Raw genomic sequence first — 53,365 nt, 5'->3', positions numbered from 1 at the left:
CCCACATAGCTTTGGATGCCTTCCTCAATGAACATCTCATCGTCCGGGTACAGTTCCTGAACGCGGCAGGGAAAGATATGCGGATCGCCGCTCAGCACCACGTCGTGGCAGGGCGTCACACAGCTTTCATATTCGAAATCACCCAGCTGCAAGCCGTCGAACCAGCTTGCCAGCACCCGGATGCGCTCGGTCTCCATGACCTTCAGCTCACCCACCGTCACCAGATCGGCGCCAAAACCGCGCGCCAGCTGGTCGACAAATTCCTGGCAGAACTCCAAACCGCTCAAACGGGCAAGCGTTGCCAGATCCAAACGGCCGCTTTCCCCAAGCGCCATTGCCCCTGCTGCATCCATTGCGTGTACTCCTGCCACCCCTACCGCGGACAGGCACGTGCCGCCCGGCCGCTGGCAATACTCAATAACTCCCTGTTCCTTACACTTTGGAAACCGCCTGCAACATAAATGGCGCCTCCCGCTCCCCGGATTTTGCGGGCGCTCTGGAACACAACCGCCCGCAACATCATGCTGCGCAAAACAGGGCCGCATAGTCAACATGTTGTAATGTTGAATTTCAATTCTAACAGAAAAAGCCGCAAATCCAGAGCACTGGATCTGCGGCTTTTTAATGACTTAAGCGGTTGCGCCGCCGGTCCCGGAAGGGATTCAGAAGCGCGGATCCTCGTCCTCATCCTCGTCATCGCTGCCCGCAGGCAGGTTGAAGAAGCTGTCGGCGTCAAGGATATCTTCTTCTTTCTTCTCGTCTTCCGCACTGGAGCCGCCGCCCAGGGTGAAGGTCTCCAGGCCCTCGATCGCAGTCGGGATCTTGGGCTCTGCGTCCATCTCCAGCGACTGTTCGGTGGAGACCAGCTTGCGGCGCTCGTCATCGCTCATCACGCCGCCTTCGGCCGCTTTCTTGGCTGCGGCCTTCTGCACGGCAAAGTCCAGCTCGGACTGTTTGCACAGGCCCAGCGCCACCGGGTCGATCGGCTGCATGTTGGCAATATTCCAGTGGGTGCGCTCGCGGATCGACTGGATGGTCGGCTTGGTGGTGCCCACCAGCTTGGCGATCTGGCCGTCGCTCAGTTCCGGGTGGAACTTGACCAGCCACAGGATCGAGTTGGGACGGTCCTGGCGCTTGGACAGAGGAGTGTAGCGCGGGCCGCGGCGCTTTTCCTCGCCGGCCGCGGCCGGGTTGAACTTGAGCTTCAGCTTGTGCAGCGGGTTGCCTTGCGCCTTGTCGATCTCTTCCTGGGTCAGCTGGTTGTTGGCAACCGGGTCAAACCCCTTGACGCCCACCGCCACTTCACCGTCGGCGATGCCCTGGATCTCCAGCTCGTGCATACCCACGAAATCGGCAATCTGCTTGAAGCTGATCGTGGTATTGTCCACCAGCCACACGGCGGTTGCCTTGGCCATCAACGGTTTTGCCATGTGCTCATCTCCTTAAAACACCTCTGGTCCCCGGATACATCTCTCCCGCCGCCTGAAATGGCGTCCCCGGCGTTCCGGGGCAGGTTTCCGTTGTCGGGGAACTTCCGCCCTATATAGTCGGCATCATTGCATAAGGAAAGAGGCCAATGCGCAAGTTGTTCACAGGTGTTTTTGCCGCCGTCCTGACCTTGCTGCCCGCCGTTGCCGCAGCAGAAGGCGAGCCTGCGGGCGACTTCGACTATTACGTGCTGGCGCTCAGCTGGTCGCCGAACTGGTGCGCGCAGGAGGGCGACGCGCGCAATGCGGACCAGTGTGACGCCCGTCACGACCACGGCTGGACCCTGCACGGGCTGTGGCCCCAGTACCACCGCGGCTGGCCCAGCTACTGCCGCACGGCAGAGGCGCCGCCAAGCCGCGCGATGAGCCGCGAGATGGCCGGCATCATGGGCAGCGCCGGCCTTGCCTGGCACCAGTGGAAGAAACACGGCACCTGCTCCGGCCTCAGCGCCCGCGGCTACTATGCCGCCATGCGCGAAGCTTACGGGCGCATCACCCGCCCCGCCGCCTTCCGCAGGCTCGAAAAGCCCGTGACCCTGCCCGCCTCCGTCGTCGAGCAGGCGTTTCTGCAGGAAAACCCGGACCTCAGCCGCGACAGCCTGACCATCACCTGCCGCGGCGGCGCCATCCAGGAGGCCCGCATCTGCCTGTCCAAGGCACTGGAGCCGGTGCCCTGCGGCCGCGATGTGATCAAGGATTGCACTTTGAAGGACGCCCGCTTTGCACCGGTGCGCTGAAGGCGCTGCCCCGCAGGCTTGACGGGAAAAGGGGCGCCGCCCCTCTTGGCCTGACGGCCAATTCACCCCGGAGTATTTCAGACCAGAAAGAAGCCAGGCCCGCGCAAATGTCAGGCACCGTGATTTTTGCACCCGCTTCCGCCTTCCTCTTGCCCGGAATACCCCCGCCGGAGGCCGGCGCCGCAAGGCGCGCACCCCGCACGCGGCAATAAATGGCCTGTGAAGCACACTTCGGCCGGTTTTGTGCTAGTATTATGTTACGTGCCGCGCCCGGCCCTGCCTGAACGGCACTTCCGTTTTGGTCAGCGAGGAGGAGGAAGCGCATGGCAAAGACAATCGGTAACCCGCTCAGCTGGCTTCTGCAGAGTGCAGAGACCACCGGGCAGCATATCGGCGAAACCGTCAGCGAGATGGGCAGCGACGGCGTCAAGGAACTGCCCAAGGCGCGCAAGCTCAGCATGGATGACATCATCCATTCCCTGGCCGCGGGGCTGGAGGATTTTGCCGCCTGCCGCTCTGACGCGATGTTCCTGGTGCTGTTTTACCCGATCATCGGCATCGCCCTGATCGTGATGAGCCTGTCAATGAATCTGCTGCCGCTCATCGTGCCGATGATCATGGGTTTTGCGATCCTCGGCCCGGTCGCTGCGGTCGGGCTTTATGAGATGTCCTCGCGCCGCGAAGCCGGGTTTGAGCCGCGCTGGATGGATGCCTTTGGCGTCATCCGCTCGCCTGCCTTTGGCGGCATCCTGGTGCTGGGCATGTATCTGGCGGCGCTGTTCATCATCTGGCTGGTGGCGGCGGATATGATCTACAGCCGCACCCTGGGGCCGGAGCCGCCGGCCTCGATCCTGGGCTTTGCTGCCGACGTGGTGACCACCCGCGAGGGCTGGATCATGGCGATCAGCGGCGGCATCGTGGGCGCTGTCTTTGCCTTTGCCGCCCTGGCGATGAGCCTGGTATCCTTCCCGCTGCTGCTGGACCGCCATGTGGGCCTGCCGGTGGCGGTGGCCACCTCAATCAAGGTGCTGCGCAAGAACCCCGTTATCTGCATGACCTGGGGCGTGATTGTCGGTTCTGCCCTGGTGATCGGAGCGATCCCGTTCCTGGCCGGGCTGATCATCGTGGTGCCGGTGCTGGGGCATGCAACCTGGCATCTGTACCGGCGCGCCGTGGACTGAGGCCGCGGCAGTTAACACGCGCGAGGGCCGGCACAGCTGCCGGCCCTCTTTTGATTGCCAAAACTGAAGATCAGCCCACCTTCAGCACGATCTTGCCGATATGGCCGGAGCTTTCCATCCGGGCATGGGCCGCAGCCGCCTCCTCCAGCGCAAATTCGCTGTCCATCACCGGCGCCACCTTGCCCGCCTCCAAAAGCGGCCAGACCGCCTCGCGCAGGTCCCGGGCAATCTGCGCCTTGGCCAGATCGCTTTGCGGCCGCAGGGTTGAGCCGGTCAGCGTCAGCCGCTTGACCATCATCAGGGCAAAGTTCAGCTCCACCTTCGGCCCTTGCAGGAAGGCGATCTGCACCAGGCGGCCATCCTCTGCCATCGCCTTGACATTGCGGGGGATGTAGTCGCCGCCGACCATGTCCAGCACCAGATCGGCGCCGCCCTCGGCGCGCAGCACCTTGACGAAATCCTCGTTGCGGTAGTTGATCGCGCGCTCGGCACCCAGATCCAGGCAGGCCTGGCATTTCTCATCCGACCCGGCGGTGGCAAACACCCGGGCGCCGAATTCACGGGCCAGCTGGATGGCGGTGGTGCCGATCCCGGATGAGCCGCCATGCACCAGGAAGCGCTCCCCGGCCTTCAGCCCGCCGCGGGTGAAAACGTTGGACCAGACGGTAAAGAAGGTTTCCGGCAGGCAGGCCGCCTGTTTCAGGTCCAGCCCGTCCGGGACCGGCAGGCAATGGGCCGCAGGCGTGGCCGCATATTCCGCATAGCCGCCGCCGGGCAGCAATGCGCAGACCTGATCACCGGCTGCGATGCCGCTGACGCCCGCGCCCACGGCCGCCACCTCGCCCGAGGCTTCCAGCCCCGGCAGGTCGCTGGCGCCCTTGGGCGGGTCGTAGGCACCGGCGCGCTGCAGCGCATCGGGGCGGTTCACGCCCGCATAGGCCACCTTGATCACCACCTCGCCATGGCCTGGCTGCGGTACCGGGCGCTGGCACATCTGCAACACCTCCGGCCCGCCGGGTTTGCTGATCTCCACCGCGCGCATCATCTCTGTCATCGGAATATGTCCTCCTGATCCTTGCCCCTGCCTAGCATCCGGCCGGATCAGCGCAAACAGCAAAGGCGCCGCAGCTGGGGCGGATTGCGGACGCAACATCTCAAGAGAAGGCGAACCAGCCCTACGGGCAGCAGAAAGTCCTGCCATCTCTGGCAAACTTTTTTTGCCGGCGCTCACAAACGTGCCTTAGCCGTTCGCCTGTTAAAAGTACTGCGCGAGCCAAACTCAGCATTGCCGCACTTTGGCAATGATCCGCAATTTACCGCTGCGCGCTTTCCCGGCGGAGAACGCAGGGCGGCCTCCCGCTGCCTGCATGGGCAAGCAAGAGTTTTCAGCACATGCATCCCGGCGCTGAAATTGCCTGAATTCCGCCTGATTTCCGGGGCAAGCCGGGATCGGCAAACAAATTTCGAACCTTAGAGATTCGCCCTGTGTCAAATGCAGATTTTCGGAACCGTTTGCAGCGCATTCACGCAAACGCACCCCAGCAGCAGCTCTTAGACCAGGCTGCACCGCAATCAGCGCCAGCCTGGGCGCAGAAACCAAACTACGGTCTTTTGGCCGCAGGCGGAGTCATCATGATGCTTGGCCTTCGAGCGGTGAAGCACACAAACGCGAATTACGAGGCGATCAGGGACACTATCGGGCTCGGGGCGTCAGTTGTGCTTGGCATTGCCGCATATGCAGCATCTCTGACCGGGATCGTTGTTATGGCGCGTGCGGTCGTCAAAAAGCGCACCACTCAGGCGGTGCGGAAGGCATCGAACCGGGCGCGGCTGCTTTCGGCGCTGTCCGGTTGTGCGCTTGGCACGGTTTTCTGCCTGTTAATGTTCATGGCTGCGGCAGCCAGGTTCGTCGAGACAGAGACTGCCCGGCTCATTTCGGACGGCGGCGCTCTGACCGCCTTTCTGTTCTGTCTGCTGTCCCTGCTGGCGGGGCTGTCAGGGCTGTTCTTCCGCGGATATGCTCTAGGGCGCGTGCCGGTCTATTTTTTGATTTCCGGCTGTCTCACCTTTACCGCTGTCAGGCTGGCTGGGGTCAACCTGCTCAAATGGCCGCTTTTCATTGCAATGCTGCATTGAGCTGCGCGCCCCTCGCCGCCCGCCCTCACCGCCGCGGGCCAACCGACCCCGGCAAATCATCGCGGCCCTTCGGCGGCTTTATCTGCTCGGCCAGCCAGTTCGGCCCCACCAGGAACGGCTTCAAGAGCGGGTTTTTCTGCAGCCCCGCCTTCAGCTTTTCAAAGTCCATCACATTATCAATGCGCCGGTCCAGGAAATCCCAGGTCGCCTGGTGGTCCAGGCTGTCGTCCCCCAGCCAGTACAGCACCGTGGCGGAATAGACGCCCGCCAGCGAGGCGCGCTTGGTGTACCAGTTCAGATCGTCCGAGCCGTCGCCCAGCGCGTCCCAGATCAGATCGCAGGTGCCCCAGATCGCCTTGACCCCGTCGCCCGCATATTGCGGCAGCGTCAAAAGCGTGGTGCCGCGGCGCACCGCCTCCTTGTCGCAGGCGGCCTCCAGCCGGAAGCGCACCGCCGCCGCCACCTTGTCGCGGAACCGCAAACCCGACAGGTCCTCGGCCTCCAGCCGCTCCAGCATCCGCGAATCGCCGCGGGCATGATAGGCCAGCGCCAGGTCCACACCGCCGCGCGGGCAGACCGCATGGGCCAGCACTTCCGGCACGCCGGCATCCTGGCAGGCCGCGCGGAAGGTCGCCTCCGACCAGCCGTCAAACGGCACATGCAGCAAGGCCGCATCCAGCAAACTCGCCTTGATATCTTCCTGCCCGTGATCGTGGTCTTCGCTCATCTCACCCTCCCGCGGTCAGCGTTCTGACACCCTACTAGACAAAATATGCGCGCTTTGCTATACGGCCACCTCCTGCAATTTCCTTGCAACTCAAAACTTAGAAAGGTGGTGAATACCACATGCAGGTTAGTGTTCGCGACAACAACGTCGATCAGGCGCTTCGTGCCCTGAAGAAAAAGCTGCAGCGTGAAGGCGTCTTCCGCGAAATGAAGCTCAAGCAACATTTCGAAAAGCCGTCCGAGAAAAAAGCGCGCGAGAAAGCTGAAGCGATCCGCCGTGCCCGTAAACTGGCACGCAAGAAAGCCCAGCGCGAAGGTCTGCTGTAAGCACGCCTTGCTCTCCAGCTTTGGACAGCACTAGGGCCGGTCCCCGGATCAGCCCGAACAGAAGATCAGACGACCCCCGCGGCCCAGCCCGGGGGTTTGTCATTTCCGGGACCTCAAAAGGATAGCCGGATTTCAAAGGGATACACGCAAAGCTCGTATTTTATCTTCAATTACATCTTTAGGGTGTATTTCCGCAGTTCTTTCTGCTATACAGAGATTACGGCGGGGCAAGACAGATGCGTTTCCCTAACCTTTGCCTCCGCCTGCCGGGCTTGGAACACCCGGTTTGGTGAAACCCTGGGCAGGATACGCTTCCCCCCAACCGATACCGGCGCCTGTCTTGGTCCCTGCAAACAAGGCATGGCCTGTCCGGGTTTCCATTGATGCCGGGCGCCGCCAGCTCCCCCCAGCCGGCGCCCGGCCTGCCTGTTCCCTACTCCTCCCATTTCTCATGCCGGCGGTCCGGTTTATCCGCACCCCGCGCGGGCATCAGCCGCCCTGCAAATCCGGGATACGGCCCGCCTGCCGCCCGCCAGCCGCCCACCAGCCGCCCGCGCGGCCGCGCCTCCGGCCGCCGCAGCTGCAGCCAAACCGCATAAAACGCGCAAAAAACCGCGTATTCCCCGGCCTCTGCAAGCAGAGCTTTGCCGCAAACCTGCCCTGACGGCAGCCCGCCCTTTTAACGCCTTAAAATTCCGTTAACCGGTTTAGGACCGCCGCACAGCCGGCTCACTCATGGAGCAGTTACTGATGTCACAGGCAAACCAACTCGAGCGCCAGATGCTCGACCTGATCAACAACGAGCGCACCTCGCGCGGGCTCGACCCGGTTAAGCTGGAGCTGCGCCTCAACGATTCAGCCGAAGACCACAGCGAATGGATGCTGCAGCAGGATGTGTTTTCACACACCGGCGCGGGCGGCTCCAGCGCAGGCGACCGGATGGAGGACGCGGGCTTTCAGTTCTCCGGCAGCTGGACCTGGGCCGAAAACATTGCCTGGCAAAGCGAACGCGGCGCCGCGGGCCTGGCCGACGATGTTGTGGACTTGCACAATTCGCTGATGAACAGCCCGGGCCACCGCGCCAACATCCTGAATGCCAACGTCGAGGTGATCGGCATCGGCATCGAACACGGCAACTTCCTGGGCTGGGACGCGGTGATGGTCACCCAGAATTTTGCCCGCACCGGCGCCGCGCTGCAGCTGGACGGCGGATCCGGCGGCGGCGGGTCGGGCGGCGGCACCGGCGGCAGCACAGGGGGCGCCACCTCGGGCAATGACACGCTGACCCTCAGCAGCGCCGGCAGCCTGGCGGGGCTGGCCGGGAATGACACCCTGTCCGGCAGCAGCGGCCAGGACCGGCTCGACGGCAACGGCGGCCGCGACAAGCTGAACGGAGGCTCCGGTGCGGACGAGCTGAACGGCGGCGGCGGCCGCGACGTGCTGCGCGGCAACGACGGCTCTGACGAGCTGAACGGCGGCGGCCGCGGCGACAGGCTCTTTGGCGGCGCCGGCAACGACACCCTGAACGGCGGCAATGGCAATGACAAGCTGGCAGGCAAGAGCGGCGCCGACATCTTTGTCTTCAGCAGCGGCGATGACACCGTCACCGATTTCAACCCCAATACCAGCGGCGAACGCATCGACCTGGGCGCCGCTACCGGCATCAGCGGCTACAGCGACCTGATGAACAACCACGTCCGCCAAACCGCAGACGGGCTGCTGATCTCCGACAGCGATGGCGACAGCCTGCTGCTGAAAGGCATCTCCGAACAGGACCTGCAGTCGAACGACTTCCTGTTCTGATCCTGTTCGGATCCCCACCGGGCAAACAGCAAAGGGCGCGCCGCGGCGCGCCCTTTTTCATGGCTTTCCTATGCGGCCGCCCCTGTTGCTAGTAGATCTTGGGCACATACAGCTCATCCGGCAGCACCTGGCGCTCATAGTCCGGGTTGTACTTGCGGTCCGGCAGCTCGACCTTCTCGTGCTGCACCTCTTCATAAGGGATTTTGGTCAACAGGTGCTCAATGCAGTTCAGCCGCTCGCGCTTCTTGTCATTGCCCTCGACGATATACCACGGCGCCTCCGCGATGTTGGTGCGCTCCAGCATCTCTTCCTTGGCTTTGGTATACTGTTCCCAGCGGATCCGGCTCTCCAGATCCATCGGTGACAGCTTCCACTGTTTCATCGGATCGTGGATGCGCATCATGAACCGCAGCTGCTGCTCCTCGTCAGTGATCGAGAACCAGTATTTCAGCAGGATGATGCCCGAACGCACCAGCATCCGCTCGAATTCGGGAATATCCTGGAAGAACTGCTCCACCTGGTCTTCCGTGGCAAAGCCCATCACCCGCTCGACACCCGCCCGGTTGTACCAGGAGCGGTCGAACAGCACGATCTCGCCGCCCGCAGGCAGATGCGGCACATAACGCTGGAAATACCACTGGCTCTGCTCGCGCCGGTTCGGGGCCGGCAGCGCCACCACCCGCGCCACCCGCGGGTCCAGCCGCTGGGTGATCCGCTTGATCACCCCGCCCTTGCCCGCCGCGTCGCGGCCTTCGAACAGGATACAGACCTTGGCACCGGTATGCTGCACCCAGTCCTGCACCTTGATCAGCTCTGCCTGCAGCCGCAGGAGGTTGCGGAAATAGACCTGCCGGTCCAGCATCTCCGGATGCTGCTCGCGGTAGATCTTGCGGATCTCCTGGCTCAGCATCGGCTCGGCGAATTCGATCTCGATGTCCTCGTCCAGCGTGTCCTGCAGCTCCGCTTCCAGCCAGTCGAGGGAGGCGGTTTCATATTCGCGGGTCACGGGCGGGTTCCTTCCTTGTCAGGTGGCTCAAAGACTGCCTTCTAGCGGCGCCATATGACGGATTGATGTCACCCGCCGGCCTGCAGCTTCCTTTAAGGCAAGCGGAATTCCCGGGCAGGTTCAAGCGCAAAAGCCGCAAGGCCCCTGCACAACCACCTGGAAAACCGGCGGATGAGCGGATTATGTGCAGGCCATGAGCTTTGTTCTGACCACCCTGCCCCAAACCTGGCCCTGGCTGATCCTGATGGCGGCGCTTCTTGCCGGCTGGTCCGCGCAGCGCGGATTGGCCTTTGCCCTGCTGGCGGTCTTTGCCGGAGCCGCCACAGCGCTGGGGCATCTGGAACCGCTGGCGCTGATGGCGCTGGCCACCGGGCTGCTGTTTGCCGCCTTCATCCCCCGCACCCGCGGGCCTGCCGGCCTGACCGGCCACGCGGTGCTGGTGCTGTGGTCGCTGGCGCTTGGCGCGCATCTGCTGCCCGGCGTGCAGAATCTGCTGATCCTCAGCCAGGTGCAGGCCGGCCCCGCCAGCGCGCCATATTCCCTGCATCTGAACCTGGACAAGCCGCTGGTGTTCTTCGCCCTGCTGCTGGCCTGGCCCAGCCTGCTGCAGCGCAATGATCCGGCAGGCAGGTCCGCGTTGATCTCCGGCCTGCTGCTCCTTGCCGCCCTGCTGCCTTTGGCCCTGCTCACCGGCGCGCTGGAACTGGAGCCGTCGCTGCCGGACTGGCTCCCCCTGTGGATGGCCTCAAACCTGCTGCTCACCTGCCTGGCCGAGGAAGCCTTCTTCCGCGGTTACCTGCAGCAGGGTCTCAGCCGCCGCTTCGGGCCTGCTGCGGGGGTTGCCAGCGCCAGTCTGCTGTTCGGCCTTGCCCACCTCGGCGCCGGCCCCGCGGTGGCCGCATTCGCTGCGCTGCTAGGTCTTGCCTGCGGGCTGGGTTACTGGGGAACGGGCCGGTTCTGCGTGCCTGTGCTGATGCATTTCGGGTTCAACCTCACCCACCTTGTGCTGTTCACCTACCCCGGTCCGGCCTAGGTTCCGGCACCGCCCGGTGCACAGGGGGTGTACAGGGGGTGCACGCATGTCACCCCCCTGTGCAGGCTCAAACCGGCAGCGCCGTCGTCTTGAACACGGTGCGCAGGGCAAAGCTCGACTGCATCTGCGCCACCCCCGGCAGCCGCGCCAGATACTGGCGGTGGATGCGGGCGAAATCCTCGGTGTTCTCTGCCACCACTTTGAGGATGTAATCCGCGGTCCCCGCCATCAGGTGGCATTCCAGCACATCCGGAATCCTGGACACCGCCTTCTCAAACGCATCCAGCACTTCATCCGCCTGGCCGGACAGGGTAATCTCCACAAAAACCGTGGTCGGCACGTTCATCTTGCGTGCATCCAGCAGCGCCACGTAATCGCGGATGTACCCTTCCGCCTCCAGCCGCTGCACCCGCCGGTGGCAAGCCGAGGCCGACAGGTTCACCCGCTCCGACAGGTCGGCGTTAGAGATGCGCCCCTGCTTTTGCAGCACTGAAAGAATGCGACGATCTGTTTCGTCTAGCGACATTTTGCGAAGATCCTTGCTGTATTTCGCAAGCATACGCGAAGAATCTTCGAAAGGCATGTTTTTATTCTGCCCAAATAAGCAGCACATTCCGGACCGCCTGCGGCAAAATGACCGCAGAGAGTTTGGAGGAGATACTCACATGAAAATCGGTTGCCCCACCGAAATCAAACCCCAGGAATTCCGCGTCGGCATGACCCCGGACGCCGCCCGCGAAGCGGTCAACCACGGCCATGACGTCGTGATCCAGAAAGGCGCCGGCATGGGCGCCGGCTTCACCGACGAGGACTATGCCGCCGCCGGTGCCGTGATCCTGGACACTGCCGAGGAAATCTTTGCCACCGCCGACATGATCGTCAAGGTGAAGGAACCCCAGGCGGTTGAGCGCAAGATGCTGCGTGAAAACCAGCTGCTGTTCACCTATCTGCACCTGGCGCCCGATCCGGAGCAGACCCACGACCTGCTGGAAAGCGGTTGTACTGCAATTGCTTATGAGACCGTCACCGACGACCGCGGCGGCCTGCCGCTGCTGGCGCCGATGTCGGAAGTTGCCGGCCGTCTGGCCCCGCAGGTTGGCGCCTACACCCTGCAAAAGGCCAACGGCGGCCGCGGCGTGCTGATGGGCGGCGTGCCCGGTGTGGCCCCGGCCAAAGTGGTCGTGATCGGCGGCGGTGTTGTCGGCACCCACGCAGCCAAGGTGGCTGCAGGCATGGGCGCAGACGTCACCATCCTGGACCGCTCGCTGACCCGCCTGAAGTACCTGGACGATGTCTTTGGCCGCGAGTTCAAGAACCAGTACTCCACCGCCGGCGCCACCGCCGAGCTGGTCCGTGAAGCCGATATGGTGATCGGCGCGGTTCTGATCCCGGGTGCCGCAGCGCCGAAACTGGTGTCCCGCGCACAGCTGTCCGAAATGAAGCCGGGCGCGGTGCTGGTGGACGTCGCCATCGACCAGGGCGGCTGCTTCGAGACCTCCCGCGCCACCACCCACGCCGAGCCGATCTATGAAGTCGACGGCATCATGCACTACTGCGTGGCCAACATGCCGGGCGCCGTGGCACGCACCTCGACCCAGGCGCTGGGCAACGCCACCCTGCCCTTCATGCTGAACCTGGCAAACAAGGGCTGGCGCCAGGCCTGCGAGGACGATGCGCACCTGCTGAACGGCCTGAACGTGCACGCCGGCAAGCTGACCTACTACGCGGTCGGCGAGGCCCTGGGCCTCGACGTGCTGTCGCCGAAACTGGCGCTGAAGCAGTAATCTTCAAAGCACAGCCAAATCCATGCAAAAGCCCCGCCGGATTGGCGGGGCTTTTTTACAGCCGCCGGAAAATCCGCAAGCTGCCGTGCGGATCTTCCGGCCGCGTGCCTATCAGAAGATGAAGTCGCCCGGATCGAGATCGCTGATGTCCGTGTCTGTCAGCGTGACCGAGAACCGCTTGCCGGCAGAGATCACCGCATCATCGTCGGACTGCGACAGGTGATTGTTCACAAGGTCATTGTAGCTGACGATCTTGGACACTGCGCTGAGGTCGATTTTTTCCCGGCTGCTGCCCGCGTTGAAGTCCTTCACAACATCCTTGCCTGAGCTATTGGCAAACACGAAAACATCGTCACCCCTGCCACCGGAGAGCGTATCCTTGCCGCTGCCGCCAACCAGAATATCCGCACCGCGGCCGCCAACCAGTTTGTCATTGCCGCCGCCGCCGAACAGGTAATCGCTGCCACCGCCGCCATTCAGTTTGTCCCGGCCGCTTTCTCCCGACAGGATATCCTTGCCGCCCCGGCCATTGATCTGGTCGTTACCGCCCAGGCCATGAATGGATTCAGCGCTGCCCGATCCTCTCAGCACATTGGCCTCGTCATTGCCGGACCAGGATTCCAGCACCGCAAAGCTGTAGCTGCCGGTGCCGCGCTGATCGCCAGCGGAGTTTCCGACGAAGAAATGGAATTCATCATCATAGGTTGCGGTGAAGCTTTCCATCATCGTGTCGGATCTGGACGACAGGATGCTTTCCGGGGTGCTGCCGTAGTCCCAGTATTCTGCCCGCGCCTTGGACACGCCGTCTTGCAGCCCCGCGCCGGAGACAAACACGTCATAGGTTTGCCCGCCTCTCAGGTTGTAGGAGAACCCGTCCAGATCATCCTCGAAATCAACCGCGCTGCGGGTGAAATTCCCGACAGTGCCATCAGCGCTGCTGTCATAGCTGTCGGGCATGTCCGAATAGGCAGAGATGTCATAGGTTCCCGGACCACCGGAGTAGGAAGAAGCAGCGTTGCCTGCACGCAGGTAATGCACCCCGGTATAGGTGGCCTCGTAGTAGATGGTGGCAGAGGCATCATTGGTGCTGCTGTACGTCAGCTCATCGCCGTTCTGGCTGTGCACACCCAGCGCGGCCGAGGTGATCCCGGTCGCCGCGCCGTCGCTCGTCAGGCGGAAGGTATAGGTCTCACCCCGCTTCAGTTCGACCGCAAACCAGTCGCTGTCGCGCGAATGCTCGATGGTGCTGTTCTCGGTTTCGCCCATCGTCAGGCTTTCGCGCGTGCCGATGCCAGAGGCGATTTCCCGGATCAGCTCAATATTATAGCTGCCAGCCCCGCCGTTGTTGCGATAACTGTCGTCTCCTACCTGCGCGTAGTAAGTTCCCGCAGACGTTGTGGTGAGGGAAACAAGCGCAGACGCGCTGTCGGTGTCGGAATAGGAGATCTGGTCACCGTTTGTCTGCTTCAGCGCAAGGTAAGTCTCAGAGACGCTGGTCGCAGATCCGTCGCCTGTCAGTTTCACCACATAGCCGTAATTCGCTTCCAGCTCCATCCGGAACCAGTCTTCGTCCTTGCTGTATTCGATGGTACTGTTTTGAACCTCGCCCACATCCAGGCTTTCGCGGGTGCCAAGGCCGGTTGCGATTTCCCGGATCAGTTCGACGTTATAGCTGCCCGCTTCTCCGTAGTACCCCGCGTTATCATAACCAACCTGGGCGTAATAGGTCCCGGCCGATGTTGTCGTTGTCGAAACAATCGCAGTTGCGCTGCTGCTGTTCGAATAGGCGACCTGGTCGCCATTGGCCTGGTTCAGCACCAGATAGGCTTCGGAAATACTGGTCGCGGAGCCGTCCCCGGTCAGCTTCACCACATAGCCATAGTTCGCCTCCAGCTCCATCCGGAACCAGTCTTCGTCGTAGTTGTGCTCAAGCGTGCTGTTCTGGATCTCATCCACCAGCAGGGTTTCCCGGGTGCCAAGACCGGTTGCGATCTCGCGGATCAGTTCAACATTATAGCTGCCCGCTTCACCATAGTAGCGCGAACCATCATAACCGACCTGGGCAAAGTATGTGCCCGAAGAGATCGTTGTCGTATAGACAATCGCAGTTGAGTTCGAACTGTTGTGCGTCGCAATCTGGTCGCCGTTCGGATTTCTTAGCGTCAGATAGGCCTCCGAAATGCTCGTTGCCGTACCATCGCCGGTGACCCGGAACACATAGCCGTAATTTGCATCCAGCTGGGCGCGGATCCAATCCTCGTCGTAGTCACTGGACAGGACGCCGTGGAAATCTTCCGAAGTTGTAATTGCATAGGTGGTGCCTGCGCCGCCGGGCGCATCGAGCGTTTCCTGAATAGTCATCTTTAACCAATCCCTGGAGATCAAATCTTCTTGATTGATCGCGCACCCCAATGACGCGTTCAACGGGAAAGCAGCGAGAATCCACCACTTTTACGATAATTTTGCGTTCTAAAAACCTGATACCGCTTGTGCGTCCCATCGCTGTGCCGCGCCGCCAGTATAGCTGCCGGGCTTGCCCCGCCCCCCCTGCAGGTTGAGCCGCACGCACCGAATCTTTCCCCGCTGCGCGCTATTGCCACAGCCGCACGGTTGAAGGACATTCAAGCGCAGAACATCAGAGCGACAGGAACAGCGGAAATGGAACAAGTGATTGAACAGGCCGGCGCCTATTGGCCCCTGGTGGTGAGCGGCGCCAAGGCGCTGGTGGTGCTCGTGCTGGGCTGGATAGCCACCGGATGGATCAGCGGCGCGGTGCGCAGCCGTATCAACAAGACACCGCAAATCGACCCGACGCTGGGCAATTTCGCCGCCAGCGTGATCCGCTGGGTGCTGCTGGCCGTGGTGCTGGTTGCAATCCTCGGCATCTTCGGCATTCAGGCCACCAGCCTGGTCGCGATGCTGGGCGCCGCCACTCTGGCCATCGGCCTGGCGCTGCAGGGCACGCTCAGCGATCTGGCGGCGGGCTTTATGCTGATCCTGTTCCGCCCCTATAAGATCGGCCAGTATGTGGACATCGGCGGCACCGCCGGCACGGTGAAGGACGTGAACCTCTTCGTGACAGAGCTAGCCACCCCCGACAATGTGCAGATCATCGTGCCGAACGGCCAGGCCTGGGGCTCGATCATCACCAATTTCTCGCATCACGACACCCGCCGGGTCGATATGGTGTTCGGCATCGACTACGGCGACAGCGCCGAAGCGGCCAAGGCTATCATCCTGGAACAGGCAAATGCCGACACCCGGGTGCTGCAGGACCCGGAGCCCTGGGTCCGCGTGACCAACCTGGGCGACAGCTCAGTCGATCTGACTGCCCGGGTCTGGTGCCAGGCGGCTGATTACTGGGAAGTGAAATTCGCCCTGACCCAAGGGGTTAAGGAAGCCTTTGACGCCAAGGGCATTTCCATCCCCTACCCGCATTCGGTGGAAATCAAGAAAGCAGGCTGAGACGCTCCCGCCCGGCTTCGGCCCTGGCAGGCCTCATCCAGTTGGGCCCGGCGCCCCGCCTTTGGCGGGGCGTTTTCCTGTTGCGCCCTCAAGCGGTCACTCGGCCCGTGCCGCCTGCATGGCGCGGATCGCGGCGTTACGGGCGCGGGCCTCCCGCGCGCGGTGCTGCGCCGGGTTCTGCCGCCGCTCCGGCGGGCGCCCCGACACGACGGTCTGCCCGTCCAGCCCGGTAAAAGCCCATTGCGCGGCCAGCAGCTGATAGGTCTTGAGATCCCAGCCGGACTCATCCGCGACAAACCGCAGCCGCCAGGTGCCCCGCACCTTGAGCGGCAGCCGCAGGCGCCGGACCTGCAGCATGGCCTCATGCCCGTTCACAGCCGACCGCAGCCCCTGGGCCCGGACCTTCTTCATCACCTCCATCAGCGCCGCCGCGTCCCGGGTGCGGCGGCCGGCAAAGACCACTTCCACCTCTGCGTCCGGTTTCACAATGCCCTTCACCACCAGGTCGCCGCGGTTGTTGCGGCTGAAGACCGGCACCAGCTCCACCTCCACATCGCGCACTTCGCGCTTGAACAGGCCCTCGTCCTCGGACAGCTGGGTGATTTGCAAGGCAGGTCTGCGGCGGTTTGTCATGGTCTTTTCCTGGTGCCGCCGTTTCCGGAAAAGGCGAGCGGCATTCCAAATGTCGTGCGTATCGCCACCAGATAACCGCCGCCGTGTTAACGAACCGTTGCAAGGATCCCGAAAACGCAAATCCTGCGCAAACCGCCTACGCGCCTCACCTCTTTCAACCGGCAGGCCAACCCAGCAGCCTGGCGGGTCCGCCGCGCCCTGCGCGGCGCTACGCCCAACGGGCTAAGGCCTGCCAGGGCCGAAGCCGGGCGGGAGCATCCCGTTTCAGGTCCGCAGGATGCCCCGTTTCATCACCAGCGCCGGGCTGCCCCTGTAGAGCGCCTCCCCCACAGGCGCATAGCCCAGCTTGCGCGCCACCCTGTGCGACGCGGTATGGCTGGGATCAAAGATACAGGCGGTTTCCGCCCAGTCCGTCATCTCCGCCGCCCAATCGTGGATACGGCTAACCGCCTCTGTCGCAATCCCCTGCCCGTGCACTTCAGGTGCCAGCACCCAGCCCGCTTCCGGCACACCGGCCAGCGGCGGCTCCATGCTGCGCTGGTAGTCGGCAAAGCCCACCTCGCCGATGAACTGCCCGCTGTCCCGCAGGGTCACGGCCCAATAGCCATAGCCCAGCGCCTGCCAATGGCCGATGTAGCGCAGCAGCCGGGTCCAGCTTTCCTCTGGCGTCGACGGCGTGCCGGAGATGAACCGCACCACCTCCGGCTCCGCCCAAAGCGCCGCCACAACCCCGAAATCCTGCACCCGGTGCGGGCGCAGGATCAGCCGTTCTGTCTCCAGCGTGGGAGCGGTCATTCAGGCAGCTTGCCGGTCAGCACGTAGTTGAGGATTTCGACCACCTGGCGCGGCTCCTCTGCTACCGCGAGCGCGGCGGCATGCACCTCTTTCAAGGCGTGCTGATGCTCCGGCGGGCTCAGGACAATGATCGACTTGCCCAGCGCCGCGGCATAGCCCGCGTCAAAGGCCGCGTTCCACTGCTTGTACTTGTCGCCAAAGCGCACCACCACAACATCGGCATCCGCAATCCCCTTGCGGGTGCGGATCGCATTGACCATCGCGCCCTTGTGGTCGTGCCAGTACTTGTTCTCCTCAGCGCCCAGCACCGCCACGCCGCAGTCGTCGCTGGCGCCGTGATCCGTCACCGGCGCGCTGAAGCTCACCTCCAGCCCCTTGGCGCCTTCGATGATCTGTTCCCGCCAGTCGGTGTGGATCTCGCCTGAGAGATAAACATTCAATGCCACGTCTTGTCCTTTCCTGCGCCAGCTTCCGGGGCCGCGGCCAAGGCGGCCATGACCTCGTCATCGCTGGTTTGCGTAAAATCCCTGTAATGTGCGCCGACCGCCCAGAACTCCCTGGGGCTCAGCAAACAGACCAGAGTATCCACCAAGGGGCGCAGTTCGTCCACCGCTTCCGGCGGTGCAACCGGCACAGCCAGGATCACCCCGGCGGGCTTACGCTCCTGCAGCCAGAAATGCGCTGCCATGAATGTGGCGCCGGTGGCAATCCCGTCGTCCACCACAATCACCGTGCGCCCTTCCAGCACAATCGGGTCGCGTCCTTGCAGATAGCGGGCGCGGCGGGCGGCGTTCTCTTCCCGAGCCTGGGCGACCTGAGGGGCAAAATCTTCTGGCCTCATGCCCGTGGCCTTCAGCAGTGCGCCGTTGAATATGGGATTGCTGCCCTCGGCCAAAGCCCCTGCAGCCAGTTCCGGGTTGGAGGGCATGCCGATCTTGCGGATCAGGATCAGGTCCATGGGCGCGTGCAAGGCTTGCGCAACCGGCAGGGCCACAGGCGCACCGCCCCGCGGCAGCGCCAGCACCACAGGGTCTGTCATCGGCAGTTCAGCCAGTTCCTTGGCCAGCTGAAGTCCGGCAGACATCCGGTCTTCAAACATCTCAGCCTCCACCCCGTTACCTAGCGCGGAAGCCGCAAAGGCAAAATTCAGCGCCGCCGCGCCACCAGGTAGCGCCCGGGGGTATCGGCCGGGTAGTTGCCGGTCTCGATGATCTCAAACCCGGCCTTCTGCACTGCCTCCTCCAGCCTGCGTATGCCGATGAAGTCCACGTAGCTTGGCGCCTTGCCCGCCAGCCGCATCAGCGGAATGGCCGCCGAAAACAGCCAGTATTTCCAGCTGCCCCGCATCTCGCCCAAACAGGGGGTCTTGGAGATGAAAAGCCCGCCGGGCCGCAGCCGCTCGGCGACGCCGTCCAGAACCTCTGCCATGTCCGGCAGCAGGTGCAGCAGGTTATGCGCCAGCACCGCGTCAAACGGCCCCTCGGGCGCCTGCCCGGCGCTGCAGCATTGAAACTCGACATTGCCAGCACCTGCATCCCAGGCCCGCTCGCGGCCCACCTCCAGCATCGCCTCAGACAGATCGGTTGCGACGATCTTGGAGACATCGCGCGCCAGCTCAATGGCGGTGGAGCCGGTGCCGCAGCCCAGTTCCAGCACGGTATCATCCGCCTTGAGATAGGACCGCGTCCGTTCCAGCGCATAGCGGTAGGCGTCCATGTCGCGGATCTTGGACTTGGCGTATTTCGGGGCGATCTTGTTCCAAAAGCGGGCGTCGGCGGTCATCGCAGGTCTCCTTGGCTGGCCAAACCTTACCCATGCAAGAACCACAGATAAATTGCCGAAATCCGCAGTGTTGATATACGTATTTGCATAATGAGCCCCGATTGGAACCACATCCGCGCCTTCTTTGCCACCGCTGAAACAGGTTCTCTGTCAGCAGCAGCGCGCAAGCTTGGCCTCACCCAGCCGACATTGTCGCGCCAGGTGGCCGCACTGGAGGAGGAGCTGGGCGTACTGCTGTTTGAACGGCTGGGCCGGTCGCTGGCCCTGACCGAAGCGGGGCGGGAGCTGCTGGCCCACAGCCGCAGGATGGGCGAGGCCGCCGACAGGCTGGCCCTTGCCGCGACCGGCCAGGCTCAGACCATCGAAGGGCTGGTGCGCATCACCGCCAGCGACGGCATCTCGGCCCATATCCTGCCCGGGGTGCTGGAGCGGCTGCGCCAGCAGGCGCCGCGGCTGCGGATTGAGATTGTTGCCGCGGATGATATCCGCGACCTGCAGCGGCGCGAGGCCGATATCGCCGTCCGCCACGTCCGTCCGGAGCAGCCGGACCTGATCGCCCGCAAGATGCAGGACACCACCGCCCGCTTTTATGCCGCCCGCAGCTATCTGGAGCGCCGCGGAACCCCGCGCTGCCGCGCCGACCTCAGCACCCATGACTTCGTGTCCTTCGGCGATATTCCCCAGTTCCTCGGCTACATGGAACCGCTCGGCATCCGGCTGAGCGAAGACAACTTCCCTGTTGGTTCAACCAGCGGCCTGGCGGCTTGGGAACTGGTGCGGCAGGGGTTCGGCATCGTGCCGATGCTGGACGCCATCGCCCGCAAAAGCCCGGATGTTGAGCCGCTGGACCTGGAAGATCTGCCAACGCTGGAGTTCCCGTTGTGGCTGGCCACCCATCGCGAGCTGCATACCAGCCGCCGCATCCGCCTGGTGTTCGACATTCTGGCCGATTACCTGACTGGGCTGAAGATGCGGTTCTGAACCGCCGCCGCAAAGGAAAAAGGCGGCCCCGAAACCGGGAGCCGCCCAAAAGTTTTCCTCAAAACTTTTGCCAAGGCTTTTTCTCAAAAGCCTTGGGCCAGCCGTTACCCGCGCAGAGTGCCGCCGGTTGCCTTGGTCACTTTGGCAATGATCTTCTCGCTCACCGCCTCGATGTCCTTTTCCTTCAGAGTCTTGTCGCTGGGCTGCAGCCGCACGGTGATCGCCAGCGATTTCTTGCCCTCACCCAGGCTGCCGCCGATGAACTCGTCAAAGACTCGCACGTCTTCGATCAGCGCCTTGTCGGCACCCGCAGCAGCATTGACCAGGGTCAGTGCTTCGACGCTGTCATCCACCACAAAGGCAAAGTCCCGCTCCACCGCCTGCAGATCGCTGATTGCCAGCGCCGGGCGAGTGGCAGAGGATTTGCGCGGCAGCGGAATTTCATCCGGCCAGATGGTGAAGGCGACCGCGGCACCCTTGATGCCCATCTCTTTCAGAACCTTGGGATGCAGCTCACCAAAGACGCCCAGGGTCTTTTTCGGGCCCAGGCAAATGCGGCCGTGGCGGCCCGGGTGCCACCAGGCAGCGCCGTCGCGCAACACCTGCACCTTGGCCGGGGCGCCAATGGCAGCCAGAACCGCCTCAATGTCGGCCTTGGCGTCATAAAGATCCACCGCGCGCGAAGCGCCATGCACGTCCTTCGGCCCGGTGCGGCCCACCAAGAGGCCCGCAATCTGGTTCACCTGCTCGCCCGGCTCGCCGCCGGTGAAGGCAGGGCCTGCCTCAAACAGCGCCAGATCCATGTAGCCGCGCGCCTGGTTGCGGGCTGCGGCCTGCAGCAGGCCAGCCAGCAGATCGGGGCGCATATGCGACATTTCGGACGAGATCGGGTTGGCCAGCATGGTGGCATCATCGCCGCCGCCGAACAGCGCGGCGGAGGCCTTGTCGATAAAGCTGTAGCTCACCACCTCGTTGTAGCCGAGGCTGGCGCAGGTGCGGCGCGCCATCTGCTGGCGGCGCTGCTGCGGCGTCATCACCGGTTTCGGGATGCCATCGGTCAGGCGCGGCAGCGGCTTGCCCTGCAGCTTGGTCAGCGAGGCAATCCGCGCGACCTCTTCTACCAGATCAGCCTCGCCCTGCACGTCCGGACGCCAGCTCGGCACATGCGCCATGCTGCCCTCCAGGCGGAAGCCGAGGCGGGTCAGGGTCTGGCGCTGATCGCTTTCCGGGATCTCCATCCCCACCAGCGACTGCACCCGGTCGGCGTCCAGCTTGTAGGCGCGCGAATGATCCGGCACATCGCCCGCAATCACCACCTCCGACGGCTCGCCGCCGCAAAGGTCCAGGATCATCTGGGTCGCCCGGTGCAGGCCCTCGATGGTGTATTCAGGGTCGACGCCGCGCTCAAAGCGGTAGCGTGCGTCGGAGTTGATTTTCAGCGCCCGCCCCGCCATGGCAATCTGCACGTGATCCCAGAACGCGCTTTCCAGGAACACATCCACGGTTTCCTCGGTGCAGCCGGTCTCCTCGCCGCCCATGATGCCGCCGATGCTTTCGGGGCCGTTGGCGTCGGAAATCACCATCTGGCCCGCGCCGAAGGTGTATTCCTTCTCGTCCAGCGCCTTCAGCGTTTCGCCGCCCTGGGCACGGTGCACCCGCAGGTCGCCTGCGACCTTGGCCGCGTCGAACACATGCAGCGGGCGGTTCTGGTCGAAGGTGAAGTAGTTGGTGATGTCCACCAGCGCCGAAATCGGGCGCAAGCCGATCGCCTTCAGCCGGTCCTGCAGCCACTGCGGGCTGGGGCCGTTCTTCACGCTCTTGATCACCCGGCCCGCAAACAGCGGGCAACCGTCCAGCGTGTCGGCGTCGATGGTGACCTTGACCGGGCTTGCGAAATCGCCCGGGATCGCCTCAAACGCGCGGGTCTTGAGGGTGCCGAGGCCCCGTGCCGCCAGATCGCGGGCGATGCCATAGACGCCCAGCGCATCGGGGCGGTTCGGGGTGATCGCGATCTCGATCACCGGGTCGACCTTGGCCGGATCGTTCTCCGCCAGCCAATCGACAAAACTGTCGCCAACCTCGCCCGAGGGCAGCTCGATGATGCCGTCATGCTCTTCCGACAGCTCCAGCTCGCGCTCCGACGCCATCATGCCGAAGCTCTCAACGCCACGGATCTTGCCGACGCCAATGGTGATGTCGAGGCCGGGGATATACATGCCCGGCTTGCAGACCACCACGGTGATGCCTTCACGCGCGTTCGGCGCGCCGCAGATGATCTGCAGCTCGCCCTCGTCGGTGTCTACCTTGCAGACCCGCAGCTTGTCGGCGTCCGGGTGCTTCTCGGCGTGCTTCACATAGCCAAGCTTGAAGTCCTTCAGCGCGTCCGCCGGATTGACGACCCCTTCGACCTCAAGGCCCAGATCGGTCAGGGCATCAGTGATCTCTTCCACCGAGGCGTCGGTGTCGAGGTGGTCTTTCAGCCAGGAAAGCGTGAATTTCATCGGTCGGGGACCCCTTGGCAGACATGCGTGTTTGACCTGAGGCAATGGCAAAGAATGCGCCAAGGTTCAAGGGTCCGCTGCCCCCGTGGTCACGGATAGCTGGGAGTGCGCCCCAAAAGCTCATCCAATTGCCGCCCGATCCAGCCATGCGGGATGAAGTGACCGCCGGGATGGATGTCCAGAACCACCTGCCCCGCGCTGCAATCGCGCCACTCCTTGCGCGAGAGCGTTAGGAACTCCACCACTTGCCAGTCGCCGGTCCCGCGGCCCGCGCCGCAATTCAGCCGGGCGCGCCACAGCCCCATCGGCACGGTTTCGGCCCCAAGCCGGTCATTCGGAAAGGGCATAACCGTATCGCTCACCCCATGCACATGGCGCACCTCGCGCGGCGCCTCGGGGCAGGTCTCTCCCGGCGGAAACGCCCCGGCAATCCCCAGCAGCGCCGCCACGTGGTTGCCGCTCTGACAGGCATACCGCCAGGCCATGGCCGAGCCATAGGAGTAGCCAGAGACGTAAATCTTATCCATATCAACCGGGTAGCGCTTGGCCACATCCTCCAGCACCTGGTTGGCAAATTCCACGTCCTCCGTCTGGGCCGTCCAGAAGTCCCAGGTCTTGCGCCGCCCGTTCGGCGTCACCAACAGCACCCCGCGCCGCTTGGTCGAGGCCCCCACCCGGTCGCTCCGCTGCGCATTGACCCCGGTCCGCGCCCAGCCGTGGAAATGCAAGAGCACCGGCAGGGCTGAGACCCCGTCCCACCCCTCCGGCTCCATCACGTGATAGGAACGGTCTTCCAGCTGGCAGGCTGTCTCGCCATGGCAGTCAGAGGCCTGCCACGGCCCCATGGCGGCGGCGGAGGTGGCCCACAGAAGGGCGGCGGAAAAGGAAAAAACTGCTCGGATCATCTGCCCGAGCCTAGCCAAGGAGCCCCAAGTGTCACGTCACATGTTTGTGGGGCTGTGGGTGGACAAGCCGCGCCATCGCCTGACCGCGGGGAGGCGATCCGACAGGGATGTTTGGCAATTTATGCCGGCCACGTCCGTACGACCTCCAGCTGGTGCGCTTGGCTCCCCCAATCGCCTGCCCGTGCGGGCGGTCAGGCGATGGCGCGGCGGCCTCTCGGCCTTGTTCCGCGCTGTCGATCTAGTTCAACCGCTACTGAAATTCACAAAACATCGCGAAAAGAACCGTCAACTCGCAATTGTAGACGCAAAAATCTTCTCAAAATCACCACGCTCATCTTCGCTACGTTCGTTGCAGCTGCGAACAAATTCGTCTGCCTCCTCGCCCAGAAGCTGAGAAATATGGCGTTCTACAGTCGCCTTGCTTTCACTTGCCATTTGACACCGCGACAAGCAGCCTAACGCTTTCAGTCCGACTTCCTTGCTCAAGTTCCCGTTAAATACTGACAAATAAACAACGTCGGAAAAACCTGCGTAGGTAATATTGCTGGTATCGACACTCTTTAGTTCAGGCGCTTCTCCACACAGGAGCCTAATATACCGAAGCTCAACATCACGGTCCAGATATTGGCCTCCACCACCTCTTCGCCAGCCTTTCAACTTTAGAACAAACATAACTACCGCCGCGTAGCCCATAAGCAGCACAAAGGTATCAAATGGGGAATCTAAAAACCCTAAAAGGCCGTCAGCCTCGTCGGTCCGTTCAACAATTTTGTCCGACGAAAGACCGCGCGCGCGGATAGAAAGTACCCCTTCTTCGCCGCTAAGATCACCCTCAGCAAGAAAGGCAAATCGCACAGACTCGCTGGGGTTAAGCTCTCCTACTTGAACTGTAACTTCACTACCAGAAACAACATGCTCAGTTTTAACTCCAAAGGGAGTATCTAGTGTGAAGTCGGCAATATTATTGCCATCAAGCTTATAGTTTATTTCTACGCTCTCGACCTCGCTCGAACCTTCGTTACTTACGTCGATAAAATAAATTTGTTTGTCGGTATCTGCATTCAATACACCAGAAGACACCGTATCATAGGTTATCAATTGGCGCTTGGTAACCCAGTCGTACGCTATAGGAGCAAGTGTGAACACGCCACCGACGACAGCGGCGACGATGGCGGTAACAAGTGCATTTTGAGCAATACCCTTCAACTTAGGTTTACCTGCTCAAACCGCCATGCAGCGCCGGCATGTCGAGGCTCTGGAAGCCGTAGTGGCGCAGCCAGCGCAGGTCGCTGTCGAAGAAGGCGCGCAGGTCGGGGATGCCGTATTTCAGCATCGCCAGACGGTCGATGCCGATGCCGAAGGCAAAGCCCTGATAAATCTCCGGGTCGATACCGCCGGCCGCGATCACCTTGGGGTGCACCATGCCGGAGCCGAGGATTTCCATCCAGTCGTCGCCTTCGCCGATCTTCAGCGTGCCGTCTTCCCAGGAGCAGCGGATGTCAACTTCGGCGGACGGCTCGGTGAAGGGGAAATGCGAGGCGCGGAAGCGCAGCTCAACGTCGTCCACCTCAAAGAAGGATTTGACGAACTCCTCCAGCACCCACTTGAGGTTCGCCATCGAGATGTCCTTGTCCAGCGCCAGGCCTTCGACCTGGTGGAACATTGGCGTGTGGGTCTGGTCATAGTCGGCACGGTAGACACCGCCCGGGCAGATGATGCGCAGCGGCGCGCCCATCTTCTCCATCGAGCGGATCTGCACCGGCGAAGTATGGGTGCGCAGCACATGCGGCGGCCGGTCGTCGCCTTCGGCACGGTGCATATAGAACGTGTCCATCTCGGCGCGCGCCGGGTGGTGGCCGGGGATATTCAGCGCATCGAAGTTGTACCAGTCTGTATCGATCCGCGGCCCTTCGGCGACGGAGAAACCCAGCTCGGCAAAGATCGCGGTGATCTCTTCCTGCACCTGGCTGATCGGATGCAGCGAACCCTGGCGGGTGGGGCGCGACGGCAGAGTCACGTCCAGCCATTCGGTGCGCAGGCGTTCATCAAGTGCTGCATCTTCCAGGCCGGCCTTCTTGGCGGCCAGGGCCGAGTTGATCTCATCCTTCAGCGCGTTCAGCGCGGGGCCAGCCACCTGGCGCTCTTCCGGGGTCATCTTGCCCAGCTCGCGCATCTTCAGCGCCACTTCGCCCTTTTTGCCCACGGCAGCCACGCGGATCGCCTCCAGCGCGGCTTCATCCGCAGCATCCGCAATCTGACCCAGGTATTTGGCTTTAAGATCGTCCATGACGGCCCCTCGAATTGTGCTTGTGCCCTGCTACCACAAGGGCCGCTGAAAGCAAGAGGGCCAAGGCGGATGCGCTGCTGGGTGTGTTGCAGGCGGCAAAGGAGTTTCGGCAAGCATAGTCTTGGGCAAAGACAGGACTTGGCCATGCTTGCCTAAACCAGCATTGCCTCCCAGTCTGAAGACACGGAACGGCTGAAGAATCCCGGAACGCTAACCCCAGATTCAATGGGTGACATGCAGCGCTCCATAAGCGGTGTCCAGGCCCATTGCCCCTCCGTTTTCCCGATCAACCCTGCGTTCTTGCAAAGCTGCGCAAAGCCAGGGTCCAGCTCAACCACCGAAGACGCCATCGGCCCGTCCGGACCCTCCAAACTGGCTGCGCCCCATTCATCCTGGGTTTCGCACCCAAAGAAGGCGTAGACCATGTATTCGAACTCTTCCGCTCCGAGAGTGCGGCTTTCCAGCAAGTGCTGCCGGATTTTGCCACACGGCACAGCCGCTTTGAAAAAAGCGGTTTCTCTGTGCCTGGTGACTATCCCCAACTGCTCCAGCACCCAGGCCGCGCGGCTGTATGCTGCAACATTTGCCCAAATGAGCGCGCCAGCAAGGCCGCTGAACTGCGCGACGCCATCATACGCCCCGCTCTCGTTTTTCGCGCCCTCCTCGCCGGACACAATGTCCTTCCAGTCGTCAAAATCGAGCTGCGAGAAAAACCGCGTGAGCCTGAGCAACACATAACCTGCCATTTCAGCGGCAAGTTCAAACTGCGCTTCAGAAACCTGGTCTTTGTACATTTTCAGAGCCACCCGGAATTGAAATCTTCATCAGCTTGATACGCTGCCTGTCTTCAACTTCCTGATACCTGAGTATTTATCCTCTGCCCACAAAAGGCTCTGCGAATTCACCCCCGTGCCGGCGCAAACCGCTTGCGGTATTCACTCGGCGACAGGCCGACAATCCGCTGGAACAGCTTGCGGAAGGCGGAGACGTCCAGATAGCCCGCTTCCATCGCAATGCTCTCAATGCTGGCAGTTGACAGCTCCAGCCGCTCCCGCGCCTTGGCGACGCGCAGCTGCTGCAGGTATTGCGAGGGCTTCAGCCCGGTGGCGGCCTGAAAGCGGCGCAGGAAGGTGCGCTCCTCCAGCCCGGCCGCCGCCGCCATCTGCGGCACTGTTACCCCCTCAGCGTAGTGCGCCTGCAGCCAGTGCTGCGCCTTCAGCACCGGGGCGTCGCCATGGCTGAGGTCCGGGGCGAACAGGTTGTAGTAGCTCTGCTCGCGCCCGCCCGGGTCGATCAGAAAGAACCGCGCGGTTTCCAGCATCACCGCCAGCCCTAGGAACCGCGCCACCAGCCGCAAGCCAAGGTCGGTCCAGGCCATCAGCCCGCCTGCGGTGATCACGTCGCCATCGTCGATCAGCAGCCGCTCGGCCTGCAGCTGCACTTGCGGATAAGCCTGGGCAAAGGCCGGCGCCAAGGCCCAATGGGTGGTCGCCTGGCGCCCGTCCAGCAATCCCGTCTCCGCCAGCGGAAAGGCCCCGGCGCAGATCGAACAGACCAGCGCCCCGCCCCCGTGCTGCCGCGCCACCCAGGCTGAGACCGCGGCCAGTGCCGCCCCTTCCGGCCGCGGCCCCAGGCAGGGCGGCAGGATCACCGCGTCAAACCGGTCATCACCTTCAAACGCCTCGACAATCTCAACCCTCAGCCCCCGCGCTGCTTGCTGCATCCCGCTGGCGGCCTGCAGCAAGTCCTGCAAGCCCAGCACCGCCGCCCGCTGCGCGCAAGGATAGGCCGCCAGCCCGATCCGTATCTCTGTATCCGATGCCATTTGTCTGATTGAACCCGCTTTATGTCATTTCCGCCAATCACATCTGGGCACGCCGAGGGCCTATACCAACCCAGCATCCAAGGAAACAGAGATCCAAATGACCAAATCCGCATTGATCCTGATCGACATCCAGAACGACTATTTCCCCGGCGGCAAATGGGAGCTGCACGGGATCGAGGCCTCTGCCTCCAATGCCCGGCGCCTGCTGGACCAGGCCCGCGCCATGGGCCAATTGATCGTCCATGTGCATCACGAATTCACCTCTGACGACGCCCCCTTCTTTGCTCCCGGCAGCGAGGGCGCGCAGATCCATGCCTCGATGCAGCCCGCAGACGGCGAGCCCACCGTGCTCAAGCACCATGTGAACGCCTTCCGCGAAACCAATCTAAAACAGCTGCTGGACGAGAACGGCATCACCGATGTCACCATTGCCGGCGACATGAGCCACATGTGCATCGACGCCGCCGCCCGCGCCGCCGCTGACTATGGTTATGCGGTCACCGTGGTCGAGGACGCCTGCTCCTCCCGCGATCTGGAGTTCAACGGCGCAACCATCGCCGCCGCGGACGTGCACAAAGCCTATATGTCGGCGCTTGGCTTTGCCTATGCCGCCATTGTGACCACCGATTCCCTTGTTTCCGCCTGATCCTGAACGAGACTGCCTGAATGACCACGCTTTACCACGCCCCGCTCACCTGCTCCCTCGCTGCCCGCTTTGCTGCCGCCGAGGGCGGGGTGCCGCTGGACATCGCCTATCTGAACCTGCGCACCAAGGAACTGGAGGCCGGCGGCTCGCTCTATGACGTGAACCCGCTGGGCCAGGTCTCGGTGCTGGAGCTGGAGGACGGCACCCGCATCACCGAAACCGCCACCGTGCTGATGTGGATCCAGTCGCAATCGCAGAACCCGGAGTTCCGGGTGGATCCACAAGACCCAGACTATTTCCAGCTGCTGCGCTGGACCAATTTCTGCGCCACGGAACTGCACAAGGGGTTGTTCCGGGTGGTGTTCTACCAGGAGGCCACTGACGCCGTGAAGGACCGCGTGCGCGAGCTGGCACCACTGCGGTTCCAACTGCTGGAGGACCATCTGGCGGACCGCCCCTTCCTGCTGGGAGAGCGTTTTTGCGCCGCGGATGCCTATCTGGCCTGGTTCTTTGTACTGTCCGGCAACGCCCGCCTGGATCACAGCACCTATCCGAATCTGGAGGCCTACCGGCAGCGGGTTCTGTCCCGCCCGGCCCTGCAGAAGCTGGTCGAAAGCGACCGTGTCAAAGACAAGCAGATGGATCAGCAGATCATCCCGGCCTAGTGCCGCAGCGCCCGGGGCCAGCCGGCTCCGGGCCCGCCCGCTGAATTTGCGGTTGTTTTGTGATACACTTCCGGAATTCCTTTCAGCAGATAACCGGAGGTGACAGCCATGGCACATGTGGATTGGTATATCGAAGGCCGCAGCTTCGGGAACTGCAACTGCAATTACGGCTGCCCCTGCCAGTTCGAAGATCTGCCCACCCATGGGCATTGCACCGGGTTCGAGGTGATCCATATCGACAAGGGCCATTTCGGCGATACCGACCTGACTGGTGCCCGCGCTGCTCTGTTCTATGCCTGGCCCGGCCCGGTTTTCGAAGGCAAGGGCGCACTGCAGGCAATCATCGACGACCGGACCACCGACGCCCAGCGCGCGGCGATTGAAACCGTGTTCATGGGCGGCGAAACTGATGAGGAAGCCACCCACTGGTGGGTGTTCCGCGCCATGTGCGACACGGTCCACGAGACACTGGTCAAGCGGATCGACTACGAAGTTGACATCGAAAACCGCACCGCCAGGCTGGATATCGAAGGGCTGGTCACCTCAACCGGCCGCCCGATCCAGGCCCCGCACGGCGGCGGCGAGCACCGGGTGCGCATCGACATCCCCGGCGGGATCGAGTTCACTCTGGCAGAAATCGGCAGCGCCTCCACCAAGTCCAATGCTGCGATCAAGCTGGACCTGGACGACAGCTATGGCCAATGGGCCATCATCCGCCATGGCCCGCACGGGATCGCCGCCTGAGGCCGGCCAGCATCAAAACCTCGTAAAACGCTTGCCGGCGCCTTGGCTGCCAGTCAAACTTGCCGCATTCCCCAAACCCAAAGAGGCAAGCCATGAAAGCCTATTCAGGCAGCTGCCATTGCGGCGCTGTCCGCTTCTCCTTCCGTGCGCCGGAGATCACCAGCGCAATGCAATGCGACTGTTCGATCTGCATCCGCAAAACCGCCTATCTGACCCCGTTCAAAGTGCCTCATGAATATATGGAAGTCACCGCAGGCTGTGAGGCATTGAAGACCTACCGGTTCGGCACGATGGCGGCGCGGCACCATTTCTGCGGCACCTGCGGCATCCATACATTCGTGGAACCGCGCCTTTCGCCCGGCACCTTCCGCGTCAATCTGGGATGTATCGGCGAGGTCAATGCCCTGCATCTGCCATCGGAGATCTTCGACGGCAAAAGCCTGTAACATCCGGTTGGCCTTCAGCCCGTCAAACCAGCCGCCGCATCATCCCCTGCAGTGATTGCCGGCTGGCATAACCGAGTTTTTGCGCCACCCGGTCCAGAGCCTCTCCCCGGGCACCGGCCCGCAGCGCGATCTGACAGCGCAGCCGGTCCCGCCAGCCGCCGAAGCTGAGACCGGTTTGCTGCTGAAATCTGCGGGTGAAGCTGCGGCGGCTCATCCCGGCCAGCGCCGCCCAGTGGTCCAGCGTCTGGCCGCTGCCGGGTTCCGCCATCAGCGCATCGCAGACCCGCCGCAGCCGGGCATCCGCCGGATAAGGAAGTGCCAGCGGCGTCTTTCGCGCCGCGCCCAGCTCAATCAGGATCAGCTGGCTCAGGTGATGCGCCCGCGGCGGCAGCGGCCAGGGGTTGTTCATGCCGCAGAGCGCAGCGATCAGCCCCGCCAGCAGCGGCTCCACGGTGACCGCCCGGCACTGTGCCATTGCTGCGGCCCCAGCCTCGCGCGGGTGAACATACAGCGATTGAAGCTGCACCTCTCCGGCCATCCGGATCTCATGCGCCATCCCCGCCGGAATGATCAGCCCCGATCCTGCAGGCACCGCCCAGCTGGTGCCGTCCGCCTCCGCCATCATCAATCCCGCCACCGCATAGACCAGCTGATGGCGCGGATGATCGTGCCAGGCAGAGACATAACCGTCCTGATAGGTCCGCGCATAGGACACGACCCCATGCGGCAGCTTTTGCACCGCATCGGACGAGGTTTCCCTGCACCGTCGGAGATCCGCAGATTGGCCCATTTGCCTGGAAACTGGCCCCATTGCCACGAAAGGGCAAGCTAAAACGCAACCCATAGGAGGCAGTCCCATGCAGATACTCACCAGCACCGACGCGCTTGAACAAATCTACGGCTCCCCGGTGCCGCAGTCGCTGACCAAGGTCACGGCCCATCTGACGCCGCTTTACCGCAGCTGGATCAGCGCGGCGCGGTTTCTTGTCCTCTCCACCATTGGCCCCGAGGGCACCGACGCCAGCCCGCGCGGCGATGACGGCCCGGTGGTGCATGTGGCGGACGACAAGACCCTGTGGCTGCCCGACTGGCGCGGCAACAACCGCATCGACAGCCTGCGCAACATCGTCCGCGACAGCCGCGTCAGCCTGATGTTCATGGTGCCCGGCTGCAACAACGTAGTGCGGGTGAACGGCACCGCCGTCCTGACGGCAGACGAGAGCCTGCGCGCCCAGTTCGCCCGCAAGTCGCTGCTGCCAGCCACCGTCGCGGTGATCACGGTGGAGGAACTTTACTTCCAATGCGCCAAGGCGCTGATGCGCTCCCGCCTGTGGGACCCGGAAGCCGAACGCCCCGCCGTCCCCACTGCGGGCCAGTTCCTGAAGGAACAGGAAGAGAGTTTCGAGGCAGAAGCCTATGACGCAGGCTACGCGGAATACGCAAAAAGCCGGATGTGGTGAGGGGAGCGCCTTCAACCCGGCCATTCGAAGGCCTCATGGCCCCATGACTTAGTTTCAATTGGCAACGCGCTCAGCAGCCTATTGAATGAAGCCAGCCAAGTCAGCGGGGGACGTGATGCATCTGACCAGCGAAGAAACATACATGGCCTCTGACGCTGCACCGCCTGCGGTCTCGATGGCTATGCGCGTCGTGATGGAAACCGGGCGCCTGATGGGGGCCTCCTCTCTAATTCCCATTTCACACGCCCATATTGACGGCTGCGTGTATTTTTCTGACGCGGGCGTGCATTTCGCCGAGAAACTGCGCGATCTCGGCGGCAAGACCGCAGTTCCGTCCTCCCTGAACGTCGGCGCGCTGGATCTGGTCAATCCGGGTCTGATCCGGCATTCCGCCCGCGGCAAGGATATGGCCGGGCGGCTGATGAAAGCCTATACGGACATGGGCTGCAAACCGAGCTGGACCTGTGCGCCCTATCAGGCCGGTTTCCGTCCCGCAAAGGGCGAGCAGGTCGCTTGGGCGGAAAGCAATGCCATTGTCTTTGCGAACTCCATCCTCGGCGCCCGCACCAACCGCTATGGCGATTTCTTCGACATCTGCGCCGCAATCACCGGGCGGGCGCCGTACGTGGGGCTGCACCTTGCTGAAAACCGGCTGGCAACGGTGCTTGTGGATCTGTCGCATGTGCCGGATGCCCTCTTCGCAGAGGAGACCTTCTATCCGGTGCTTGGTACCTGGCTGGGGCAGACCGCAGGCAACAGCATTGCGGCGTTTCAAGGCATTCCGCCTGGCCTTCCCGAGGACTGGCTCAAGGCAATGGCCGCCGCCACTGCTGCCGCCGGATCCGTTGCCCTGTTCCACATCATCGGCACCACCCCCGAAGCCGCAACCGAGGATGACGCCTTTGGCGGCCGCCAGCCGCAACAGATCCTGCGCCCCACACTGCAGGAACTGCAGCAGGTGCGCATGTCCCTGACCTCGGCGGCGGATAGAAAAATCGACTGTGTCGCCCTCGGCAGCCCGCATTTCTCGCTGGAGGAATGCCAGACGCTGGCCAAGCTTTGCGCGGGCAAGAGCTTTTCGAAACCCGTCTACGTCTGCACCCGGCACGACGTTTATGCGGCTCTGACACAGACCGGAGAGCGGCAGCTGATCGAAGCGGCCGGCGGTACATTTGTCATCGGCACCTGCGTGGTGGTGACACCGATTTTGCGGCAGACGTCAGGGGTGCTGATGACGAACTCGGGAAAATTCGCGCACTACAGCAAATCCACCGTCAATCACGACGTCATCTATGGCTCCTTGCGGGAATGCGTGGCCGCCGCAGTTACTGGCGTTGCAGAACAGGACAGCACGCTATGGGGATGATCATCACGGATACCAAGGTGCTGGTTCCTGGAACCGCCAAAGGCGAAGTCCTCAAGCTGGACGCCCCGATCTGCTTCTGGGGCGGGCTGGATGCCAGAACCTCGCAAATCGCCGACCCGGACCACCCGCAATTCGGCGAGTACATCGAAGGCAAGGTTGTAGCGATCCCCAGCATCACCGGTTCATCTTCCTCCAGCCAGTACCTGATGGACCTGATGATGCACGGCAAACCGCCGCGGGCGATCCTGCTGGGCAGCGAAGACATCATCATTGCGATGGCCGTCATCGTAGGCCGGGAACTGGGTTATCCGGAGTTTCCCATTTTGACCTGCAGCGTGGAAGAGCTGGAAACCGGAATGTTTGCCGTTCTGGACGAGGCCGGGGCAATCCGCGTGGGCGCGGTGCAGGCTGCGCCCAGCACTTAGCCTCTTCGCAATGCAGGCAAAAGCAGCGCTGCAAATCCGGTCCTTCAGCCAAAGCCCCATAGCTCCAACAGAAAAAGGCCGCCCCAACCGGGACGGCCTTCTCTGAATTCGGACTTCTCCGGAAGCCTTAGGCTGCCAGCGCGTCCTGTGCCTGGCGGACGATTGCACCGAAGGCTTCGGGCTCGTGCACGGCCAGGTCGGCCAGAACTTTGCGGTCCACTTCGATGCCGGCCAGGTTCAGGCCGTTGATGAAGCGGGAGTAGGTCAGCGCTTCGTCGTGCGAACGCACAGCAGCGTTGATACGCTGGATCCACAGCGCGCGGAAGTTGCGCTTGCGGTTCTTACGGTCGCGGGTTGCGTACTGGTTCGCCTTGTCGACGGCCTGACGGGCAACCTTGAAGGTGTTCTTGCGGCGGCCGTAGTAACCTTTGGCTGCCTTGATGACCTTCTTGTGACGGGCGTGAGTTGTGGTACCACCTTTTACGCGGGACATATCTCAGATCTCCTCTTAGCGGTCGTAGGGCATGAAGCCCTTGACGATCTTTGCGTCCGGTGCGGACAGGGTGGTGGTGCCGCGGGCGTCGCGGATGAATTTCTTGTGGCGTTTGATCATGCCATGGCGCTTGCCGGCCTGACCTGCAACGACCTTGCCAGTTGCTGTCACCTTGAAGCGCTTTTTGGCGCTCGACTTTGTCTTCATCTTGGGCATTTCCGTCTCCTTCAATGCGGGTTCGCTAGACGCGCGACTCGGCATGCCTCGACGGCCGGCCGCGCGGAACAGAGCTGCCCTTTAAGCAATGCTGGCAGGATGGGCAAGCAAATTCTCTAAAGAAGCTGCCCAAGAACCCGGAAAAACGCATCCGGGATTTCGCTCACCGCATAGCCGCCGGGCTTCATCACCACCGCATAGGTGATCAGCCCGATGGCGATCAGGATAGTCAGCACCGATGCCCGCGGCGGGCGCCGTTCGCTGAAGGCCGACAGGATCGACGGCACCGAAAACCCGGCAATCACCAGCCCCGCAATCAGCGGAAGATCGGTATTCATGCTACTCTTACCTCACATAGCCGTGAGGTCAGGTTATTCCGGGTCGGTGCTGTAGATCAACCGCTCGTCGCAAGGGGCGATGCGCAGGATATTGGTGGTGCCGGGCACGTTGAACGGCACGCCGGCAGTCACCACGATCTGATCGCTTTCCCCGGCATAGCCGCCCGCTCGCGCGGCGCGGGCCGCACTGACCACCGCGCCCTTGAAGCGGTCCAGCTCCGGGGTCATCACACATTTGCAGCCCCAGCTCAGACAGAGCCGCCGCGCCGTCGCGCTGACCGGGGTCATGGCGATGATCGGCACGCCGGGGCGTTCCCGTGCCGTCAGCAGCGCAGTCGTGCCGGACTGGGTGAAGCAACAGATCGCCTTGATTTCCGTCTTTTCGGCAATCTCCCGCGCCGCAGCGACAATGCCATCGGCCACCGTGGTGCCCTTGGCCGAGCGCGAGGCGGCGATGATCTGGGTATAGGTCGGGTCCGCTTCGACCTCGATAGCAACCTTGTCCATGGTCTTGACCGCCTGCACCGGGTATTGGCCCGCCGCAGATTCCGCGCTCAGCATGATGGCGTCGGTACCCTCGTAGATGGCGGTTGCCACATCGGAAACTTCGGCGCGCGTCGGCATCGGGCTTTCGATCATGCTTTCCAGCATCTGGGTCGCCACGATCACCGGCTTGGCCGCGGCCCGGCATTTGCGCACCAGGCGTTTCTGGATCGGCGGCACTGCCGCCACCGGCAGCTCCACGCCCAGGTCGCCGCGCGCCACCATGATGCCGTCGGAGGCATCCAGAATGGCTTCGAAATCCTCCACTGCCTGCGGCTTTTCAATCTTCGACAGCACCGCCGCGCGGCCATCGGCCAGCGCCCGTGCTTCATAGACATCCTTGGCCCGCTGCACAAAAGACAGCGCAAGCCAGTCCACTCCCAGGGAGCAGGCGAACTCCAGATCCGCCCGGTCCTTGTCTGACAAGGCGGCCAGAGGCAGCACAACGTCCGGTACATTCACCCCCTTGCGGTTGGATATCGTACCGCCGGTCTCTACCGTGCAATCTGCGAAATCCGGACCGCAGGCATCCACCACGAGACGGATCTTGCCGTCGTTGACCAACAGATGCGCGCCCGGCTCCAGTGCCTGGAAGATCTCCGGATGCGGCAGGCACACGCGCGCCGCATCTCCCTCTGCCTCATCCAGGTCGAGGCGGAACTTGGCGCCCTCCTCCAGCTCCTCGGCGCCATTGGCAAAGACGCCAACCCGCAGTTTCGGCCCCTGCAAGTCAGCCAGGATGGCAATCGGACTGTCCAGGTCCTGCTCCACCTGGCGGATGATCTTGTGCTTCTCGGCAATCTCAGGATGGCTGCCGTGCGACATGTTCAGGCGGAACACATCGGCGCCCGCCTCATGCAGGGCGCGGATGGTCTCATAGGTCTCGGAAGCCGGCCCCAAAGTGGCGACAATCTTCACATTGCGTGAACGTTTCATTGGGGGTCTCTCCTCCGGCCCGAATTTCTGTTACCGCAAACAGCGCTTGAGGTGCTTATCCCCCAATTCCCATTCTGCCGCAACTCCCGTAAACAGCTTGCGGCAAAACATATCAGGCTCATGACATACACACCCTTTTTTGTTCACGGCGAAGACCGTCCCGCCCGCTGGCTGATTACCTGCGACCATGCAACCAACCACGTGCCGGAATTTGCCGGCGGCGGCGACCTTGGGCTGCCCCGCGAGGACATGGAACGCCACATCGCCTATGACGTCGGCGCCTATGAGGTGTCGAAACTCTTGGGCGAGATGCTGGACGCGCCGGTGGTGGCCTCCAATTTCTCGCGCCTGGTGATCGACCCGAACCGCGGCGAGGACGACCCGACGCTTTTGATGAAGCTTTATGACGGCACCATCATCCCCGCCAACCGCCACGCGGGCGAGGCAGAGCTGAAGGAGCGGCTGGAGGCCTGCTACCGCCCCTACCACCGGGCGCTGGCAAGGCTGGCCGAACGCCCCCGCACCGTGATCATCTCGGTGCACAGCTTCACCCGCCAGCTGCGCGGGCGGCCGCCACGGCCTTGGGAGATCGGCATCCTGTTCCCCGAGGGCGAGCGGTTCTCGCCTTTTGTGGTGGACGAACTGAACCGCCGCGGCGATCTGTGTGTCGGCGTCAATGAACCCTACACCGGCTACCTGCCCGGCGATGCGATTGAGACCCACGCCACCAAACCGGGCCGCCCCAACACGCTGATCGAGCTGCGCAATGACCTGATTGCCGAGCACAAGGGCCAGCATGAGTGGGCCGAACGGCTGGCCCTCGTTTTGCCCAAGGCGCTGGACGCCTCCGGTCTGTAACCCTGCCTCCTCCTGCCGTTTCCCGCATCGGGAAACGGCAGCCAGAAGTTGCAGAACCGGTACGGCATCCCCATATCTGTAACGGAAACGCGGAACAGATACGGGAAAGGAGCCGCCATGGCCCAAGACACTCTCTCCGCCTTTTTCGGCTGGCTGACCATCCTGCACCTTGGCCTGTTCACCCTCTCCGCCATCCTGCTGATGCTGTTGCAGGATTGGGTGGCCCGGCTGCATGGCCGGATGTTCGGACTGGCGCCGGCAGATGTCAGCCTGACGGTTTACCGCTGGCTTGGCACCTACAAGATCGTGATCTTCGCCACCGCGCTGGGGCCTTGGGTCGCTCTGCAACTGATCTGAGCCCGCGCCCATTGCCCGCTCCCCTCCCGGCTGCTAGGCCTGCGGGGACGCAAGACAACTCCGGAGCCACCGCCATGGACAAGCAAACCGAGATCGAGATCCAGGCCGCCGCCTTCCGCCGCCTGCAGAAGCACCTGATGGAAGACCGCACCGACGTGCAGAACATCGACCTGATGAACATGGCCGGCTTCTGCCGCAACTGCCTGGCCCGCTGGTATCAGGAGGCCGCAAATGAGCGCGGCATCGAAATGGACAAGACCGAGGCCCGCGAAGCCTACTACGGCATGACCATGGCCGAGTGGAAAGCCAACTACCAGACCGAGGCCAGCGCCGAAAAACAAGCCGCCTTTGAGGTCGCCTTCAAGGAGAACGTTACGGACAAGCAGTAGGCTCAGCCGCCTTCCGCGCAGGCCTCTGCGACCACAGCACGGCCACAAAAATAACCGCCCCGCCTGCCATGGCCTGCAGGCTGGGCCGTTCGGCCAGGATCAGAAAGGCCAGCAGCGGCGCCAGCGGCGTCTCCAATGCTGACAAGAGCGCAGTTTCCGGCGCAGGCAGCCGCCGCGCGCCCTCGCACAGGGTCACAGAGGCTACGGCGAATACCAGCCCGAACAGCACCAGCACCGGCAATTCTCCCGCTGGCACCTCTGCCACAGGCGCGCAGAGTGCAGCCACCGGCAGCAGCAAGAGCGAGGAGACCGCATTGGGCAGCGCGGCCGTCACATCCGGCCACCTGCGGTAGGCGGTCATGATCGCCGCCATCATCAGCGTCATGAACAGCGCCAGACCGTCGCCCGCCAGGCTGCCCTGCCCGGCTGAGCCGGAAACGATGATAGCCACCCCGCCCAGTGCTGCGGCACTGGCCAGCATAACCCGGGCGGCGGGCCGCTCACGCAGCACCAGCCAGGCCAGAGCAGCGGCGGCAAAAGGCGCCGCGGCATAGATCAGAGCCACATTGGCGACGCTGCTCAGCTTGAAGGCCGGGATGAAGGCGGCACTGCCTGCAGCCCCCATCACAGCAATCAGCCAGGCCCGGCTGTCAAAGGCACGGACCTCAACGGCAAGCTCCCGCCGGGCGGCTAGCCAGGCCAAGGTAAACCCGGCCGCTGCCAGCCCGCGCCAGAAAAGTATCACCCAGGCGGCGGCAGCGACGGAACGGGTGAAGATACCCGCGGTGCTGAATACCGCCGCCGAGAGAACAACCAGGCAAATGCCTGCCGCGCGCGGTGGAAAATTGAACGGTGCCACGGCCAGGCCCTCCTCTTGCAGAAGGCCTGTCTATCCTCCCGCTGCTGACAACACCGCGTCAGCAGCAGGCTGGTTTTTGACAGCACCCGGCCCTCGCGAAGCTCTTCCGAGGCTCTCCCGCGCCCGCACAGTCCCCCGGCCCACGGCCGGACGTCCGGCGGGCTTGGGCCCGGCACCGCGCCATGCGCGGTGCCGGGCCCAACTGCTGGGGGTGCATTTTCAATGCAGATCCGGCAGGCGGGAGCCCCCTTAGGCCTGGTAGATAAACGCTGGCTCAGGCCACCACGCCGCGCGATTTCAGCGCTGCAAATGCCTCTGGCGCAATCCCGAGCTCTGCCAGGACGGCAGCACTGTCGGCGCCATGCTCCCGCGGGCCATGGTCCAGCGCCGGACCGCCGTGGCCGTAGGCAAAGCCTGCGACCGCAAACTTTTGCCCCCCGGCCTCCTGCACCACGCCGCGGGCCGCGTAATGCGGCTCCTCCAGGCTTTCCTCCAGATACCGCACCCGGGCCGCGGGCACATGATGCGCGTTCAGCAGCGCCTCCCATTCCGCAGCTGTCCGCGTCAGCATGACCTCCGCCAGCACCTCTGCATCCCACACCCTGCGCGCGGCGATATCCTGGCGCGGCGTCTCCGCGATAGCCTGCGCCTCTGCCGGGCGGCCCAGGGTGCGCATCAGCGCCGCCATCTGCTTGCTGGTATAGGCGCCGATCATCACCGTGCCCTCTGCCGTCTGATAGGCCGCATAACCGGCCAGTGCGGGATCCTGGTTGCCATGCGGGCGCGGCCCCTTGCCGGTGTGCAGCGCCTGCGCCGTGCCGGAGTTCTGCAGCATCAAGGCCGCATCCGCCATCGCCACGTCAATGCGCCGCCCCTGCCCCGTCACCGCCCGCCCATAGAGCGCTGCTGCAATGGCAAAGGCCGCCTGCGCGCCAGTGCCGTAATCCACCATCGCAGGCCCGACCCGCAGCGGCTCCTGCCCTGCTGCGCCATTGGCAGCCATGATGCCGCTGAAAGCCTGGATCACCGTGTCATAAGCGGGGTGCTCCGCCTTTGGCCCTTGCTGCCCGAAACCGCTGATCGCGCAATAGATCAGATCCGGCTTCAGCTCCGACAGCTGCTCATAGGTAAGTCCCAGCCGCCGCACCGCCGGCAGGGTGTAGTTCTGCACCACCACATCAGCTGTCCGCACAAGATTGGCAAAGATCTCCCGGCCCTCCGGCTTGGCCAGATCCAGCGCCAGGCATTTCTTGCCCGCCCCCTGGGCCTGAAAGGACAAGCCCATCCCCTGAGCATTCAGCTCCGGATCGGCACCTTCGGTGCGGGTCATATCCGGCTGGCCTGGGGGTTCGATCTTGATCACCTCTGCCCCCAGCGCCGCCAGCTGATAGGCCGCAAACGGCCCCGCAAAAACATGGGTCAGGTCAAGCACCCGCACCCCTTCAAATGGCCGCATGAAATCTCCTCCCTGCTCAGGACAGGCTAGGCGTTCAGCCACGCGGCCACCGGCCCGTTTCCGCCGCCGCAAGCGTCGTTTTCAGGTCTTGGGGCGAAGCCCGGACAACAGGGGCGCTGCCCCTCTTGGCCTGCGGCCAATTCACCCTGGAGTATTTAGAACCAGAAAGAAGCAGCGGCAGGAGAGGCTCCGGGGCCAGGATACCGCCACTCCCGCAAGGCAGGAATTACCTCGTCCCGCCTGCCGCATGGGCTGATACCGGCAGCACAGGACATCGATGGTTTTATGAGAATGAGAAGCGTGATTTCAACCCTGGCCCTTGCCGGAGCCCCGTTGCTCCCCGCCGCGTTTGTGCCGCACGCCCTGCAGACTGCGGCGGCCGCAAAAGCTCTCCCCCAGCAGGGCTGCCATCTGGAAAAGGCACCGGCGAGTTTCACTGCCACTGACACACGCAGAAGGCCGCCTGCCCGGGCGGCCTTTTCGCTCAAAAACAGGAACAGGTTTATGCGGCCCGCTGCGGGGCCCGGCTGCTTAGTTCAGGAACCGGCCCAGCAACCGCGCGGCCAGCGACCCCTTGGCCGCATCGCCGGAAGCCGCTGCAATCTCAGGATCAATGGCCTCTTCCGCGGTCAGGACCCGGCGCACGGCGGCCAGGATCTCTGCCTCGCTGATCTCCGCAGGCGACCCTTCCAAAACTGCGGCAAATTCCGGCTGACAGGTCTGATCCATGGTGCAACTCCAAAACGTGAAACTCTGGCACATACCCAAGACGGCGGGGCACTGCTTTCTATGCACCCACCCTATCCTATTTCGCCGTTGACTGGCCCATTTTGTGTAAAATTAGTTAAAATCCCGCCGCGAATACCCGCTTTCAAGAACAGTCACCCTGTATAGGCAGGATTGTCGGCACTCTGGCGCCAATTGCGGCCAAAACTTCGCTCCAAACAGGTGCCGGACATGCTCCAAGCGCAAAATCCGCAACAAAAAAGACCGCCCAGCAGGGCGGCCTTCTGCATCAGTCCGGGCTGCGGGCCTCAGATGGCTTTCTTGCGGCTCTCTTCCAGGTAGATCTCGCGCAGGCGCTTGGCGATCGGGCCCGGGGTGCCGTCGCCCAGGGTCACGCCGTCGATCTCCACCACCGGCATCACAAAGGCGCTGGCGGAGGTGGTGAAGGCCTCATCCGCTTCTTTTGCTTCATCGATAGTGAACAGGCGCTCTTCGATTTCCATCTGCGCTTCTTCCGCCAGACGCAGCACTGCGGCGCGGGTGATGCCGTGCAGGATGTCATTGGACAGCGGACGGGTCACGATCTTGCCGTTCTTGACGTAATAGGCATTGTTGGAAGTGCCTTCGGTCACATGGCCGTCCTCGATCAGCCAGGCATCGTCGCAGCCCGCTTTCTTGGCCATCATCTTGCCCATGGAGGGATAGAGCAGCTGCACGGTCTTGATGTCGCGGCGGCCCCAGCGGATGTCCTCGATCGAGATGATCTTGGCGCCTTTGGCAGCGGCGGGGCTGTCGGCCAGGCCGGGCTTGTTCTGGGTGAACAGCACCAGGCTCGGCGGCGTGTCTTCGGACGGGAACACAAAATCCCGGTCGCCGTCGGAGCCGCGGGAAACCTGCAGGTAGACCAGGCCTTCCTCGATGCCGTTCAGCTCCACCAGCTTGCGGTGGATCTCCAGCAGCTCCTCCTTGGAGCAGGGCGAGGGCATGTCGAGTTCGTTCAGCGAGCGTTCCAGGCGCACCGCGTGGCCTTCAAAGTCGATCAGCTTGCCGTCCAGGATCGAAGTCACCTCGTAAACCGCATCGGCAAACAGGAAGCCGCGGTCGAAGATCGAAACCTTGGCCTCATTTTCCGGCAGGTATTCGCCATTCACATAAACGGTGCGGGTCATTGTCTCTCTCCTCAGCCCCAAAGCTCAGCTGCAGGCGGGTGAACCCCGTCCTGGTCGAATGTCAAAGGTGTTGCGCGGTCTTCGGCCAGAAGCAGCGGCCCGTCAAGATCCGTTACCGCCGCACCTTGCGCCACAAGCGTCGCTGGCGCCATCGCCAGCGAGGAGCCGACCATGCAGCCGACCATCACCTGATAGCCTTCGGCCAAGGCCTGCGCGCGCAGTTTCAGCGCCTCGGTCAGGCCGCCGGTCTTGTCCAGCTTGATGTTGACCACATCATATTTACCCTTGAGCCCTGGCAGGCTTTCGCGGTCATGGCAGCTTTCGTCGGCGCAGACCGGCACCGGGCGTTCCATGCCGATCAGGGCGTCGTCCTCACCCGCAGGCAGCGGCTGCTCCACCAGTTCCACGCCGAGGCGCACCAGATGCGGCGCCAGATCGGCATAGACCTCGGCCGACCAGCCTTCATTCGCGTCGATGATGATCTTGGCATCCGGCGCGCCAGCGCGCACTGCTTCCAGGCGGGGCATGTCATCAGGGGTGCCGAGCTTGATCTTCAAGAGCGGCCGGAAGGCATTCTCCGCCGCCTGTTTCTGCATGTTCTCAGGGGTATCGAGCGACAGCGTATAGGCGGTGATCTCCGCCTTGGGCTCCGGCAGGCCTGCCAGTTCCCAGACGCGTTTGCCGGCCTGTTTGGCCTCCAGGTCCCATAGCGCGCAGTCGACCGCATTGCGGGCCGCACCTGCGGGCAGCAGCGATTGCAGCTCTTGCCGGGTGAAATCGGCAGGCAGGCCTTCGATCTCGGCGGTCACGCTCTCCAGAGTTTCATTGTAGCGGGCATAAGGCACGCATTCGCCCCAGCCGGTAACGCCATCCTTCTCGATCTTGACGGTCAGCACCTTGGCTTCGGTGCGCGAGCCGCGCGAGATGGTGAACACCTGCGCCAGTTTGAATACGTCCGGGGTGACGGAGACCTGCATCGCCTGATCCTTCCCTTGCAGCGGACGCCGCCGCGGTCCGGCACAACTCCGGCCGGGACAAGCCTCCCGCTTTTTCATCTTGCAAAAAATACTCCCGCCGGAGGCATCCCAGGCCGCAGCCCGGAACCTCCGGCGGGAGCTGTTAGATCAGACTGCGGCCAGCGCGTCCACCAGGCGGCCTGCGCCGTGGCGGTACGGATCAACGGCGGGCAGGCCCATGCGCTCTTCGACTTCAGCCAGATATTTCACCGCTTCGTCTTCGCTGAGGTGCTGGGTGTTCACCGAGATACCGACGATCTGGCAGGCCGGGTTGGCGCGCTGCGCCAGCGGCAGCGCCACGTCGCGCAGCGATTCCAGGGTCGGCACGTCGTATTCCGGCAGGCCGCGCATATGGGTGCGGGTCGGTTCGTGGCACAGGATCAGCGCGTCCGGCTGGCCACCGTGCACCAGCGCCATGGTAACGCCCGAGTAGGACACGTGGAACAGCGAGCCCTGGCCTTCGATCAGGTCCCAGTGGTCGTCGTCGTTGTCCGGGGTCAGATACTCGATGGAACCGGCCATGAAGTCGGCGATCACAGCGTCCAGCGGCACGCCGTGGCCGGTGATCAGGATGCCGGTCTGGCCGGTGGCGCGAAAGGTCGACTTCATGCCGCGCTTCTGCATCTCGTTGTCCATCGCCATGGCGGTGTACATCTTGCCGACCGAGCAGTCGGTGCCGACCGCCAGGCAGCGCTTGCCGGTGCGGGGCTTGCCGTTGGCAATCGGGTAGCCGACGGTGGGGACGCGCACATCGTGCAGGGTGCCGCCATGGGTCTGGGCCGCGGCCACCAGGTCGCCTTCGTCGCGCAGCAGGTTGTGCAGGCCGGAAGCCAGGTCATAACCCATTTCCAGCGCTTCGATCAGCACTTCCTTCCAGGCCTCGGAAATCACGCCGCCACGGTTGGCAACGCCGATCACCAGGGTCTTGGCGCCGGCTTCCTTGGCTTCGGCCAGGGTCATATCCTTGATCCCCAGGTCGGCGCCGCAGCCCGGCAGGCGGATCTGGCCGACGGCGTGGTCAGGACGCCAGTCGCGGATGCCGATGGCAACCTTGGCGGCCAGCATGTCAGGCGCGTCGCCCAGGAACAGCAGATAAGGGGTCTCGATCATCGCGCTCATCCTTTGAAAAAGTTAGTCGCGCCAATTTCGGGCTAATTCTGCGCAAAGTCCTCTCGAAATCGCGCAAGAAAGTTACCCACGCACGATTTTCTTCGGCGATTCACTTACTATGTCGAAGATTCTCCCCCTATGCTGCCGGTTCTGTGCGTTTCTTCCTCTTCGGCCCATGATTCCGCCTGCAGAACACCCGGCTGCGCCACGCCAATCACCCCCATCGCCTGGAACTCGCCGGTGTCCTCCGGCGCCTCGGTGGTTGCGCGCCGGGCAATGGCGATCAGCACCACGACCACGCCAACCGCTATCAGCAGGTATTGCAGCCCCCGCCCGTCGGCGAGGCTGATCATGTTCGGGCCGATCAGGACGCCAAAGAACTGCCCCAGCTGCAGCAGGAACGCCATGGTGCCGCTGGCCGGGACCACCTGCCCCGGCTGCAGCTGGTCGTTGGCGTGGGCGGCCAGGATCGAATAGACCGGCAGCGTGGTTGCCGCAATGACGGAGAAGCCGATCACGATGCGCGACGGCGCGGTGTCCACTGCCATCCACAGGGCCACCAGCGCCGAGATCCCCGACAGTGCAATCACTACATAACGCCGGTCGGTACGGTCCGACAGCCAGCCCACAGGATATTGCACCAGCGCCGAGACAATCAGCGCAATCACCAGCACGCCGGAGGCCTGCGCCTCACTGAAACCGTTCTGCAGCGCATAGAGCGGCAGGCTGATGTACCAGGCCACCACGCCGGCGCCCATGATGACAATGCCCAGCACCGTCATCGGGGAAATCTTGTAAAGCCGCGTGACCGGCATCCGGTCCGGGGCGGAATAGTCGGGGGCGCGGATGTTAGACAGCAGCAGCGGCACAATCGCCACCGAAAGCAGGATCGAGGTGACGCCGAACAGCATGTTGCCGCTAGGGTCCGGCAGGCCGACCATCGCTGTGCCCAGTGCCGGGCCTGCAGTCTGAATGATGAAATAGACCGACAGCACCTGCGCCCGGATCCGGTTCTCAGACTTGGCGTTGAGCCAGCTTTCGGTGATCACATAGAGACCGGGAAAACAGAACCCCGCCAGCAGGCGCATCGCCGCCCAGCTGACCGGATCTGAGGTAAGCAGATGCGCAATAGCCGCCACCGAGACCATCGACGCCAGTGCCGAAAACACCCGGATATGGCCCACCTTCTCGATCAGCCGCGGCGTTAGCATGGTGCCGGCCAGCGCGCCCAGCGGATAGCAGGACTGCATGATTGAAATTTCCAGATCGGAAAACCCCAATGTCGCTCCGCGGATGGTCAGCAGCGTCACCAGTAGCCCGTTGGCCACCATCAGCATCATCATGCCCAGGAACAGGGCCCAATTCTCGGTCAATGCGCGTTTCATGAAACTCCTTTGCTGCACGGGGCCTGCAGCCCGCGCCTTGCCTACCCCTAGAGGGGCGGCGGCGGCGGTTTCGCGCATGTTTGCGACGGAAACGGCGCAAACGGGATTGCCGCAACGCGGCGTCCTTCGCCGCAAGTGCAAAATCCGCTTGCAAGACGATGCGCAATTTAATAACCCCAAGAGCGAAAAATCTGCAATTTCCTTACCCCGGGAGGTCTCCGCATGTCATTCCGCATCCAGCCCGCAGCCCCTGCGCGCCCCAACCGCTGCCAGCTGTTCGGCCCCGGCTCCAAGGTTAAGCTGTTCGAAAAGATGGCGGCCTCAGCGGCGGATGTCATCAACCTCGACCTTGAGGATTCGGTGGCGCCGGATGACAAGGATCAGGCCCGCGCCAATGTGATCGAGGCGATCAACACTGTCGATTGGGGCAACAAGTACCTGTCGGTGCGCATCAACGGGCTCGACACCCCCTATTGGTACCGCGATGTGGTGGATATTCTGGAGCAGGCGGGCGAGCGGCTCGACCAGATCATGATCCCCAAGGTGGGCTGCGCGGAGGATGTCTATGCGGTGGATGCGCTGGTCACCGCCATCGAACGCGCAAAAGGCCGCAGCAAGCCGGTTTCCTTTGAGGTGATCATCGAGTCGGCAGCGGGTATCGCCCATGCCGAGGATATCGCCAAATCCTCCCCACGCCTGCAAGCGATGAGCCTGGGAGCTGCCGACTTTGCTGCCTCGATGGGGATGCAGACCACCGGCATCGGCGGGACGCAGGAGAATTACTACATGATCCGCGAGGGCCAGAAGCATTGGTCCGATCCCTGGCACTGGGCGCAGGCCGCGATTGTCGCCGCCTGCCGCACCCATGGCATCCTGCCGGTCGACGGCCCGTTCGGCGACTTCTCCGACGAGGACGGCTATATTGCGCAGGCGAAACGGTCTGCGACATTGGGAATGGTCGGCAAATGGGCGATCCACCCCAGCCAGATCGCGCTGGCCAACCAGGTGTTCACCCCGTCGAACGAGGCAGTGGCGGAAGCCCGCGAGATCCTGGCCGCGATGGAAGAGGCCAAGGCCTCCGGCGCCGGGGCAACCGTTTACAAGGGCCGTCTGGTCGATATTGCCTCGATCAAGCAGGCCGAAGTGATTGTGGCGCAGGCCGAGCTGATCGCGGGCAGCTGACGCCGGTCCGTGATGCGAAGGTTCTGAAGGGCGTCCCGGCGGGGCGCCCTTTTTTGGCTGGAATGGAAGGTTTCATGGCAGGTTTCACCTTGCTGCACACCGCGCAGCTTCACGCGGACACGTTTGACAGGCTGGCGCCGGAGGCAAATCTGACGCATCACGTCCGCCCCGACTGGCTGGCACGGGCGCAGAGCGGGATTGATCTCACCCTGTGCCAAGAGATCACCGAGGCAATCCAGGCGGCTGAGGGCGCGGTGCTGTGCTCCTGCACCACCATCGGCGAAGTGGCAGAGGAAGCGGGTGCCATCCGTATTGACTGGCCGATGATGCAGGAAGCGGCGCGTATTGGCGGGCCGGTGCTGATGGCCTATTGCCTGGACAGCACGGCTGAACCCTCCCAAGCGCTGCTGCACCGGGCGTTTGGAGACCGTGACCCGCAGCTCACCTGCCTGCACCTGGGACGGCAATGGCCGCTGTTTGAAGCAGGTGAGAGCGACGGCTTTGCGCAGGCCATTGCCGCGGATGTCTTGAAAGCGCTGGACGGGGGCGCCTTCGGCTGCGTGGTGCTGGCACAGGCCTCGATGGCGAATGCGGCGGGGGCCATCCGCGCAAGCTCAGATGTACCGGTGCTGGCCTCGCCGGAGCTGGCGGCAGCATACCTGCTCGCGCAACGTTAGCTGCCCGGCCAAGGCCCCTGCCCCGCCGGTCTTGTCTGTCTCTGTTTCAGTGTCCTGCGCGTCAAAGCTGTCAGGCGGTTAGGAATTGGCGGCGCCGCCAACAATGGCGGAGGCGGTACGGGCGTATCCGCCCGCGTGCTAAACGTTGTCTCTGCACGTCCCCTGATTAGAGGGAACCTGTTCCTGGGGTCCCGGGGGTGTCAGGCCCGGCGGTAACCGCGATCGGGGAGTACTATGGCCGCAGCATCTTAAGATTGGGAAAGCGATGCGTACGCAGGCTGCGCAACACTTGCGGCCGAGGGCCTGCTGCAAAGGCCGCGCAGTGAGTATTTACAGCAAGATAAAAGAGCTGCTTCGTTTCACCTTGCCGAAAATACTCCAAATCCACGGCTGGCCGGGGATCACGCCCGCATGTCCTTGGGCGAGCCCATCACCACATAGGTCGTGATTCCGGTGACATAGGGCGAGGTGCCCAGGATATCGGTATGGAACCTCTTGTAACTGGGAAGATCGGCGCATTCGACGCGCAAAAGGTACTCGATGGTGCCGGTGATATTGTGGCACTCCACCACCTCCGGTGCCGCCTGCATGGCGCGTTCGAAGGCTTCCTGCGCTTCCTTGGTGTGCTCGCCCAGGCCAACGCCGATGTAGGTGGCAAAGCCAACCCCCAGTTTCTGCCGGTCCAGCACCGCGCGGTAGCCGGTGATGACGCCCGCGCGCTCCAGTTCCTGCACCCGGCGCAGGCAGGCGGAGGGCGACAGGCCCACCCGCTCCGCCAGTTCCAGGTTGCTGATCCGGCCGTCGCGGGAGAGCTCTTGCAATATCTGCTGGTTTATCCGGTCACTTTTCGCCATTGATTGCGAAAGTAGGCACAGCGCAGGGCAAAACGCAATTTCATTTGGCCTGTTTGGCGCAATGATTTTGCGCATGACTTATGAACTCCTCACCGCGCTCGCGCTTTTCGCCTTTGTCTCCTCGATCACACCGGGGCCGAACAACCTGATGCTGATGGCCTCCGGCGCCAATTTCGGCTTCCGCCGCACCATTCCGCATATGCTGGGGGTGGCGCTGGGGTTCGTGTTCATGGTGCTCTTGGTCGGCGCCGGGCTGGTGCAGGTGTTTGATGCCTTCCCGGTCAGCTACACGGTGCTGAAAGCGGTCTCGGTCGTCTATCTGCTGTGGCTGGCGTGGAAGATCGCCAATGCGGCGCCGGTGCAGGCGAAGGGCGCGGAAGGCCGCCCGATGACCTTCCTGCAGGCGGCGGCGTTTCAATGGGTGAACCCCAAGGCCTGGGCGATGGCGCTGACCGCGATCAGCGCCTACACGCCGGACCAGACGCTGGCGGCAATCCTGCTGGTGGGGGCAATTTTCGGCGCCATCAACCTGCCTTCGGTCGGCTCCTGGACGGTTCTGGGCCAGCAGATGGCGCGGTTCCTGACCAGCCCTCGGCGGCTGGTGCTGTTCAACTGGACCATGGCGGTGCTGCTGGTGGCCTCGCTCTATCCGGTGATCTGGCCGCAATAGCGTTCATCACCAACCCGCAGGGGCGGAGCGCCCGCCCCCGCGCAAGAGGGCGGGCGCTGCCCTGCCTGCAGCAGGGCGGAAGGTTACTTCAGGGGCAGGCAGATCTCGGTCAGCAGCTCCTCCGGCGCAGTGTCGCGCGGGTTGTTCAAGTAAATCTCATAGCAGGGCTGATCAGCCGGTTCCTCGCCCGACTCCGGCAGCCAGTTGCCAAACAGGCTATGATAGGCAGCGTGGATCCCGGAGTACGGCCCTTTGTAGGTGAGGACCGCGGTTTTGCCGCCTGGGAGGCTGACTTCCTCCATACCGTCCGGAACCGCACTGCCACTGAATTCCGCTCCTGCAAAGCTGCGCAGATCCGCCTCTGCCACGTCTTCGGGGCTGTCGAAATAGACGCCCAGAACCGCGCCCAGCTGCGGCCAGAGCCGGCGGCTTTCGCAGATCGCGCCAAAGGCCTCAAAGCTCTTGCCGATCTCGTGGTAGGCGCCCTTGTGCGGCAGGCCGGCCAGGCGGCGGGCGGGGTCGGTGCGGGTGATCACGTCATACATGGGATAACTTCCTGTTCTGAGGGGTGGGTTGGGCAGCCGCACCTGGCCGTCGCGGCGGAAGGCCGCCGGGCTGCTGCCGTAAGCATCAGAGAACGCACGGGAGAAGCTGTTCTGGTTCGGATAACCTGCGCGGGCGGCCACCTGCGCAAGGGGCATATCGCCGGTGACCAGCCAGACCGCAGCCCGGTGCAGCCGGATGCGGCGCACCGCCTGGGCGCAGGTTTCGCCGGTCAGGGCCCGGAACACCCGGTGCCAGTGGAACCGCGACATGGCCGCCACATCCGCAAGCTGGTCCAGCGACAGGTCGCCGTCCGTGTTGTCGTGGATATAGGCCAGAACCCGCAGGATCCGGTCTTCGTAGCTGGCGGCCATTGGCGGCGTCTCCTTTTGCGTTACTCTGCCCTCTGGTGATGGCATGAGCGTAGATCACAAATCTTGCTGAGTTGCATCTTGGCGCCGCTAAGGCCATATAGCTGCAAACCTGCAGAGCAGAGGCAACATGACCCAGTATCTGGAATTCGAAAAACCGCTGGCCGAAATCGAGGGCAAGGCGGAGGAGCTGCGGGCGCTGGCGCGCGCGAACGAGGAAATGGATGTGGCAGACGAGGCTGCGGCGCTGGACGCCAAGGCCGCGCAGCTGCTGCAGGATCTTTATCGGGATCTGACCCCCTGGCGCAAATGCCAAGTGGCGCGCCATCCGGAGCGTCCGCATTGCAAAGACTACATCGAAGCGCTGTTCACCGAGTACACGCCGCTGGCCGGCGACCGGAACTTTGCCGATGACCTGGCGGTGATGGGCGGCCTGGCGCGGTTCAACGACCAGCCGGTGGTGGTGATCGGCCACGAGAAGGGCAGCGACACCAAATCGCGGATCGAGCGCAACTTCGGCATGGCGCGGCCTGAGGGTTACCGCAAGGCGATCCGGCTGATGGAAATGGCCAGCCGCTTCAATCTGCCGGTGATCACGCTGGTGGACACCGCCGGCGCCTACCCCGGCAAAGGTGCCGAAGAGCGCGGCCAGTCCGAAGCGATCGCCCGCTCGACCGAGATGTGCCTGAAGATTGGTGTGCCGCTGATCTCGGTGATCATCGGCGAAGGCGGCTCTGGCGGCGCAGTAGCCTTTGCCACCGCCAACCGCGTGGCGATGCTGGAGCATTCGATCTATTCGGTAATCAGTCCCGAGGGCTGTGCCTCGATCTTGTGGAAAGACGCCGAGAAGATGCGCGAAGCCGCCGAAGCGCTGCGCCTGACCGCGCAGGATCTGAACAAGCTGGGCGTCAACGACCGGATCATCCCGGAGCCGCTGGGCGGCGCCCACCGAGATGCCAAAGCCGCGATCAAATCTGTCAGCGGCGCCATCCAGGAGATGCTGGACGAGCTGAAGGAGATGGACGCGGCTCAGTTGATCAAGGACCGGCGCCAAAAATTTCTGGATATCGGCTCCAAGGGGCTGGCGGCGTAAGCGCTGTGCATCTGCAAGACTGGAAACCCGGCCTGAGCGCCGGGTTTTTTTGTGCATCGCACCGAAACCAGCGCAACACAGCCTGCTTGGCAAGACAGAAGCGGAAACCCGCAGACAGGCCCGGACACAAGGCGGGCTGATCGTAAAATGCTACCCATGCCGCGCCCAAACCCTGCAGCGCCCGTGCGGCACCCGCGCGGCCGGCGCCACTGGCCCAACTGCAAAGGCCTGCAGGCAGGCGGGAGCACCCGCTTGCAATTCAGAACCGCAGCTCACCCACCGGCAGATGGCTCGACGATTTCAGCTCCCGCAGGGACAGGCTGGATTTAATGCCCGACACCCCCGGCAGACGGCGCAGGACAGTTTCGACAAAACGGCTGTAGTCGTCCAGGTCGCGTGCCACGACCTGCAGCAGGAAATCCGCGTCGCCGGTGGTGTTGTGGCAGGCCAGCACATTGGGGCTGGCTTCGATCGCGCGCTGGAAATCTGCCGTTGTGGCTGCATCGTGCTCGGTACAGCTGAGCTGGACAAAAGCCATCACGCCAAACCCCAGCGCGCGGCGGTTCAGCACCGCCTGGTAGCCTTGGATGACGTCCTCCTCGTTCAGCCGCTTCAGCCGCCGCCAGCAGGGGGTCTCGCTGAGCGACAGGCGTTCAGCAAGCCTGGCATTGGAAAGGCGGCCGTCCTTTTGCAGGTGATCCAGAATCAGGGCATCTGTTTTATCAATTTGCACCATCTAGGAAGACTCCTGCTTATTTCCGGGGTTCTAAGAAAGATTGCGCCTCAAACCTGCCAGATCAAAGAGGGAAAAGAAATGCTCTCCCCCAGGATGCCTTGCTAGAAAGGCCCGATCCCGCACCACTGAGAGGAACCCCCGCGATGAAAGCTGTTGTGTACGAAAGCTTTGGCCAAGCGCCGCAAGTGAAAACCGTGGACGACCCCGCACCCGAAGCCCATGGCGTGGTGATCAAGGTCGAAGCCACCGGCGTTTGCCGCAGCGACTGGCACGGCTGGATGGGGCATGACCCGGATATCACCTTGCCGCATGTGCCGGGGCATGAGCTGGCGGGAACGGTGATGGCCGCAGGCAAGGATGTCCGCAAATGGACAGCCGGCGACCGGGTGACGGTGCCCTTTGTGGGCGGCTGCGGCACCTGCCCCGAATGCCATGCCGGCCACCAGCAGGTGTGCCACAGCCAGTTCCAGCCCGGTTTCACCCATTGGGGATCCTTTGCCGAATATGTGTCCATCCACCAGGCGGACCTGAATCTGGTGGCACTGCCGGAAGAGATGGAGTTTGCCACCGCGGCCAGCCTGGGTTGCCGTTTCGCTACTTCCTTCCGGGCCGTCGCGGATCAGGGCCGGGTCTCGGGCGGGCAATGGGTGGCGGTGCATGGCTGCGGCGGCGTGGGGCTGTCGGCAGTGATGATCGCCAATGCGCTGGGCGCCAATGTGATTGCCGTCGATATCGCAGAGGACAAGCTGGCACTTGCCCGGGACCTGGGGGCCATTGCTGCCGTGAACGCCAGTACCGTTGCGGATGCGGCGGAGGCTGTGCGCGAGATCTCCTGCGGGGGCGCGCATGTGTCGCTGGACGCGCTGGGACATCCTGTGACCTGCTTCAACTCAGTCAATTCGCTGCGCAAGCGCGGCAAGCATGTGCAGGTGGGGCTGATGCTGGCGGACCACAGCACGCCCCAGGTGCCGATGGCGCGGGTGATTGCGGATGAGCTGGAAATCCTCGGCAGCCATGGCATGCAAGCGCACCGTTACGGGGCGATGCTGGACATGGTGCAGTCCGGCAAACTGGCGCCGGAGCGGCTGGTGGGGCAGGAAATCAGCCTTGAGCAATCGGTGGCAGCACTGATGGAAATGGACCGGTTCCAGTCGGTCGGCGCAACGGTGATCACCCGGTTCTGAGTCCGGCTGGCAGCACCAGGCAGCGCTCCCGCGCCCGCGCAACACCGGCTGGCGCCGGCGCCGCTGGCGGCCTTGGGCCCGGCTCGGCGCCGAAGCGCCGAGCCGGGCCCAACTGAGAGGGCAATTTTTCAAATTGACTGGAGCAGGCGGGAGCGCCCTGCCCGTCTCCTGGCCCTCTGCCAGGATCCTGGGCCTACCCCGCCAGCAGCCGCAGCCCCTGGGTCACATCCGAGCGCACCGCAAGGCGCAGGCCGGGCTCGTCGCCCGCCTTCAGGGCCGCGATGATCAGGCGGTGGTTCTGCGGCGGGTCCGTGCGGCGCAGGCGGCCGTAAAGCGCCCGCATTGTCGGGCCAAGCTGCAGCCAGACAGTTTCCGCCATCGCCAGCATCGCAGGCGCCTGGGCGCGCAGATAGAGGGTGCGGTGGAACTCCAGGTTGGTGCGGATATAACCGACCGCATCCCGTTTGGAGACCATTTCGGCAACATTGGAATTAATGGTCTGCAGCCGGTCGATCAGCGCCATATGGGCGCGCGGCAGGGCGCGGCTGGCCAGCTCCACCTCCAAGAGCGCGCGCAGGGCGGCCAGTTCCTCGATGCGTTCATTCGTCAGCTCCGGCGTCGAGACCCGGCCCGAAGAGGAGAGGAACAGCGCCCCTTCGGCGGCCAGGCGGCGCACGGCCTCGCGCGCGGGAGTCATCGAGACCTCGAACTCGCGGCCAATGCCGCGCAGGGTCAGGGCAGCGCCAGGGGTGATCTCGCCATGCATGATGCGGGTGCGCAAGGTGCGGTAGACACGGTCATGGGCCGGAAGAGATGCGGCGGAAGCGTCCGGAGAGGGGCGGGCAGTCAGAGTCATACCGCCTATGTGATCACAAAGCGCGCAGCGGTCAAGCGGACAGATCCGCGCGCGTGATCACAGACGGCCTGCAAGCCCGGCGAGGCTGAGGCCCGTACGCAGGCGGCGCAACGGGGCCTGCGCCGAATAGGGAAACCCCGCGGATGCCTGATCCACGGTGAGAGGTGCATTCTTTAGGCGTGCGCAGGCCGCGGCCGCCTCC

The 53,365-nt window shown here is 63.3% G+C and carries 59 protein-coding genes (2 of these 59 cut by a window edge); 24 read left to right on the top strand and 35 right to left on the bottom strand.

Annotated features, from left to right (window positions below; translation table 11 throughout):
• Both ACXAEK_RS09035 and ACXAEK_RS09030 read right to left on the bottom strand, forming a co-directional pair.
• Window positions 1-353 carry the 5' end (the start) of an ATP-binding protein gene (locus ACXAEK_RS09035; RefSeq protein ID WP_475041317.1) on the bottom strand. The gene continues 1,789 nt to the left of window position 1, outside the view, so only the first 353 of its 2,142 coding nucleotides appear in the window; its start codon is at window positions 351-353; the stop codon falls past the left edge of the window.
• A 309-nt stretch (window positions 354-662) separates the two neighbouring features.
• Entirely contained in the window at window positions 663-1,430 is a 768-nt protein-coding gene (locus ACXAEK_RS09030) for a DUF1013 domain-containing protein (RefSeq protein ID WP_475041316.1), read from the bottom strand.
• Window positions 1,431-1,576: 146 nt separating this feature from the next.
• Between ACXAEK_RS09030 and ACXAEK_RS09025 the strand changes: the two genes are divergently transcribed.
• Entirely contained in the window at window positions 1,577-2,224 is a 648-nt protein-coding gene (locus ACXAEK_RS09025) for a ribonuclease T2 family protein (protein WP_475041314.1), read from the top strand.
• Window positions 2,225-2,547: 323 nt separating this feature from the next.
• Window positions 2,548-3,405, top strand: a complete 858-nt coding sequence (locus ACXAEK_RS09020; RefSeq protein WP_475041312.1) for a DUF2189 domain-containing protein — start codon at window positions 2,548-2,550, stop codon at window positions 3,403-3,405.
• A gap of 70 nt (window positions 3,406-3,475) precedes the next feature.
• Here the strand turns inward: ACXAEK_RS09020 and ACXAEK_RS09015 are convergent, their stop codons facing one another.
• The gene (locus tag ACXAEK_RS09015; RefSeq protein WP_475041310.1) at window positions 3,476-4,459 is read right to left on the bottom strand and encodes an NAD(P)H-quinone oxidoreductase; all 984 of its coding nucleotides are present in this window, start codon (window positions 4,457-4,459) and stop codon (window positions 3,476-3,478) included.
• A 578-nt stretch (window positions 4,460-5,037) separates the two neighbouring features.
• Between ACXAEK_RS09015 and ACXAEK_RS09010 the strand changes: the two genes are divergently transcribed.
• On the top strand, window positions 5,038-5,541 hold the full coding sequence (locus ACXAEK_RS09010; protein WP_475041308.1) for a hypothetical protein: 504 nt from the start codon (window positions 5,038-5,040) through the stop codon (window positions 5,539-5,541).
• A gap of 25 nt (window positions 5,542-5,566) precedes the next feature.
• Here the strand turns inward: ACXAEK_RS09010 and ACXAEK_RS09005 are convergent, their stop codons facing one another.
• Window positions 5,567-6,268, bottom strand: coding sequence for a COQ9 family protein (locus ACXAEK_RS09005; RefSeq protein WP_475041307.1), 702 nt, complete (start codon window positions 6,266-6,268; stop codon window positions 5,567-5,569).
• 119 nt (window positions 6,269-6,387) lie between these two features.
• Between ACXAEK_RS09005 and rpsU the strand changes: the two genes are divergently transcribed.
• Window positions 6,388-6,594, top strand: a complete 207-nt coding sequence (gene rpsU / locus ACXAEK_RS09000; protein ID WP_005614280.1) for a 30S ribosomal protein S21 — start codon at window positions 6,388-6,390, stop codon at window positions 6,592-6,594.
• A 750-nt stretch (window positions 6,595-7,344) separates the two neighbouring features.
• Complete coding sequence (locus tag ACXAEK_RS08995; protein ID WP_475041305.1) at window positions 7,345-8,397, top strand: CAP domain-containing protein; 1,053 nt, start codon at window positions 7,345-7,347, stop codon at window positions 8,395-8,397.
• Window positions 8,398-8,485: 88 nt separating this feature from the next.
• Here ACXAEK_RS08995 and ppk2 read toward each other — a convergent pair whose 3' ends face one another.
• A complete protein-coding gene (gene ppk2, locus ACXAEK_RS08990; protein WP_475041303.1) occupies window positions 8,486-9,403 on the bottom strand; it encodes a polyphosphate kinase 2 in 918 nt (305 codons plus the stop codon).
• Window positions 9,404-9,596: 193 nt separating this feature from the next.
• Between ppk2 and ACXAEK_RS08985 the strand changes: the two genes are divergently transcribed.
• Window positions 9,597-10,436, top strand: a complete 840-nt coding sequence (locus ACXAEK_RS08985) for a lysostaphin resistance A-like protein (RefSeq protein ID WP_475041301.1) — start codon at window positions 9,597-9,599, stop codon at window positions 10,434-10,436.
• A gap of 67 nt (window positions 10,437-10,503) precedes the next feature.
• Here ACXAEK_RS08985 and ACXAEK_RS08980 read toward each other — a convergent pair whose 3' ends face one another.
• The gene (locus tag ACXAEK_RS08980) at window positions 10,504-10,962 is read right to left on the bottom strand and encodes an Lrp/AsnC family transcriptional regulator (protein ID WP_421053204.1); all 459 of its coding nucleotides are present in this window, start codon (window positions 10,960-10,962) and stop codon (window positions 10,504-10,506) included.
• A gap of 139 nt (window positions 10,963-11,101) precedes the next feature.
• Between ACXAEK_RS08980 and ald the strand changes: the two genes are divergently transcribed.
• Complete coding sequence (gene ald, locus ACXAEK_RS08975) at window positions 11,102-12,220, top strand: alanine dehydrogenase (RefSeq protein ID WP_475041299.1); 1,119 nt, start codon at window positions 11,102-11,104, stop codon at window positions 12,218-12,220.
• A gap of 111 nt (window positions 12,221-12,331) precedes the next feature.
• Here the strand turns inward: ald and ACXAEK_RS08970 are convergent, their stop codons facing one another.
• Window positions 12,332-14,581 carry a calcium-binding protein gene (locus ACXAEK_RS08970; RefSeq protein ID WP_475041297.1) on the bottom strand — a complete coding sequence of 750 codons (2,250 nt, stop codon included), beginning with the start codon at window positions 14,579-14,581 and terminating at the stop codon, window positions 12,332-12,334.
• Window positions 14,582-14,878: 297 nt separating this feature from the next.
• Here ACXAEK_RS08970 and ACXAEK_RS08965 point away from each other — a divergent pair, with 297 nt between their 5' ends.
• Entirely contained in the window at window positions 14,879-15,685 is an 807-nt protein-coding gene (locus ACXAEK_RS08965) for a mechanosensitive ion channel family protein (RefSeq protein ID WP_475041296.1), read from the top strand.
• A gap of 96 nt (window positions 15,686-15,781) precedes the next feature.
• On the opposite strand, the gene ACXAEK_RS08960 is transcribed toward ACXAEK_RS08965, so the two are convergent.
• The 5 genes from ACXAEK_RS08960 to ACXAEK_RS08940 form a co-directional block, all read right to left on the bottom strand.
• Window positions 15,782-16,318: a hypothetical protein gene (locus ACXAEK_RS08960; RefSeq protein ID WP_475041294.1), complete on the bottom strand. Its 537-nt coding sequence runs from the start codon at window positions 16,316-16,318 to the stop codon at window positions 15,782-15,784.
• Between the two features lie 264 nt (window positions 16,319-16,582).
• Window positions 16,583-17,113, bottom strand: coding sequence for a GNAT family N-acetyltransferase (locus tag ACXAEK_RS08955; protein ID WP_475041293.1), 531 nt, complete (start codon window positions 17,111-17,113; stop codon window positions 16,583-16,585).
• On the bottom strand, window positions 17,110-17,559 hold the full coding sequence (locus ACXAEK_RS08950; protein WP_475041291.1) for a YtoQ family protein: 450 nt from the start codon (window positions 17,557-17,559) through the stop codon (window positions 17,110-17,112). Before ACXAEK_RS08950 ends, ACXAEK_RS08955 begins: the two co-directional genes overlap by 4 nt.
• Window positions 17,550-18,212, bottom strand: coding sequence for a phosphoribosyltransferase (locus ACXAEK_RS08945; protein WP_475041289.1), 663 nt, complete (start codon window positions 18,210-18,212; stop codon window positions 17,550-17,552). The genes ACXAEK_RS08950 and ACXAEK_RS08945 overlap by 10 nt, the downstream gene beginning before the upstream one ends.
• A gap of 47 nt (window positions 18,213-18,259) precedes the next feature.
• Window positions 18,260-18,895 carry a class I SAM-dependent methyltransferase gene (locus tag ACXAEK_RS08940; RefSeq protein WP_475041288.1) on the bottom strand — a complete coding sequence of 212 codons (636 nt, stop codon included), beginning with the start codon at window positions 18,893-18,895 and terminating at the stop codon, window positions 18,260-18,262.
• An 87-nt stretch (window positions 18,896-18,982) separates the two neighbouring features.
• Between ACXAEK_RS08940 and ACXAEK_RS08935 the strand changes: the two genes are divergently transcribed.
• Window positions 18,983-19,876: a LysR family transcriptional regulator gene (locus tag ACXAEK_RS08935; RefSeq protein ID WP_475045229.1), complete on the top strand. Its 894-nt coding sequence runs from the start codon at window positions 18,983-18,985 to the stop codon at window positions 19,874-19,876.
• Between the two features lie 104 nt (window positions 19,877-19,980).
• On the opposite strand, the gene pheT is transcribed toward ACXAEK_RS08935, so the two are convergent.
• The 6 genes from pheT to ACXAEK_RS08905 all read right to left on the bottom strand — a co-directional run bounded on the left by pheT (window position 19,981) and on the right by ACXAEK_RS08905 (window position 27,394).
• On the bottom strand, window positions 19,981-22,377 hold the full coding sequence (pheT, locus tag ACXAEK_RS08930; protein ID WP_475041286.1) for a phenylalanine--tRNA ligase subunit beta: 2,397 nt from the start codon (window positions 22,375-22,377) through the stop codon (window positions 19,981-19,983).
• An 89-nt stretch (window positions 22,378-22,466) separates the two neighbouring features.
• Window positions 22,467-23,282 (bottom strand): CE1 family esterase, encoded by an 816-nt coding sequence (locus tag ACXAEK_RS08925; protein ID WP_475041285.1) that lies wholly within the window; start codon window positions 23,280-23,282, stop codon window positions 22,467-22,469.
• A gap of 285 nt (window positions 23,283-23,567) precedes the next feature.
• The gene (locus ACXAEK_RS08920) at window positions 23,568-24,488 is read right to left on the bottom strand and encodes a hypothetical protein (RefSeq protein WP_475041284.1); all 921 of its coding nucleotides are present in this window, start codon (window positions 24,486-24,488) and stop codon (window positions 23,568-23,570) included.
• A 7-nt stretch (window positions 24,489-24,495) separates the two neighbouring features.
• Window positions 24,496-25,569 carry a phenylalanine--tRNA ligase subunit alpha gene (pheS, locus tag ACXAEK_RS08915; RefSeq protein WP_475041282.1) on the bottom strand — a complete coding sequence of 358 codons (1,074 nt, stop codon included), beginning with the start codon at window positions 25,567-25,569 and terminating at the stop codon, window positions 24,496-24,498.
• Window positions 25,570-25,721: 152 nt separating this feature from the next.
• Entirely contained in the window at window positions 25,722-26,363 is a 642-nt protein-coding gene (locus ACXAEK_RS08910; protein WP_475041280.1) for a hypothetical protein, read from the bottom strand.
• Window positions 26,364-26,470: 107 nt separating this feature from the next.
• On the bottom strand, window positions 26,471-27,394 hold the full coding sequence (locus ACXAEK_RS08905) for a GlxA family transcriptional regulator (protein ID WP_475041278.1): 924 nt from the start codon (window positions 27,392-27,394) through the stop codon (window positions 26,471-26,473).
• Between the two features lie 97 nt (window positions 27,395-27,491).
• On the opposite strand from ACXAEK_RS08905, the gene ACXAEK_RS08900 reads away from it, so the two are divergent.
• From ACXAEK_RS08900 to ACXAEK_RS08885, 4 genes are all read left to right on the top strand, one after another.
• Complete coding sequence (locus ACXAEK_RS08900) at window positions 27,492-28,040, top strand: cysteine hydrolase family protein (RefSeq protein ID WP_475041277.1); 549 nt, start codon at window positions 27,492-27,494, stop codon at window positions 28,038-28,040.
• 20 nt (window positions 28,041-28,060) lie between these two features.
• On the top strand, window positions 28,061-28,705 hold the full coding sequence (locus ACXAEK_RS08895) for a glutathione S-transferase family protein (RefSeq protein WP_475041275.1): 645 nt from the start codon (window positions 28,061-28,063) through the stop codon (window positions 28,703-28,705).
• A gap of 108 nt (window positions 28,706-28,813) precedes the next feature.
• Complete coding sequence (locus ACXAEK_RS08890; RefSeq protein ID WP_475041274.1) at window positions 28,814-29,449, top strand: DUF1326 domain-containing protein; 636 nt, start codon at window positions 28,814-28,816, stop codon at window positions 29,447-29,449.
• A gap of 92 nt (window positions 29,450-29,541) precedes the next feature.
• The gene (locus ACXAEK_RS08885; RefSeq protein ID WP_475041272.1) at window positions 29,542-29,895 is read left to right on the top strand and encodes a GFA family protein; all 354 of its coding nucleotides are present in this window, start codon (window positions 29,542-29,544) and stop codon (window positions 29,893-29,895) included.
• 22 nt (window positions 29,896-29,917) lie between these two features.
• Here ACXAEK_RS08885 and ACXAEK_RS08880 read toward each other — a convergent pair whose 3' ends face one another.
• Window positions 29,918-30,610, bottom strand: coding sequence for an AraC family transcriptional regulator (locus ACXAEK_RS08880; protein ID WP_475041271.1), 693 nt, complete (start codon window positions 30,608-30,610; stop codon window positions 29,918-29,920).
• 142 nt (window positions 30,611-30,752) lie between these two features.
• Between ACXAEK_RS08880 and ACXAEK_RS08875 the strand changes: the two genes are divergently transcribed.
• The 3 genes from ACXAEK_RS08875 (at window position 30,753) to ACXAEK_RS08865 (ending at window position 33,146) form a co-directional block, all read left to right on the top strand.
• A complete protein-coding gene (locus ACXAEK_RS08875) occupies window positions 30,753-31,355 on the top strand; it encodes a pyridoxamine 5'-phosphate oxidase family protein (protein WP_475041269.1) in 603 nt (200 codons plus the stop codon).
• Window positions 31,356-31,440: 85 nt separating this feature from the next.
• Window positions 31,441-32,721: an aconitase X gene (locus ACXAEK_RS08870; RefSeq protein WP_475041268.1), complete on the top strand. Its 1,281-nt coding sequence runs from the start codon at window positions 31,441-31,443 to the stop codon at window positions 32,719-32,721.
• Window positions 32,712-33,146 (top strand): aconitase X swivel domain-containing protein, encoded by a 435-nt coding sequence (locus ACXAEK_RS08865; RefSeq protein WP_475041267.1) that lies wholly within the window; start codon window positions 32,712-32,714, stop codon window positions 33,144-33,146. The genes ACXAEK_RS08870 and ACXAEK_RS08865 overlap by 10 nt, the downstream gene beginning before the upstream one ends.
• Before the next feature lie 127 nt (window positions 33,147-33,273).
• On the opposite strand, the gene rplT is transcribed toward ACXAEK_RS08865, so the two are convergent.
• The 4 genes from rplT to pyk all read right to left on the bottom strand — a co-directional run bounded on the left by rplT (window position 33,274) and on the right by pyk (window position 35,672).
• Window positions 33,274-33,639, bottom strand: coding sequence for a 50S ribosomal protein L20 (gene rplT / locus ACXAEK_RS08860; protein WP_008206278.1), 366 nt, complete (start codon window positions 33,637-33,639; stop codon window positions 33,274-33,276).
• 15 nt (window positions 33,640-33,654) lie between these two features.
• Window positions 33,655-33,855 (bottom strand): 50S ribosomal protein L35, encoded by a 201-nt coding sequence (rpmI, locus tag ACXAEK_RS08855; RefSeq protein WP_475041266.1) that lies wholly within the window; start codon window positions 33,853-33,855, stop codon window positions 33,655-33,657.
• 116 nt (window positions 33,856-33,971) lie between these two features.
• Window positions 33,972-34,193, bottom strand: coding sequence for a hypothetical protein (locus tag ACXAEK_RS08850; protein ID WP_475041264.1), 222 nt, complete (start codon window positions 34,191-34,193; stop codon window positions 33,972-33,974).
• 33 nt (window positions 34,194-34,226) lie between these two features.
• On the bottom strand, window positions 34,227-35,672 hold the full coding sequence (gene pyk / locus ACXAEK_RS08845; protein ID WP_475041263.1) for a pyruvate kinase: 1,446 nt from the start codon (window positions 35,670-35,672) through the stop codon (window positions 34,227-34,229).
• Window positions 35,673-35,792: 120 nt separating this feature from the next.
• On the opposite strand from pyk, the gene ACXAEK_RS08840 reads away from it, so the two are divergent.
• The 3 genes from ACXAEK_RS08840 (at window position 35,793) to ACXAEK_RS08830 (ending at window position 37,276) form a co-directional block, all read left to right on the top strand.
• Complete coding sequence (locus ACXAEK_RS08840) at window positions 35,793-36,530, top strand: N-formylglutamate amidohydrolase (protein ID WP_475041261.1); 738 nt, start codon at window positions 35,793-35,795, stop codon at window positions 36,528-36,530.
• Between the two features lie 117 nt (window positions 36,531-36,647).
• On the top strand, window positions 36,648-36,887 hold the full coding sequence (locus ACXAEK_RS08835; RefSeq protein ID WP_475041259.1) for a DUF6868 family protein: 240 nt from the start codon (window positions 36,648-36,650) through the stop codon (window positions 36,885-36,887).
• Window positions 36,888-36,961: 74 nt separating this feature from the next.
• Window positions 36,962-37,276 carry a DUF1244 domain-containing protein gene (locus ACXAEK_RS08830; RefSeq protein ID WP_475041258.1) on the top strand — a complete coding sequence of 105 codons (315 nt, stop codon included), beginning with the start codon at window positions 36,962-36,964 and terminating at the stop codon, window positions 37,274-37,276.
• Here ACXAEK_RS08830 and ACXAEK_RS08825 read toward each other — a convergent pair.
• The 7 genes from ACXAEK_RS08825 to ACXAEK_RS08795 form a co-directional block, all read right to left on the bottom strand.
• Window positions 37,260-38,135, bottom strand: a complete 876-nt coding sequence (locus ACXAEK_RS08825) for a DMT family transporter (RefSeq protein WP_475041256.1) — start codon at window positions 38,133-38,135, stop codon at window positions 37,260-37,262. The two genes, ACXAEK_RS08830 and ACXAEK_RS08825, sit on opposite strands and share 17 nt — an antisense overlap.
• A 274-nt stretch (window positions 38,136-38,409) precedes the next feature.
• Window positions 38,410-39,591: a CaiB/BaiF CoA transferase family protein gene (locus tag ACXAEK_RS08820; RefSeq protein WP_475041255.1), complete on the bottom strand. Its 1,182-nt coding sequence runs from the start codon at window positions 39,589-39,591 to the stop codon at window positions 38,410-38,412.
• 531 nt (window positions 39,592-40,122) lie between these two features.
• Window positions 40,123-40,320 (bottom strand): hypothetical protein, encoded by a 198-nt coding sequence (locus ACXAEK_RS08815; RefSeq protein WP_475041253.1) that lies wholly within the window; start codon window positions 40,318-40,320, stop codon window positions 40,123-40,125.
• Between the two features lie 305 nt (window positions 40,321-40,625).
• Window positions 40,626-41,486, bottom strand: coding sequence for a D-amino-acid transaminase (locus ACXAEK_RS08810; RefSeq protein WP_475041252.1), 861 nt, complete (start codon window positions 41,484-41,486; stop codon window positions 40,626-40,628).
• 11 nt (window positions 41,487-41,497) lie between these two features.
• Window positions 41,498-42,463, bottom strand: a complete 966-nt coding sequence (dgcA, locus tag ACXAEK_RS08805; protein ID WP_475041251.1) for an N-acetyl-D-Glu racemase DgcA — start codon at window positions 42,461-42,463, stop codon at window positions 41,498-41,500.
• A gap of 147 nt (window positions 42,464-42,610) precedes the next feature.
• Window positions 42,611-43,612 (bottom strand): N-acetyltransferase DgcN, encoded by a 1,002-nt coding sequence (dgcN, locus tag ACXAEK_RS08800; protein ID WP_475041249.1) that lies wholly within the window; start codon window positions 43,610-43,612, stop codon window positions 42,611-42,613.
• 116 nt (window positions 43,613-43,728) lie between these two features.
• Window positions 43,729-44,997, bottom strand: a complete 1,269-nt coding sequence (locus ACXAEK_RS08795; RefSeq protein WP_475041248.1) for an MFS transporter — start codon at window positions 44,995-44,997, stop codon at window positions 43,729-43,731.
• 222 nt (window positions 44,998-45,219) lie between these two features.
• Between ACXAEK_RS08795 and ACXAEK_RS08790 the strand changes: the two genes are divergently transcribed.
• Together ACXAEK_RS08790 and ACXAEK_RS08785 are read left to right on the top strand one after the other, a co-directional pair.
• Window positions 45,220-46,179, top strand: coding sequence for an L-malyl-CoA/beta-methylmalyl-CoA lyase (locus ACXAEK_RS08790; RefSeq protein ID WP_475041247.1), 960 nt, complete (start codon window positions 45,220-45,222; stop codon window positions 46,177-46,179).
• Window positions 46,180-46,253: 74 nt separating this feature from the next.
• Window positions 46,254-46,856: a hypothetical protein gene (locus ACXAEK_RS08785; protein ID WP_475041246.1), complete on the top strand. Its 603-nt coding sequence runs from the start codon at window positions 46,254-46,256 to the stop codon at window positions 46,854-46,856.
• Window positions 46,857-47,257: 401 nt separating this feature from the next.
• On the opposite strand, the gene ACXAEK_RS08780 is transcribed toward ACXAEK_RS08785, so the two are convergent.
• The gene (locus ACXAEK_RS08780; protein ID WP_475041244.1) at window positions 47,258-47,710 is read right to left on the bottom strand and encodes an Lrp/AsnC family transcriptional regulator; all 453 of its coding nucleotides are present in this window, start codon (window positions 47,708-47,710) and stop codon (window positions 47,258-47,260) included.
• A 73-nt stretch (window positions 47,711-47,783) separates the two neighbouring features.
• On the opposite strand from ACXAEK_RS08780, the gene ACXAEK_RS08775 reads away from it, so the two are divergent.
• The gene (locus ACXAEK_RS08775; protein ID WP_475041243.1) at window positions 47,784-48,380 is read left to right on the top strand and encodes a LysE family translocator; all 597 of its coding nucleotides are present in this window, start codon (window positions 47,784-47,786) and stop codon (window positions 48,378-48,380) included.
• 83 nt (window positions 48,381-48,463) lie between these two features.
• Here the strand turns inward: ACXAEK_RS08775 and ACXAEK_RS08770 are convergent, their stop codons facing one another.
• The gene (locus ACXAEK_RS08770; protein ID WP_475041242.1) at window positions 48,464-49,297 is read right to left on the bottom strand and encodes an AraC family transcriptional regulator; all 834 of its coding nucleotides are present in this window, start codon (window positions 49,295-49,297) and stop codon (window positions 48,464-48,466) included.
• 127 nt (window positions 49,298-49,424) lie between these two features.
• On the opposite strand from ACXAEK_RS08770, the gene ACXAEK_RS08765 reads away from it, so the two are divergent.
• Window positions 49,425-50,387 (top strand): acetyl-CoA carboxylase carboxyltransferase subunit alpha, encoded by a 963-nt coding sequence (locus tag ACXAEK_RS08765; protein ID WP_475041240.1) that lies wholly within the window; start codon window positions 49,425-49,427, stop codon window positions 50,385-50,387.
• 259 nt (window positions 50,388-50,646) lie between these two features.
• Here ACXAEK_RS08765 and ACXAEK_RS08760 read toward each other — a convergent pair whose 3' ends face one another.
• A complete protein-coding gene (locus ACXAEK_RS08760) occupies window positions 50,647-51,123 on the bottom strand; it encodes an Lrp/AsnC family transcriptional regulator (RefSeq protein ID WP_475041239.1) in 477 nt (158 codons plus the stop codon).
• 143 nt (window positions 51,124-51,266) lie between these two features.
• Here ACXAEK_RS08760 and ACXAEK_RS08755 point away from each other — a divergent pair, with 143 nt between their 5' ends.
• The gene (locus ACXAEK_RS08755; RefSeq protein WP_475041238.1) at window positions 51,267-52,307 is read left to right on the top strand and encodes a zinc-dependent alcohol dehydrogenase family protein; all 1,041 of its coding nucleotides are present in this window, start codon (window positions 51,267-51,269) and stop codon (window positions 52,305-52,307) included.
• A 193-nt stretch (window positions 52,308-52,500) separates the two neighbouring features.
• Here ACXAEK_RS08755 and ACXAEK_RS08750 read toward each other — a convergent pair whose 3' ends face one another.
• Window positions 52,501-53,163 (bottom strand): GntR family transcriptional regulator, encoded by a 663-nt coding sequence (locus ACXAEK_RS08750; protein ID WP_475041237.1) that lies wholly within the window; start codon window positions 53,161-53,163, stop codon window positions 52,501-52,503.
• A 57-nt stretch (window positions 53,164-53,220) separates the two neighbouring features.
• Window positions 53,221-53,365 carry the end of an adenylate/guanylate cyclase domain-containing protein gene (locus ACXAEK_RS08745; RefSeq protein WP_475041236.1) on the bottom strand. 1,724 nt of this gene lie beyond the right edge of the window, so only the last 145 of its 1,869 coding nucleotides appear in the window; its start codon lies off the right edge, out of view; it ends in the stop codon at window positions 53,221-53,223.

This window comes from Leisingera sp. ABM4_101 (assembly GCF_056158725.1).
The sequence above is the reverse complement of the archived record's forward strand: the minus strand, read 5'-3'. Positions and strand labels throughout refer to the sequence as shown.

Excerpts from the sequence above, each read along its gene's own strand:
- ACXAEK_RS09030 (WP_475041316.1), bottom strand. The coding sequence starts at position 1,430 with ATGGCAAAACCGTTGATGGCCAAGGCAACCGCCGTGTGGCTGGTGGAC.
- ACXAEK_RS09025 (WP_475041314.1), top strand. The coding sequence starts at position 1,577 with ATGCGCAAGTTGTTCACAGGTGTTTTTGCCGCCGTCCTGACCTTGCTG.
- ACXAEK_RS09020 (WP_475041312.1), top strand. The coding sequence starts at position 2,548 with ATGGCAAAGACAATCGGTAACCCGCTCAGCTGGCTTCTGCAGAGTGCA.
- ACXAEK_RS09015 (WP_475041310.1), bottom strand. The coding sequence starts at position 4,459 with ATGACAGAGATGATGCGCGCGGTGGAGATCAGCAAACCCGGCGGGCCG.
- ACXAEK_RS09010 (WP_475041308.1), top strand. The coding sequence starts at position 5,038 with ATGATGCTTGGCCTTCGAGCGGTGAAGCACACAAACGCGAATTACGAG.
- ACXAEK_RS09005 (WP_475041307.1), bottom strand. The coding sequence starts at position 6,268 with ATGAGCGAAGACCACGATCACGGGCAGGAAGATATCAAGGCGAGTTTG.
- rpsU (WP_005614280.1), top strand. The coding sequence starts at position 6,388 with ATGCAGGTTAGTGTTCGCGACAACAACGTCGATCAGGCGCTTCGTGCC.
- ACXAEK_RS08995 (WP_475041305.1), top strand. The coding sequence starts at position 7,345 with ATGTCACAGGCAAACCAACTCGAGCGCCAGATGCTCGACCTGATCAAC.
- ACXAEK_RS08985 (WP_475041301.1), top strand. The coding sequence starts at position 9,597 with ATGAGCTTTGTTCTGACCACCCTGCCCCAAACCTGGCCCTGGCTGATC.
- ACXAEK_RS08980 (WP_421053204.1), bottom strand. The coding sequence starts at position 10,962 with ATGTCGCTAGACGAAACAGATCGTCGCATTCTTTCAGTGCTGCAAAAG.
- ald (WP_475041299.1), top strand. The coding sequence starts at position 11,102 with ATGAAAATCGGTTGCCCCACCGAAATCAAACCCCAGGAATTCCGCGTC.
- ACXAEK_RS08970 (WP_475041297.1), bottom strand. The coding sequence starts at position 14,581 with ATGACTATTCAGGAAACGCTCGATGCGCCCGGCGGCGCAGGCACCACC.
- ACXAEK_RS08965 (WP_475041296.1), top strand. The coding sequence starts at position 14,879 with ATGGAACAAGTGATTGAACAGGCCGGCGCCTATTGGCCCCTGGTGGTG.
- ACXAEK_RS08960 (WP_475041294.1), bottom strand. The coding sequence starts at position 16,318 with ATGACAAACCGCCGCAGACCTGCCTTGCAAATCACCCAGCTGTCCGAG.
- ACXAEK_RS08955 (WP_475041293.1), bottom strand. The coding sequence starts at position 17,113 with ATGACCGCTCCCACGCTGGAGACAGAACGGCTGATCCTGCGCCCGCAC.
- ACXAEK_RS08945 (WP_475041289.1), bottom strand. The coding sequence starts at position 18,212 with ATGTTTGAAGACCGGATGTCTGCCGGACTTCAGCTGGCCAAGGAACTG.
- ACXAEK_RS08940 (WP_475041288.1), bottom strand. The coding sequence starts at position 18,895 with ATGACCGCCGACGCCCGCTTTTGGAACAAGATCGCCCCGAAATACGCC.
- pheT (WP_475041286.1), bottom strand. The coding sequence starts at position 22,377 with ATGAAATTCACGCTTTCCTGGCTGAAAGACCACCTCGACACCGACGCC.
- ACXAEK_RS08925 (WP_475041285.1), bottom strand. The coding sequence starts at position 23,282 with ATGATCCGAGCAGTTTTTTCCTTTTCCGCCGCCCTTCTGTGGGCCACC.
- pheS (WP_475041282.1), bottom strand. The coding sequence starts at position 25,569 with ATGGACGATCTTAAAGCCAAATACCTGGGTCAGATTGCGGATGCTGCG.
- ACXAEK_RS08910 (WP_475041280.1), bottom strand. The coding sequence starts at position 26,363 with ATGTACAAAGACCAGGTTTCTGAAGCGCAGTTTGAACTTGCCGCTGAA.
- ACXAEK_RS08905 (WP_475041278.1), bottom strand. The coding sequence starts at position 27,394 with ATGGCATCGGATACAGAGATACGGATCGGGCTGGCGGCCTATCCTTGC.
- ACXAEK_RS08900 (WP_475041277.1), top strand. The coding sequence starts at position 27,492 with ATGACCAAATCCGCATTGATCCTGATCGACATCCAGAACGACTATTTC.
- ACXAEK_RS08895 (WP_475041275.1), top strand. The coding sequence starts at position 28,061 with ATGACCACGCTTTACCACGCCCCGCTCACCTGCTCCCTCGCTGCCCGC.
- ACXAEK_RS08890 (WP_475041274.1), top strand. The coding sequence starts at position 28,814 with ATGGCACATGTGGATTGGTATATCGAAGGCCGCAGCTTCGGGAACTGC.
- ACXAEK_RS08885 (WP_475041272.1), top strand. The coding sequence starts at position 29,542 with ATGAAAGCCTATTCAGGCAGCTGCCATTGCGGCGCTGTCCGCTTCTCC.
- ACXAEK_RS08875 (WP_475041269.1), top strand. The coding sequence starts at position 30,753 with ATGCAGATACTCACCAGCACCGACGCGCTTGAACAAATCTACGGCTCC.
- ACXAEK_RS08870 (WP_475041268.1), top strand. The coding sequence starts at position 31,441 with ATGAAGCCAGCCAAGTCAGCGGGGGACGTGATGCATCTGACCAGCGAA.
- ACXAEK_RS08865 (WP_475041267.1), top strand. The coding sequence starts at position 32,712 with ATGGGGATGATCATCACGGATACCAAGGTGCTGGTTCCTGGAACCGCC.
- rplT (WP_008206278.1), bottom strand. The coding sequence starts at position 33,639 with ATGTCCCGCGTAAAAGGTGGTACCACAACTCACGCCCGTCACAAGAAG.
- rpmI (WP_475041266.1), bottom strand. The coding sequence starts at position 33,855 with ATGCCCAAGATGAAGACAAAGTCGAGCGCCAAAAAGCGCTTCAAGGTG.
- ACXAEK_RS08850 (WP_475041264.1), bottom strand. The coding sequence starts at position 34,193 with ATGAATACCGATCTTCCGCTGATTGCGGGGCTGGTGATTGCCGGGTTT.
- pyk (WP_475041263.1), bottom strand. The coding sequence starts at position 35,672 with ATGAAACGTTCACGCAATGTGAAGATTGTCGCCACTTTGGGGCCGGCT.
- ACXAEK_RS08840 (WP_475041261.1), top strand. The coding sequence starts at position 35,793 with ATGACATACACACCCTTTTTTGTTCACGGCGAAGACCGTCCCGCCCGC.
- ACXAEK_RS08835 (WP_475041259.1), top strand. The coding sequence starts at position 36,648 with ATGGCCCAAGACACTCTCTCCGCCTTTTTCGGCTGGCTGACCATCCTG.
- ACXAEK_RS08830 (WP_475041258.1), top strand. The coding sequence starts at position 36,962 with ATGGACAAGCAAACCGAGATCGAGATCCAGGCCGCCGCCTTCCGCCGC.
- ACXAEK_RS08820 (WP_475041255.1), bottom strand. The coding sequence starts at position 39,591 with ATGCGGCCATTTGAAGGGGTGCGGGTGCTTGACCTGACCCATGTTTTT.
- ACXAEK_RS08815 (WP_475041253.1), bottom strand. The coding sequence starts at position 40,320 with ATGGATCAGACCTGTCAGCCGGAATTTGCCGCAGTTTTGGAAGGGTCG.
- ACXAEK_RS08810 (WP_475041252.1), bottom strand. The coding sequence starts at position 41,486 with ATGACCCGCACCGTTTATGTGAATGGCGAATACCTGCCGGAAAATGAG.
- dgcA (WP_475041251.1), bottom strand. The coding sequence starts at position 42,463 with ATGCAGGTCTCCGTCACCCCGGACGTATTCAAACTGGCGCAGGTGTTC.
- dgcN (WP_475041249.1), bottom strand. The coding sequence starts at position 43,612 with ATGATCGAGACCCCTTATCTGCTGTTCCTGGGCGACGCGCCTGACATG.
- ACXAEK_RS08795 (WP_475041248.1), bottom strand. The coding sequence starts at position 44,997 with ATGAAACGCGCATTGACCGAGAATTGGGCCCTGTTCCTGGGCATGATG.
- ACXAEK_RS08790 (WP_475041247.1), top strand. The coding sequence starts at position 45,220 with ATGTCATTCCGCATCCAGCCCGCAGCCCCTGCGCGCCCCAACCGCTGC.
- ACXAEK_RS08785 (WP_475041246.1), top strand. The coding sequence starts at position 46,254 with ATGGCAGGTTTCACCTTGCTGCACACCGCGCAGCTTCACGCGGACACG.
- ACXAEK_RS08780 (WP_475041244.1), bottom strand. The coding sequence starts at position 47,710 with ATGGCGAAAAGTGACCGGATAAACCAGCAGATATTGCAAGAGCTCTCC.
- ACXAEK_RS08775 (WP_475041243.1), top strand. The coding sequence starts at position 47,784 with ATGACTTATGAACTCCTCACCGCGCTCGCGCTTTTCGCCTTTGTCTCC.
- ACXAEK_RS08770 (WP_475041242.1), bottom strand. The coding sequence starts at position 49,297 with ATGGCCGCCAGCTACGAAGACCGGATCCTGCGGGTTCTGGCCTATATC.
- ACXAEK_RS08765 (WP_475041240.1), top strand. The coding sequence starts at position 49,425 with ATGACCCAGTATCTGGAATTCGAAAAACCGCTGGCCGAAATCGAGGGC.
- ACXAEK_RS08760 (WP_475041239.1), bottom strand. The coding sequence starts at position 51,123 with ATGGTGCAAATTGATAAAACAGATGCCCTGATTCTGGATCACCTGCAA.
- ACXAEK_RS08755 (WP_475041238.1), top strand. The coding sequence starts at position 51,267 with ATGAAAGCTGTTGTGTACGAAAGCTTTGGCCAAGCGCCGCAAGTGAAA.
- ACXAEK_RS08750 (WP_475041237.1), bottom strand. The coding sequence starts at position 53,163 with ATGACTCTGACTGCCCGCCCCTCTCCGGACGCTTCCGCCGCATCTCTT.